Raw genomic sequence first — 57671 nt, 5'->3', positions numbered from 1 at the left:
GATCGTCGTCGCTGGTGTAGGCGATCCCGAGCCCTCCGCCGAGGTCGATCTCGGGAAGCTCGACGCCGTGCTCGTCACGGATGTCCTTGAGCAGCCCGACGACACGGTGCGCGGCGACCTCGAAGCCCGACATGTCGAAGATCTGCGACCCGATGTGCGAGTGGATCCCGATGAGCTCCAGCCCGTCGAGCCGAAGCGCCCGCCGCACCGCCTCCGCCGCCTGCCCCCCGGCGAGCGGGATGCCGAACTTCTGGTCCTCGTGGGCGGTGGCGATGAACTCGTGCGTGTGCGCCTCGACCCCGACGGTGATCCGGATCTGGACGCGCTGCCGCTTGCCGAGGGACTCGGCGATGTGGGCGACCCGCACGATCTCCTGGAAGGAGTCGAGGACGATACGCCCGACGCCCGCGTCGATGGCACGGTGGATCTCGTCCGTGGACTTGTTGTTGCCGTGGAAGGCGATGCGGTCGGCGGGCATGCCGGCCGACAGGGCGGTGGCGAGCTCGCCGCCCGAGCACACGTCCAGGTTGAGCCCCTCCTCGTGCAGCCACCGCACGACGGCACGGGAGAGGAACGCCTTGCCGGCGTAGAAGACGTCGGCCTCGGCCCCGAAGGCACCGCGCCACGCCCGCGCCCGCGCCCGGAAGTCGGCTTCGTCGAGGAAGTAGGCCGGGGTGCCGTGCCGCTCGGCCAGGGTCTTCACGTCGATACCGCCGACGGTGACGACCCCCTCGTCGTTACGGCCGACGGTCTGGGCCCACACCTTCGGGTCGAGGGCGTTGAGGTCGGCGGGCGGGGCGGAGTAGTGGCCCTCGGGGAGGACGTCGGCGTGACGGGGCCCGGCGGGGTGTGCGGAACGGCTCATTGCTCTTCTCTTCGGCTCTCTCAGAGGTGATCGGGTGCGTCGATGCCGAGCAGGGACAGGCCACCGGCCAGCACCGTCCCGGCGGCTTCGGCGAGGGCGAGCCGGGCACGGTGGGCGGCCGAGGGTTTCTGCGCACCTTGCGGGAGGACGGCGGGCAGCAGGGGCATGACGGCATCGGCGACGGTGACGAGATGCCGGGCGAGTCGGTCCGGGGTGCGGTGCGTTGCCGCTTGGGCCAGGACTCGGGGGTGGTCGGTGAGGGAGGTGAGGAGGTGCGGGAGCTGCGGGACTTGATGGACCCGGTGGGTCTCCTGCGCCAGGTGGGGCTGATGTCGGCGGTCTCCGGCGGATTCCCCCGCCGTCGGACCGGGTTCGGAGGCGAACCCCAGGTCGGCGGCGTTGCGCAGGAGGGCTCGGGTACGGGCGTGGGCGTAACGGACGCGGAACAGCGGGTTGCTCTCCCGCTGGACGAGGTGGTCGTCGGTGAGGCGGGGCCGGTCGTGGGCGGCGGGGTGCAGCAGGGCCCAGCGGGCGGCGTCGCGGCCGAGGGGAAGGGGATCGGCCGGGGCCGGAACGGGCCGTACGCCCACGTCGAGAGGGGCGGGGGCGCCGGGCCGCCCGTAGGCGTCGACGTGTACGCCGAGCACGGTCTCCCACTCCGCCCGGGGCCGGGCCTCGCAACTGGTGCGGACGTGAGCGCCCTGCGACCTCAGCAGCCGGCCGACGGCTTCCATGACGACGACGGCGCGGACCTCGTGCGAGCAGTGCAGCTGGACGAGCTGCCCGGTGGGCTCGTCGACGAACCCGTAACGCGGGCCGCGGCGCAGGATCTCCGCGACGAGGGCGGTGGGCGCGGTGTCGCTCAGGCTGATGTTGAGGAACCCGGGCCCGGTGACGACGACGTCACGTACGCCGTCACTGCCGGCGAGCCGTGCCTGGAGGATCTCGGCCACCTGACGCGGCGGCTGCCCGGCCGGGCGGGCGAGCTGAAGCGCGATGTTGGTGGCGTAGTCACCACAGCCGCCGGGCCCGGGAGCACTGACCAGGACACGCTCCGGCACCTCGACCCGCAGCTCCCCGTCGTCGACAGCACGACGCACCGCGCGCAGCACGGTACGGGAGAGCTCGACGGGGGTCACGGGACAAGCGTATGGGAGGAGGGGGGTGGGCATGCTAATGGGTTTGGGTGGGGTCCCGGGATGTGGACGGGGTGGTGGCGGTTGGGGGTGGCGCGGGCGCGGCCGTGGGCGCCGGGAGGGCGGTGGGCGGCACCATGCCCTGTGATCAACTTGATCAACTCGGGGCCACCCGGGCGAGCGGCAGAGCGCTTGTCCCCGACGTGCCGGGACGGAAGGCGGAGCCACCTTCGGGCCCTTCCACCGACCCGGCCGCCTCAGGCACCCCGACCGCCGGTCAGCCGCCGGATCGCCCGGCAGCCTCGCCGGCACCGAGGGCGCCTCCGCAGACGGCCTCGTCCGCGCACCGGCCGCCCACCCCCTCTCCTCTCCCCCCTCCTCCCTCGCGCTCCCCGCTCCGCCTCCGGCCGATCAACCCCCGTACGAGGCTGACGAGTTCGGCGGGCTCGAAGGGCTTGGCGAGGAAGGCGTCGACACCGACGTCGAGGCCGCTGTCGACCTCGTACTGGGTGCACGCGCTGACGATGACGAGGGGAAGATCCCGGGTACGGGGATCGGAGCGCAGCCGGGCTGCAGTGCGGAGCCCGTCCAGCCGGGGCATGACCACATCGAGGGTGATCACATCGGGCCGCACCTGTTGAACGACATCCAGACACTCGGCACCATCGGCCGCGGTCACCACCTCGAGCCCCTCCAGCTCGAGATTGACCCTGATCAGCTGCCGGATGACCTTGTTGTCGTCCACAACAAGCACCCGGCCGAACGCGCCTGGCACAACTCGAGAGTAGGTCCGCACCGGCCACCGCGTCCGGCTTTTCCCCACTTCCACCCACTGCGGGCAAGCCACCCCAGGTCGACCGCCGTCGCCACCCCGGAAACCCGTTCATGAACACCCCACCGGAGCTGGTAGTGTTCTACCCGTCGCCGCCGAGCAAGGCGCCCGACACGCCCCCGTAGCTCAGGGGATAGAGCAACGGCCTCCGGAGCCGTGTGCGCAGGTTCGAATCCTGCCGGGGGCACCCTTTCCGAGGTGCCCAAAGACCCCGTCGCCAGCGGAAACGCTGCGGTCGGGGTCTTCGCGTATGTGCAGGCATGTGCTGGCCGGAGCGGCCGTATACAAGGGTCTGTGGACGAGGCGTGGACGGGATCTCGGCGGGCGCCGCAGGTGAGACGGCTGGATCGGCCTATCAGCGAAGAGAGCTTGTCGCACGGCCGGCCTCAGCCCCGCTGTCTCGTGCTGAGGCCTCCGCCCCCCAGTCCCACAGCGCCTGGAGGACAGGGCCAAGGCGGTGCCCGCTCACGGTCAGCGCGTAACGCACTCGCGGCGGCCAGCCCGGTCGACGGTCGCGCTCGACAACTCCGGCCTCGCCAAGCTGTGCCAACCGGTCGGACAGCACCTTGTCCGACAGCATGGGCAGGGCCGCGCGCAGCTCGCTGTAGGAGCGGTCACCGCGCAGCAGTTCGCGAACCACCAGCGTCGTCCAGCGGCCGTGCAGGGCCGCCAGCGTGATCTCCACGGGGCACTCGGGGGTGGGCGCGGTGACGTTCGCGCGCGGGTCGTCGGGGAGGCCTGCCGGGTGGCCAACCGTTCGGTGAGTCACGAGGTCGCCTCCTAACGTGTCGGGCACTTCGATTCTCCCAGCCGGAAGGACGTCCGTCGATCATGCGAGAACTGGCCGATCGGCCCGAAGAGGTGCCCGCGGTGTTCGCCGAGCGGTTCAACAGCGGCGACGCTACCGCGTTGGCACAGGTCTACGAAGACGCGGCGGTGCTGGTCCCCCAGCCGGGAACGCCGGTGACCGGTACGGACCTGCACGCCGCCAACGGCCGCCTGCAGGAACTCGGGGCTCCCATCTCGGTCCGTCCGCGGCACGTGTACCGCAACGGAGACCTGGCGCTGCTGATCGTCGACTGGGTCATCGACGGCACCGACCGGGACGGACAGGCGGTGTACGTCGAGGGCACTGCCACGGACGTCGCCCGGCGGGGCTCGGACGGCCGTTGGCGGTACGTCATCGACAATCCCTTCGGCACCCGCGCACAGCAATTCCTCACGGAAGAGACCCTGAAGTAGACGTTCTGAGTGAGCGCACCTGAAAATAAGCAAACGAGGCCCCAAGTGGATGCCAGGGGCCTCAGACACGGTCAGGCGGTCACTCGTACTCGCGCAGCTGGACGAGGGGGGTGCGCCCCGGACACCGCCACGCCGCCGCCCTCCTCGCCGACGCCGGGCCGCACGGCCACAGGTTCGGCGCCACCGCCCTCGCCGCTCACGGTCTAGCCAGGCGTCGGCTCTGATTCTGGGTGGTGACCACCCTCGGCTCTGCCCCAGAGGGAGGCCCGTGTCCGCCGGGCGAGGTCGCCGCCGGAAGGGTGGTCACTTTGCCGGCGGGCGACGAGACCGGTTGGATCGTCCGGGCTCAGGGGCGTCGCTCGCCGTGCGCGGGCCGTTACGCGCCGCTGCAGAGGGGGCCGGAGTCGGCGGAGCGGTCCCGGTGTCAGTGGCGCCTGGAACAATGTCCACGTGACGCGCGAGAACAAGGAAGACCAGCGGGCCGAGCTGCACCGGACCATCTGGCGGATCGCCAACGATCTGCGGGGCAGTGTCGATGGCTGGGACTTCAAGGCCTACGTCCTCGGGATGCTGTTCTACCGGTACATCTCCGAGAACCTGACGGCCTACATCAACGAGCAGGAGCGCCAGGCCACGGGGGACGCGGGGTTCGACTACGCGGACCTGAGTGACCGCGACGCCGAGTTCGGCCGGAGCGAGACGGTCGAGGAGAAGGGGTTCTACATCCTGCCGTCCGGCCTCTTCCGCAATGTGCGCGCGCGTGCCGCCAAGGACGAGAACCTCAACAAGACCCTGCACGACGTCTTCAGTGACATCGAGGCGTCGGCACAGGGCACCGACAGCGAGGACGACTTCAAGGGGCTGTTCGCCGACCTGGATGTCAACAGCCCCAAGCTGGGTCCGACGGTCGCCAAGCGCAACGAGAAGTTGCGTAAGCTCCTGAACGCCATCGGGGACCTGAACCTGGGCTCGTTCGCCGACAACACCATCGACGCCTTCGGTGACGCCTACGAGTACCTGATGACGATGTACGCCTCCAACGCGGGCAAGTCCGGTGGTGAGTTCTTCACCCCGCAGGAGGTCTCCGAACTGCTGGCCCGTATCACGGTGATCGGCAAGAGCGAGGTCAACAAGGTCTACGATCCGGCCTGCGGGTCGGGGTCGCTGCTGCTGAAGTTCGCCAAGGTGCTCGGCAAGGACAAGGTCCGTCAGGGGTTCTACGGTCAGGAGATCAACCTGACCACCTACAACCTGTGCCGGATCAACATGTTCCTGCACGACATCAACTACGAGAAGTTCGCCATCGCGCACGGCGACACCCTCACCGATCCGGCGCACATGGACGACGAGCCCTTCGAGGCCATCGTGTCCAACCCGCCGTACTCCACCAGGTGGGAGGGCGACTCCAACCCGCTGCTCATCAACGACGAGCGGTACAGGCCGGCCGGCGTGCTGGCCCCCAAGTCCAAGGCGGACCTGGCCTTCACGATGCACATCCTGTCGTGGCTGGCCGAGAACGGCACCGCCGCGATCGTCGAGTTCCCCGGCGTGCTCTTCCGCGGCGGCGCGGAGAAGAAGATCCGCAAGTACCTCGTCGACAACAACTTCGTCGACGCGGTCATCCAGCTGCCCGCGGACCTCTTCTTCGGTACCACGATCGGCACGTGCGTCATCGTGCTCAAGAAGGCCAAGACGGACAACAAGACGCTGTTCATCGACGCATCCGCCGAATTCGTCCGGCGAGGCAACAAGAACATGCTGTCCGAGGCCAACCTGGCCAGGATCCTGGACGCCTGTGTCGCCCGCCAGGACGTCGAGTACTTCTCCCGCCTGGTCGACCACCACGAGATCGCCGACCGACTGGACTACACCCTCTCCGTTTCGTCGTACGTCGAGAAGGAGGACACCCGGGAGGTCGTCGACATCACGGTGCTGAATGCCGAGATCGAGCGGATCGTCACCCGCCAGTCCGCGCTGCGTGCCCAGATCGACACCATCGTCGCCGACCTCGAAGGAAGCCTGAAGTGATCGGTCTCAAGAAGTTTCTCGCCGGCGCTTCCCCCGAGGACTTCACCACGAAGACCCTCGGGGATCTCTTCGACATGAAGGCCGGGGTTCACGTTCCGGCTTCGAAGATTTCTGACGTCGCTTCGAGCGAAACGCCCTATCCGTGCTACGGGGCGAACGGGCATCGCGGGTATGTGGCGACGTACAGCCATGACGGCCGGTATCTGCTGGTCGGCCGCCAAGGCGCCCTGTGCGGGAACGTGACACGGGTGTCGGGGAAGTTCTACGCGACGGAGCACGCTGTCGCGACGAAGGCGCGCGAGGGGGTGGACACCGACTGGGCCTATTACAAGCTGACCGCCATGGACCTCAATCAGTACGCGACCAAGTCCGCCCAGCCGGGGATCTCCGTCGGGAAGATCAAGCAGGTTTCGATTTCCGTTCCGCCGCTTTCCGTGCAGCGGGAGATCGCGAGTCTTCTTGATTCTCTGACTTCTCTCCAGGAACAGCTGGAGGAGTCGTTGGAGGCCGAGCTGAAGGCCCGGCGGAAGCAGTACGCGTACTATCGCGACGCCTTGCTGAGCATTCCTTAGCGAAAACAGGCCGGTAGACATGACAGAAGGAAGGCTGCAGCATGCTCAACCGCTCCGGTGCCGAGGGGCAGATCGATCCGATCGCGGTCAGTGAGGAGTCGACCGTCATCGCCATGTACCAGCCCGGTCCTGCGACGTCGGAGCGGTACCAGAGTGAGTCCGAGCTCGAAAAAGCATTCATCGCGCAGTTATGTGGGCAGGGCTACGAGTACCTGGCCGTCAGCAGCGAGGACGACCTCGTGGCCAATGTGCGTGTTCAGCTGGAGGCGCTGAACGGCATCACGTTCACCGACACCGAATGGAAGGCGTTCTTCTCCGAGAAGATTGCCGGCGTCAATGACGGCATAGTCGAGAAGACCGCGCGCATCCAGGAGGACCATGTCCAGATCCTCGACCGGGAGGACGGGTCCTTCGAGAACGTCACGCTGATCGACAAGGCGAACATCCACAACAACCGGCTGCAGGTCATCGACCAGTACGAGTCCACAGGCCGTCGTGCCACCCGGTACGACGTGACGATCCTGGTCAACGGCCTGCCCCTGGTCCACGTCGAGCTCAAGCGGCGTGGCGTGGACCTTCGCGAGGCGTTCAACCAGATCAGCCGGTACCAGCGGGACTCCTTCTGGGCCGGGTCGGGCTTGTTCGAGTACGTGCAGTTGTTCGTCATCAGCAACGGGACGCTGACGAAGTACTACTCGAACACCACGCGGGACCGGCACGTCGACGAGACCGCGGGCAGGCGTCGCCGTAAGCAGACCTCCAACTCGTACGAGTTCACCAGCTGGTGGGCCGATGCCGACAACAAGCGGATCGCGGATCTGCCGGGGTTCACCAGGACGTTCCTGGCCAAGCGCACCCTTTTGAACGTCCTGACCCGGTACTGCGTGTTCGACGTCGAGCGCAACCTGCTGGCCATGCGGCCCTATCAGATCGTGGCCACCGAGCGGATCCTGCAGCGGATCCGAACGTCCACCGACCACCGGCGCACCGGCACCGTCGACGCCGGCGGGTACGTGTGGCACACCACCGGTTCGGGCAAGACCCTGACCAGCTTCAAGACCGCGCAGCTGGCGAGCCGTACGGACGGTGTCGACAAGGTCCTGTTCGTCGTGGACCGCAAGGACCTCGACTACCAGACCATGCGCGAGTACGAGCGCTTCGAGAAGGGCGCGGCCAACTCCAACACCTCGACCGCCGTGCTCAAGAAGCAGTTGGAGGACCCGGACGCACGGATCATCATCACCACGATCCAGAAGCTCTCGGTCTTCGTCAACGGCAACAAGCGGCATCCCGCCTACGACCAGCATGTGGTGATCGTGTTCGACGAGTGCCACCGCTCTCAGTTCGGCGACATGCACACCCAGATCACCAAGGCGTTCAAGCACTACCACCTGTTCGGATTCACCGGGACGCCGATCTTCGCGGACAACGCCGGGACCAGCGGCAATCCGAAGCGTCGTACGACCGAGCAGGCCTTCGGGGAGAGACTGCACACGTACACGATCGTGGACGCCATCGGTGACAGGAACGTCCTGCCGTTCCGCATCGACTACGTCAACACCCTCAAGGCCGCCCCTCAGGCCACCGACAAGCAGGTGACCGCGATCGACACCGAGTCGGCGCTGCTGCATCCCGACCGGGTGCGCATGGTCGCCGAGTACGTCCTGGACCACTTCGACCAGAAGACCCGCCGTGGCGCGGGGTACGTGCTGAAGGACAAGCGCGTGCGCGGGTTCAATTCGATGTTCGCCACGGCTTCCATCGACGCGGCCAAGCGCTACTACAACGCCATCGAGAAGCTGCAGCGTGAGCGGGAGGAGACTGCCCGGGCCGCGGGCAGGCGGTACGAGCGTCTCAAGGTCGCGCTGATCTACTCGTTCGCCCCCAACGAGGACGCGCCCGACGGGCTGCTGGGCGAGGAGGACTTCGAGGCCGACGGTCTGGACCGGGACTCGCGGGAGTTCCTGGAGGACGCGATCCAGTCCTACAACGAGATGTTCGGCACCTCGTACGACACCTCGTCGGCGAAGTTCGAGAACTACTACAAGGACCTGTCCGGGCGGCTCAAGAGCCGTGAGGTCGACCTGGTGATCGTGGTCAACATGTTCCTGACCGGGTTCGACGCCACCACGCTCAACACGCTGTGGGTGGACAAGAACCTGAAGCAGCACGGCCTCATCCAGGCGTTCTCCCGCACCAACCGCATCCTCAACTCGGTCAAGAGCTACGGCAACATCGTCTGCTTCCGCGATCTGGGGGACGCGGTCGACGACGCGCTGGCGCTGTTCGGCAACAAGGATGCGGCCGGCATCGTCAAGATCGCCCCGTACGGGGAGCACCACGCCAAGTACCGGCGGAGGACCGCCGACCTGCTGGGCCGGTTCCCCCTGGGCAGGGAGATCGTCGGGGAGCAGGCGCAGAAGGACTTCATCACGCTGTTCGGTTCGATCCTGAGCCTGCGTAACATCCTGGTCGCCTTCGACGAGTTCGCCGGTGACGAGATTCTCGCCGCGCGGGACATGCAGGACTACCAGTCGGTCTACCTGGACCTGTACGAAAGCTTCCGCCGAGCCGCCGAGGGGGACAAGGAGTCCATAGGCGAGGACGTCGTCTTCGAGATCGAGTTGGTCAAGCAGGTCGAGGTCGGTGTCGACTACATCCTGATGCTGGTGCGCGAGTACCAGAGGCAGAAGGGCAACGGCGTCGACAAGCAGCTTGAGGCTCGTGACAACATCGCCCGCGCTCTGGATGCCAGCGTCTCGCTGCGCAACAAGAAGGACCTGGTCATGGAGTTCGTCGACGCCATCTCCGCCGACAGCCGCGCCGACGACGCCTGGCGGGCGTACATCGCCCGCAGGAAGCACGACGAGCTTGAGCAGATCATCGCCGAGGAGAACCTGCGGCCCGAGCCCGCCCGTGCCTTCGTCGAGGACGCGTTCCGCAACGGTGGCATCCCGGCCGGCGGTACCGCGATCACGAAGATCCTGCCCCCGGTCTCGCGGTTCGCCCGCAATGACAGCCACGGTGCGAAGAAGGCCGTCGTACTGCAGAAGCTCAAGGCCTTCTTCGACCGGTTCTCCGGCTTGTCCTGACCCTGCGCCCCGGCCACGCGCGGGCCCGCGTGGTCAGGTGGCGGCGAGGACCCGGAAGCGGTCGGGGTGTGCCGGGTCCCTGTCCACGACCTGGGCGGGCGGCCAGACCCATTGCCACACGCTGATGCCGGGCGTGCGCGAGAACCGGATCCGCCCGCGCGTCCCTTCGACCGCGACGCCCGACCACGACGCGGCGATGCGCGCCCGGTCCGGCCCGTGCGAGCGCAGGGTGTCGGCGAGGACGGCGATGGTGTCGTAGCCCTCGAAGGCCACGAAGGAGGGCGGTTCGGCCAGCCGCTCGCGCAGGGCGGTCCGGACCCGGACGCCGAGTGGGCCGAGGTGCTCGGGCAGGTAGCGCAGAAACGGGATCCCGGCACCGTCGGCGCCCAGCGACCTGTGCCATTCGGCGAACTCCGGTTGGCCGGCCGGAGCGCCGATCATGACCTCGGCGAGGCGTGGGTCGTGGCGGACGGCCTGACGATCGGCACCGCCGGCTCCGGGAAGCCGACCAGCAGAAGGAGGGCGGTCGCACGGTGGCCGGCCAGTTCGTCGCACAGGGCCGCCGGGTCGAGGGCGCGCGCGTCGAGTTCGGTCACGGTGCCGCCGTGCGGGGAGAGGCGGTCCCGAAGGATGCGGACGCCTGACGCCCAGTACACGCTCGGCTCGGTGGCCACGGCGATACGGCGGTGGCCCGCGGCGAGGAGGTGGTCCGCGTAGAGCCGCCAGCCGTGAGACTGTGCCGGGCAGAGGCGGGCGACCCATCCGGTCGGAGTGTCGGTGAGGGCGTCGAGCACCGCTGACGAGCACAGGAAGGGCACGCCGAGGGCGTCGGCCCTGGTGGCGGCGGCGCGGGCTACGACGCTGTGGTACTCCCCCGCCACGGCGGCCACGCCCAGGCGGGCCAGGTCGTCCATGGCCGCCGCCGCTCGCTGTGGATCGGCGGCGGTGTCCCGGACGATCAGGTCGAGTGGGGTGCCGTGTATCCCTCCGGTGGCGTTGACTTCGCCGACGGCCAGTTCGAGTCCGGTGAGCAGGTGCCGGCCCGCGTCGGCCCAGCCGGGCCGGGACAGTGGGACGAGAGCACCGATCCGGATGGTCGGGTGGCCGGAGCCTTCCGCTCCGCGTCGGGGTGATGGCGTGTTCATGTGCGGCGTCTCCCTGTGTCGGTGATCCGGCTGCGCGTCAGACCAAGATCCAGCCTGGCAGCTCACGCTCCGGGAGGGGGCCGCTGAGTGATTCCCCGCGATGGAACGGCGGGCGGGGTCATGTCGCCGTCGGCGTCAGTGGTGCGGGCCGCGCAGGCCGAGGGTGTCCACCGGGGGCGCGCCGGGGCGGGTCCACTGCGGTACGGGGCGGCCGGTCGGGCTCCGGTCGGCGTTGCCGTCCGCGCCGGAGCGCCACGACCAGCTCGGACTGCCTCCCTCGGGCCGGCCCTCGGGGTTGTCCTCCCACGCCTCGCCGCGGCCGTGGGGCGTCCAGGTGGCCATGTCGACGTTCAGCGGCGGCCGGGCAGCGCGGTGGTCGGTTCGTCCGTGGTGGCCATGGTGTCCTCCGGGTCTGATGTGCGGGTCTGATGTGCAGAGCACCGTCGTGGACGTCCTACGACGGTCACCACAAAAGACGCGTGACACGGCCGGAACTCATCGCGGCGGAGCTGCCCGCCGGGGCCCGGAGCGCGGCTCGATCGCCCGGCGCCGACCGGTCACCCGAAGTCGGTGGACGACCGGGGTCCGGTCGGCCGGCCGCCCCAGTCGGCGGCGTCACCGCCGCCCAGCAGCTCCGCCGCCTGTCCCTCGGTGTTCGCGGCCGCCATCTGGGCCTCGGCCACCACGTCTCCGCGTTCGCGTACCAAATCCTCGTAGATCGGCAGGTGAACGTTTTCGGCACGACTGAGCGTCACTATGCCGATCCTTTCGCTGGTCGTCGCCGTCAGGCTCGTGGAGTCGGACAGGAAGTCCCCGCCCGGCAACACATACAACACAGCCGAAGGATCGTATTTGAGGAGAAATCGTGGCCCCGCGGCGCCCATCGTGAAAATGTCCCGTGCACGCCCCGACCTGGGCCGTCGGCGTATCAGACCTCGCGGCCGGTCGGCAGCATGGCCCAGACCGTCTTGCCCATGGGCTGGTGCCGGGTCCAGCCCCAGTGCTCGGCGAGGGCGTCGATGATGCGCAGCCCGCGGCCGTGCTCGTCGAGGGGGTCGCTCTGGTGCGGGTACACGGGCGGGTGGTCGCTCGGGTCGGTGACGGCGCAGACGAGGTGGGCGGGGCGGCGCAGGCTCAGTCGCAGCCAGATCTCCGCCTCGCCGCGGACCGGGACGGGCGCCGCGCACTCCGGCACGGCGTGGAGTACTGCGTTGGCGGCCAGTTCGGTGACCACCATCAGGGCGTCGTCGCCGCAGTGGTCCAGCGCCCAGTCACCGAGGGTGCGACGGACGAAGTCGCGGGCCTGGCAGCAGTCCCGTTCGAGGCCGGTGAGGCGCAGGGCTGCCGAGCGGGGGGAGGTGCCCGGCGGTTGCGCACGGGTGAGGTGGCGTCGGCCCGGGGCGCCGGGCGGAGCGTCCGGCGCCCCGCACGCGCCCGTCTGTGACACAGCACTGCCGGGCAGTCGGAGCCCTTCGTACGCAGGTAAGGACACAACGTCTCCCTGATACATGGTCAGTACGGGGCCACTGCACAGCAGTTGACGCCACGGACTATTATCCACGCCGACGGCGCCTCCGTGCAATTTCACGGGAAATTGCGCGAGCGGTGCCGTCGCAGAGCACGTGAGGCGGTCCGGGCCCACCGGGGCGGCGGGGCGCGCACGTGGCGGAACGTGAGCAAGGAGAGTGCAGTGCCAACAGCACCGAACGGCGTGCGGGCAAGCTCGTTGGGCGTCCGCTGGATCAAGAGTCGGCACAGCAATGCCGAGGGCAACTGCGTCGAGGTCGCCGCCCTGGGCGACGGCAGCGTCGCGATGCGCAACTCCCGTGATCCCGACGGGCCGGCCCTCGTCTACACGCCCGCCGAGATCGCCGCCTTCCTCGCGGGCGCCAAGGACGGGGAGTTCGACCACCTCGCGTGAAGCAAGCCGACGTCACGTCAGAAACCGGGCCGGAAACGGAAGTTGATAACACCATTTCCGGCGGTTCCGGCGACACGGGGCGGCGGGATGCGATAATGCGGTCTGTCGTATGCCGGTCTACGGGGAGTCAGGATGTCCGCGGAGTCACCTCGCATCTCGCGCCTCGAGCCGTATCTCACTCGCTCCGAGCCCGCGCCGACCCTGCTGAAGATGCTGGTCGGCGTTCAGCTGGCGGGCGTTCGTGAGGACGTCGGCCTCTCCCAGGACCAAGCGGCGCGCGCCGTCGGGTTCAGCCCGGCCAAGCTCTCGCGCATCGAGGCGGGCAAGGGCCGTCGGCCGCCGACCGAGGCCGACGTCCGCGCGCTGCTGGAGCTGTACAAGGCGGACGAGTACGAGGCGTCGCTGCTGCTGCAGTTGCTGCGGCGGGCCGGGGAGCCGGGCTGGTGGCAGCGCTATGACAAGCGGCTGATGCCCGAGTGGTTCGACCGTCTGGTCGGACTGCAGGAGGCGGCGACGGCCATCCGCACCTTCGAACTCCAGTATGTTCCGGGCCTGTTGCAGACCGAGGCGTACACCCGCGCGGTGGTGGAGCGCGGGCTGCCGTCCGCGTCAGCCCGTGAGGTGCAGCGGCGGGTGGAGCTGCGGATGCGCCGGCGGGAGCTGCTGAACCGCCCGGACGCGCCGCTGCTGTGGGCGATCGTCGACGAGTCGGTGCTGCTGCGGGTGCTGGGCAGCCGTGAGGTGATGCGCGAGCAGCTGGAGCACCTGGAGGCGATGGCGCGGCTGCCTCATGTGACCCTGCAGATCGTCCCGTTGGACGTGACCAACGCCTCCGCGCCCGCCATACCGGTCACCTATCTGCGCTTCGGCGGGGTGGATCTGCCCGACATCGTCTATCTGGAGCACATCAGGAGCGCCGCCTTCCTGGAGGACCAGGACGAGACGGAGGAGTACCGGATCGCCCTGGACCGGCTGGGCGACGAGGCCCTCAACCCGCGCGAGTCGCTGGAGCGCCTGCGCGCGACCAAGGCCCGGTACTCCGGCGCTCCCTAGGTACCGCGCCGCCCTTCTGCTCCGGCGGTCCGGATCGTCCTGCCGCGGCCGGCCCCGCGCCGGACGGCGGGCCCGGCCGCTCAGGGAAGGCGGCCGACCCCGCCGAACTCGATCCACTCCTGCGTGAGCTGGCGGGGCGCGACCTCGGTGTCCGGGCGCCAGGTGGACACCTCGACCAGGCCCGGCTCAAGGATCTCCAGTCCCTCGAACCACTGGGCGACGTCCTTCTCCTGGCGCACCCGGCCCCAGTGCCCCTGGGTCGCCTGGTCCATGAAGTTCGTGACGAAGTCGCGGACCTCGGCGTCCTCGCTGACCAGCTGGCACATCACCGCGAAGCTGCCGGGCGCGAGGTGCTCGATCACCCGGCGCGACACGGCGAGCGGCCCGTCGCTCTCGCTGTCGGGGATGCAGTGGAACACCGAGTTGAACAGCACGGCCACCGGCTGCGAGAAGTCGATCAGGCGCCGGGTCTCGGCGTGGGAGAAGATGGCGTCGGTCGCCCGCATGTCGGCGTGGATGACGGCGGTGTTCTCGTTCTGCTCCAGCAGCGCGCGGCCGTGGACCAGGACCATGGGGTCGTTGTCGACGTACACCACGCGCGCGGAGGGGTCGACGGCCTGGGCGACCTGGTGGACGTTGTTCTGCGTGGGCAGGCCGGAGCCGTGGTCGAGGAACTGCCGGATGCCGTACTCCTCGGCCAGCGTCCTGACCACCCGCTGCAGGAAGCGCCGGTTGTTCAGCGCGAGGGCGCGGGTGCTGGGGACGACCTTGTCCAGCTCCTCGCAGGCGGCCCGGTCGGAGGCGTAGTTGTCCTTGCCGCCGAGGTAGTAGTCGTACATGCGCGCGGCGGTCGGAACCGTGGCGTCGATCGATGTGGACAGCTGCTTTCCAGGCTCCATCGCTCCCCCAGGGGCAGGCCGGCCGAGGAGATCACCTCGTACGACAACACATCCTAGGGAGACGGGAGTTGGTCGGGCCAGTCCATCGGTCAACCCCCACGGAACAGCCACCCGTGGTGGGAATTTCGGCCACCGAGACCCAGCCGCCCGGCGCCGCCGGGTCGCCGCACAGGCGCAGGTTCCCTCGAAACACCGCAGTTCAGGGCATGTCGGAGCGGGGTCCTCACAGCCGCCGCGCGGATCCGTGAGGGTTTCTCGGACGCCTTTCATGACATGGCTGCGCGGGACATCACTTCGAACTAAGGTTCTTGATCGGAAGCCACATTCGACGGGGGTACGCACGTGGCCGATTCGGCGCGCTCGCTCGACGACACCGCGCGGAACGGGGGGAAGCCTGGCCGGTTCACCGGTATGGGCCCCTTCATGCTCGTCTGGAGCGGGCAGGCGGTGTCCCTGGTCGGCAACTCCGTCCTGCGGTTCGCCTTCGTCTTCGAGACCTGGTCGGCCACCGGCCGGGCGACGGCGCTGACCACGCTGTCGCTGTGCGCGATGCTGCCGCAGGTGCTGCTCAGCCCGCTCGCCGGAGCCTTCGTCGACCGGGTCAGCCGGCGCACCGCCCTGCAACTCGCGGACGGCGGCGGCCTGTTGGTCGTGGCGCTGCTGAGCGTCCTGCACTTCACCGGCGGGCTGCACACCTGGCAGGTGTACGCGGCCGTCATGCTGCTCGGCGGCGCCGCCGCCTTCCAGTTCCCGGCTCTGGGTGCCGCCGTGCCGCTGCTGGTCGACAAGGACCGGCTCCAGCGGGCCAACAGCCTGCTGGCGAGCGCGAAGAGCACGGCGGACGTGGGTGGCCCGGCGTTGGGCGGCCTGCTGGTGGCGTTCTCGGGGCTCGGTCTCATCCTCGTCGCCGACCTGGTGAGCTTCGCCCTGGCGCTGGCCGCCGTCCGCGTCGTACGGCTGCGGGGCGACACCGGTCCGGCGAAGCGGCCGGGCGGCGGACCGCGCAAGAAGCTCGTGGCCGAGGCCATCGAGGGCATGCGCTTCCTCTTCCGGCATCCGAGCCTGCGCGATCTGATGCTGGCGTTCTGCGTCGTCAACCTGGTGATGGTCTTCGGCTTCGCCGCCGTACAGCCCATGGTGCTGGCCCGCTCCGGCGGGGAGACGGCGGCGCTGGCGAGCGTCAACACCGCCATCGGGGTCGGCGGGGTCGCCGGCGGGCTGCTGATGGCGGCCTGGAGCGGGCCGAAGAACCGGGCCCGGGGCATGCTGCTCGGCATCATCGGCATGTGCCTGTCCGCGCAGGTGGCCATGGCGCTGGCGGGCGGCGTGGTCGGCTGGTGCGCGGCGATCCTGGTGGGCGCCGCGCTCATGCCGATGATCAACGGCGTGATGCAGGCGATCGTGCAGACCAAGGTGGCTCAGGAGTGGCACGGCCGGGTCTTCGGTGCCGTGGTGTTCCTGTCGCAGATCTCGGTGCCGGTGGCGACGGCGGTCTCCGGGCCGCTCGCCGACCATGTCTTCGAACCGCGGGCCGCCGCCGGGACCGGCGTCTTCGTGGTGCTGGGGCCACTGGTGGGTGACGGGCCGGGCAGCGGCATGGCCGCCATGCTGCTCATCGCCGGCCTGTGCGGTGTCGCGGTCGGCGTGCTGAGCATGTCCCGGCGCACGGTACGGGAGATCGACACGCTGCTGCCCGACCTCGATGCCGGGGACGGCGAGACGGACGCGACAACCCCGGCCGACGACCGCTCCGGGCGCCCCGGCGATCCCGAGGACCCGGAGAACCCCGACAACCCCGAGAGCAAAGAACTCGTGGAGGGCTGACCATGACCACCAATCCCTTCGAGGACGACAACGGGACGTATCTCGTCCTCACCAACGCCGAGGGCCGGCACTCGCTGTGGCCCGACGGGATCGACGTGCCGGACGGGTGGGACGTGGCGCTCACCGCGAGCAGCCGCACGGACTGCCTCGCCTTCGTCGAGGAGCACTGGACCGACATATGTCCCACCCGCACGGCCGCCGATGCCTGAGGCGGAGGCCACGGGGGCGTCGCACGGGGTGCCGGAACTCTTCGAACGACAGGCGCGGCGGTCCCCGGCGGCCACCGCGCTGGTGTACGGCGACGAGCGGCTGAGCTACCGCGAACTCGACCTGCGGGCCGACCGGCTGGCGGGGCTGCTGCGGCGCCGCGGGGTGCGGCCGGGCGCCCTGGTGGGCGTGCACCTGGAGCGGTCCCCGCAGATGGTGGTGGCGCTGCTGGGCACGCTCAAGGCCGGGGCCGGGCACGTCATGCTCGACCCGGACTTCCCGGCGGAGCGGCTGCGTGGGATGGCGGCCGACGCGGGCGTGACCCTGGTGGTGTCCCGGCGCGGCACCCGGCAGCCGGTGACCGGCGCCGAGTCGGTGGCGGTCGAGGACGCCGAGGAGGCCGAGCCGCTCGGGCCCGGCTCGGTGCGGGTACGGCCGCAGGACCCGGCCTGCGTGATGTTCACGTCCGGCTCCACCGGCCGCCCGAAGGGCATCGTCGCCTCGCACGCCGCGATCACCGGGACGCTGACCGGGCAGGACTTCGCCTCCTTCGGGCCCGGCTCGGTGTGGCTGCAGTGCTCCCCGGTGTCCTGGGACGCGTTCGCGCTGGAGCTGTGGGGTCCGCTGCTGAACGGCGGGCTGTGCGTGCTGCACCCGGGGCAGCGCCCCGACCCGGTGGTGATGGCCGGCCTGGTCGACCGGCACGCCGTCACCTGCCTGTATCTCTCGGCGTCCCTGTTCCATGTGATCGTCGACGAGTTTCCGCGGGCGCTCGCCGGAGTGCGTGAACTGATCGTCGGCGGTGAGCCGTTGTCGCCCGCGCACGCGGCCCGCGCCCTGGAGCGCTACCCCGCGCTGCGGCTGAGCAACGGCTACGGCCCGGTCGAGGGCATGGTCTTCCTGTCCGTCCACCCGGTCACCGCACGGGAGGTGCGGGACGGCGGTCCGGTGCCGATCGGCCGCCCGCTGGCCGGCAAGCGGCTGCGGGTGCTGGACGAGCGGCTGCGGCCCGTCGCGGACGGCGTGAGCGGTGAGCTGTACGCCGCCGGCGCGGGCGTCGCGCTCGGCTACTGCGGCCGTCCCGAGCTGACCGCCGAACGCTTCGTGGCCGACCCGTACGGGCCCGCCGGTGAGCGGATGTACCGCACCGGGGACCTGGTGCGGCGGCGTGCGGACGGGGTGCTGGAGTACCTGGGGCGGGCCGACGCGCAGGTGAAGATCCGCGGGTTCCGGGTGGAGCCGGGAGAAGTGGAGACGGTCCTCGCCGGTCATCCGGGGGTCGTGCGGGCGGCCGTCGTGGCACGTCCCGACGCGACGGGTGAGAAGCGGCTGGTCGCGTACGTCGTTCCGCGCGCGGACGCCCAGCAGCCGCTGTCCGAACGGGACTTACGTGAGCACGCCGCCGGTGTGCTGGCCGACTACCTGGTCCCGGCCGCCTTCGTGCTGCTGGACGCGCTGCCCCTCACCGCCAACGGCAAGCTGGACCGCGCCGGTCTGCCGGAGCCCGGCCCGGTCACCGGCTCGCTGGCCTCGGCGACCGCACGACAGCCGGCCGGGCCCGTCGAGGAGGCGCTGTGCGGACTGTTCCGCGAGGTGCTGGGCGTGGCATCGGTCGGCCCCGACGACGACTTCTTCGACCTCGGCGGCAACTCGCTGACGGTCGCGCGGCTGCTGGGCCGCATCCAGCTGACACTCGGCGCGCAGGTCGGCGTACGGACGCTGTTCGACTGCCGGACGCCGGGGGCGCTGGCTCCGCACGTGGCGAAGGCCGAGCGCGAGGCCGAGCGGGACGCCGTGCGAGAGGCCGTGCGAGAGGCCGTGCGGGAGGCCGAGCCGGGCGTCCCCGCTCCGGTGCGGGACGAGGGCACGCTGCCGCTGTCGTACGCGCAGCGCCGCCTGTGGTTCCTGGACCGGGTCGAGGCGGGCACCGCCTACACCCTGCCGGTGCTGGTGCGGCTGCGCGGCGAGGTCGACCCCGAGGCCCTGCGGGCCGCTCTCGGTGACGTGGCCGGCCGGCAGACGGCACTGCGCACCGTCTTCGAGGAGCGGGACGGCGAGCCCGGTCAGCGGGTGCTGAGCGGCGCCGGGGCCCGGCCGCGGCTGCGGCACGTCATCCTCGGCTATGCCGAGGTGGGGCGAGCGGTGCGCGAGGCGGCCCGGCACCGCTTCGACCTCACGGCGGAACTGCCCCTGCACGCCGTGCTGTTCACGGCCCGGGACCGGCCCGGTGAGCACGCACTCCTGCTCGTCCTGCACCACATCGCGGGGGACGGCTGGTCCCTGCCCCCGCTCTTCAGGGACTTGTCACGGGCCTACGCCGCCCGGGTCCACGGCCGCGCGCCGCGGCTCGAGCCGCTGCCCGTGCCGTACGCCGACTTCGCCCGCCGTCAGCAGCGGCGGCTGGGTTCCGCGGACGACCCCGGGTCCCTCGCCTCGGCCCAGCTCACCTTCTGGCGGAAGGTCCTGGCCGGCCTGCCGGCGGGCGGCCCCCTGCTGCCCCGCCGTGCGGGACGGCCCGCCGTACCCGGGCGGGACGCCGCCACCGTCGTACGGCGGATGGACGCGCAGGCGCACGTCCGGGTCGTGGAGGGGGCGCGGGCGCAGGGCGCCACGCTGTTCATGGCGCTGCACGCCGCCCTCGCCGCCGCTCTGGTGCGGGCCGGGGCGGGTGAGGACCTCGCCGTCGCCTCACCGGTGGCCGGCCGGGGACAGGACGGCACCGTCGAGGACGTCGTCGGGTTCTTCGTCAACATGCTGGTGCTGCGGAGCGACGCCTCCGGCGACCCCACCGCACGGCAGCTGCTCGCCCGTGCCCGGGAGACGGCTCTGGACGCCTTCGCCCACCAGGACGTGCCCTTCGAGCAGGTGGTGGGAGCGCTCAACCCGGCACGGCCGCCGGGCCGGCAGCCGTTCACCGAGGTGGTGCTGGCGTTGCAGAACAACGCCCGGGCCGAGGTCGGCCTGCCCGGCGCCGAGGCCGGTGTGGAGCCGCTGCGCACCGGCACGGCACGGTTCGAGCTGCTGGTCGACGTCACCGACGAGCACGGGCCGTCGGGCGCGCCGGACGGCATCACCTTCGTCTTCGAGTACCGGACGTCGTGCCTGGAGCCGGAGTTCGTCGAGTGGCTGGCGGACGCGGTGGTCGAGGCGCTGCGGGCGGGCGCCGCCGAGCCGGACGTACCGCTGTCCCGGCTCCCGCTGCCCGAGCCGCCCCGGCGGGCGGACGCGGCCCGGGACTCGGTCCGCTCCCCCGCGCCCGCCGACGACGGCACGCCGGACTCGGCGCTGCGCGGCGAGATCGCCGCCGTCTGGTCCGACGTTCTAGGCGTCGACCGGATCGGCCCGCACGACGACTTCTTCCAGCTGGGTGGCAACTCCCTGCGCGCGGTGCGGGTCGCGGCCCGGCTGACCGGCGCCGGCCGCACGGTGACGGCCGCCCAGCTCTTCACCTCCCCCACGGTCGCCGCCCTCGCCGCCGAGCTGGAGCGGGCGCCTGCCCGGGCTCCCGCCGCGCCGGCGCCCATCCCGCGCCGGCCGCGCGTTCCCCGGCAGCCCGGCCGCGACGGCCGTACCGACACCAGTGACAAGGAGGTGCCATGGACCTGAGCGTGATGTTCTTCGGCGCCGACACGCCCGCCGACTCCGTGGCCGGGGGCGTCCCCCGGCACAGTGAGGTCTACGACGACATCCTCACCGTCGCCCGTACCGCGGACCGGCTCGGCTTCCACGCGGTCTGGACGCCCGAGCGGCACTTCCAGCAGGTGGGCCAGGTCTTCCCCAGCCCGCCGGTGCTGAGCGCGGCACTGGCGGTGGCGACCGAGCGGATCAACATCAGGGCGGGCAGCGTGATCCTGCCGCTGCACCATCCGCTGCGGATCGCGGAGGACTGGGCCGTCGTCGACAACCTCTCGCACGGCCGGATCGGGCTGTCCGCGGCGACGGGCTGGCATTCCGCCGACTTCGTGCTGGCCCCGGACAGCTACGAGGACCGCCGCGAGCGGACCATGCGTGACATTCCGCTGCTGCGGCGGCTGTGGGCGGGCGAGTCGGCCGAGTTCACCGACGGCACCGGCGCGACGGTCGCCGTCCTGCCGCAGCCCCGGCCCGTCCAGGACACCCTTCCGCTGTGGCTGACCACCTCCGGCAACCCGGCGACCTGGGAGGCCGCCGGCAGTCTGCGCACCGGGGTCCTCGGGGCGACCGTCGGGCAGAGCCGGGAGGAGCTGGCCGAGAAGATCGGCCGCTACCGGGCCGCCTGCGCCGCCGCTCCCGATCAGGGCGGCACCGACGCGCACGGCAGGGTGACGCTGATGGCGCACACGTTCGTCGGCGCGGACGACGAGGAGGCACGGCGGCTGACCTCCGTACCGCTGAAGCGCTACCTGCGCTCCTACGTCCGGCAGACCTCGGCGAACCGGACGGCCGACCGGGCCACGGCCGCTCTGAGCGAGGCACAGACCGCGATGCTCGCCGAGTTCGCCTTCCACCGCTATCTGACCTGGGGCAGTCTGCTCGGCTCCGCCGAGACCTGCCGGAAGATGCTCGCCGACCTGCGCGAGCTGGGCTGTGACGAGGTCGCCTGCTTCGTGGACTTCGGACTGGGCCGCGACGAGGTGCTGGCCGGGCTGCACCGGCTGGCCGAGCTTTTGGAGGACGTGGCGTGACGGCGACTACGGGGGCGTCCGGCGCTTCGCTGGCCGAGCGGTTCAGCGCGCTCAGCGGTGAGCAGCGGGTGCGGCTCATGCGGCGGCTGGTGGAGTCCGGTCAGGCCGCCCTGGTCCCGGCCGTGGTGCCGCAGCGCGACGGAGACGGGCCGGTGCGGCTCAGCCCGGCGCAGCAGGACCTGTGGGTGTACGAGTCGCTGTATCCGGGCACCCCGGCGCTGAACCTGTGCTGTGCCTATCACTTCGACGAGACCGTCGAGCCGGTCGACCCGGACCGCCTGGAGACGGCGCTGACCCTGGTGCGCGCCCGGCACGACGTGCTGCGCGCCCGGATCGGCGGTGACCCGGGGGCGCTCGCCGTCACCTTCCCGCCCGAGGAGCGCTTCCGCCTGGAGCGGGAGGACCTGCGCGGCACGGGCACCACCATCGCCGAGGCCTTCGAGACGTTCCGGCGCCGCCCCTTCGACCTGGCCGGCGAGCCGCTGATGCGGGCCCGGTTCGTCACGGTCGACGACCGGCGGGCCACGCTGATGCTGAGCCTGCACCACGTCATCGCCGACTGGTGGTCCTTCGACGTGCTCCAGGCCGAGTTCGCCGAGGTGCACCGCGCGCTGCGGGCCGGTACGGTCCCGGCTCCCGACCGGCCCCGGATCCAGTACGCCGACTTCGCCTCCTGGCAGGGCGAGCTGGAGGAGGCGGGGGTCTTCGAGGCACGGCTGGACTTCTGGCGCCGCTACCTCGCCGATCCGCCGGGGCCGCTCACCGTGCCGGGCGCCGGGAACGGGCTCGCGGAGGGCATCGCGCAGATCCCGTTCAAGGTGGACGCGTCGACCGCGCGGGCGGTGCGGGAGCTGGCCCGGGAGCGCGGCGCCTCCGTCTACGTCGTGCTCATGGCGGCCTTCGCGGTCCTGGCGCACCGCCTGACCGGCGCCGGCGACATGGTGCTGGGCACGCCGACCGCCAACCGGGCCGCCAAGGGCCTGGAGCGGGTCATCGGGTACGTCATGAACGCCATCCCGACCCGCTGGCGGATCCGGCCGGGTGACTCCTTCGCCGATGTGCTGGCCCGGTTCGCGGCGGACTTCCCCGAGCTGATGGCCAACGCCGACGTGCCGGTGGGCCGGATCGTCTCCGCGGTCGCGCCGGAGCGCAGCGCCGGGCGGTCCCCGCTGTTCCAGTGGGTGTTCATGCACCTCACCCAGCAGCGCAGCGTGGCCGCGATGCGGGAGTTCAGCGAGCCCGAGCGCATCCACACCGGTGGCGAGCACGACCTGGTGGGCATCGTCCGGGACGCCGACGACGGCACGATGGACGGCAGCTTCGAGATCCGTACGGCCCTGTTCGGCGCCGACACCGTACGGCACTGGTCGGACGCCTATCTGGAGCTGCTGCGCCGGTTCACCGCCGACCCGCGGGTGCCGCTCGCCGAGGTCGGCCTGGTGCCGGGGGCCGGCCGGCGGCGGCTGGCGGAACTCTCGTCCGGCGGCCCCGCCCCCGAGCCGCTCGCCCTGCCCGACCTGGTGGCCCGGCAGGCGGCGCGCACACCCGACGCCCCCGCGCTGGAGGCGGCGGGCCTGCGGCTGACGTACGCCGAACTGTGCGACCGGGTGGACCGGCTGGCGGCTCACCTGGCCCGGCACGGAGCCGGTCCCGGCCGTGTCGTCGCCCTCGCGCTCGGCCGGACGGCCGCCATGGTCCCGGCACTGCTCGCGGTGCAGCGCACCGGCGCCGCCCACCTGCCGATCGACCCGGACTACCCGCCGGAGCGGATCCGGCTGGCGCTCGAGGACGCGGCGCCGGTCCTGGTGGTGGCCGGCGCGCCCGGGGTGGTGCCGCGGACACAGGTGCCCACGCTGGTCCTCGACGAGCGCGCCTACGACGAACGGCCGCTGGTGGCAGGCCCGCTGGACCCGTCCCTGCCCGCGTACGTCATCCACACCTCCGGCTCCACCGGCCGTCCCAAGGGCGTGGTCGTCCCGCACACGGGCCTGACGGCCCTCGGGCAGGGGCTGGTGGAGGTCCTCGGACTGGACGCGGACAGCAGGGTGCTGCAGGTGGGCTCGCCCGCCTTCGACATCTCCGTCGGTGAGCTGTGCCTGGCCTTCGCCTCCGGCGGCACCCTGGTCGTGCCGCCCGAGGGGCCGCTTGCCGGGCAGGGCCTCGCGGACGTGCTGACGGACCGGCGGATCAGCTGTGTGCTGGTGCCGCCCTCGGTGCTGGCGACGCTGCCCCCCGGAAGGTACCCGCAGCTGCGGACGGTGGCCGTGGGCGCGGAGGCGTGCCCACCGGACCTGGTGGCCCGCTGGGCCGTGGGCGGACGCCGCTTCCACAACGCGTACGGGCCCACCGAGTACACCGTCGGCGCCACCGTCTCCGGCCCGCTGGCCGCCGACGGGGCGGCCCCGCCCATCGGTGTGCCGCTGCCGGGCACGCGCGCGTACGTGCTCGACGAGCGGCTGCGGCTGGTGCCGCCCGGGGTGTTCGGCGAGCTGTACCTGGCGGGGCCGGGGGTGGCGTACGGCTATCTGGGGCGGCCGGGGGCGACCGCCGAGCGGTTCGTCGCCGACCCGTACGGCCCACCCGGCGCGTGCATGTACCGCACCGGTGACCTGGCCCGCCGCCGGGACGACGGGCAGCTTGAGTATCTGGGCCGGTCCGACGACCAGGTGAAGATACGCGGCCGGCGTATCGAGCCGGGCGAGATCGCGGCCGTCCTCGCCGGGCACCCCTCGGTGCGGCAGGCGGTGGTCGTCGTACGGGAGGACGTGCCGGGCCGGCCGCGGCTGGTCGGGTACGTCGTGGGGAGCGGTGCGGGCGTACCGGTTCCGGACGGGTTGCTCGGGTACGCCGCCGGGCTGCTGCCCGCCGCGTTGGTGCCGGCCGACGTGGTGGTGCTGGACGAGCTGCCGCTGACGCCGGGCGGAAAGCTGGACCGGGCGGCGCTGCCCGCCCCGGACACCGGGCCGGAGCGGGCAGGGCGGGCCCCGCAGGGGACGCGCGAAGTCGCCCTGTGCGCCCTGTTCGAGGAGGTCCTCGGTGTGGAAGGCGTCGGCGCCGACGACGACTTCTTCCGGCTGGGCGGCGACAGCATCATGGCGATCCAGCTCGCGGGGCGTGCGTCGGGGACGGGGCTCGGCATCGCGCCGCGTGACGTCTTCACGGCGCGGACGCCCGCCGCGCTCGCGCTGACGGCACGGGAGGCCGCGGACCTCGGTCCGGGCGAGGACTCGGGCACGGGGCGGTTCCCGCTCACACCGGTCATGCACTGGTGGCGTGAGCAGTCCGGGGATCCGGCGGCGTTCACCCAGTCGATGGTGTTCCCGGTGCCGCCGCAGGCGGACACGGGGCGCGTGGAGGCGGCCGTGCGCGGGCTCGTCGAGCGGCACGCTGTGCTGCGGATGCGCCTGGTGGAGGGGGAACTGGAAGTCACCGAGGCCGTCCCCGACGTGACCGTCGAACGGGTCGAGGTGCCCGACGGCGTCGATCCGCGCACCCGGGCCGAGGAGGTGGCGGCGGCCGTGCGGCTCGACCCGGAGAAGGGCGAGATGCTGCGGGCCACCTGGCTGGACAACGGCCCCGGGCAGCGGGGGCTGCTGGCGCTGACGGTGCATCATCTGGCGGTGGACGGGGTGTCCTGGCGGCTGCTGGGGCCCGAGCTGGCGGCCGGTCTGGCGGGTGAGTCGTGGCCGCGGAGTACGGGCACGTCCTTCGCGCGCTGGGCGCGGCTGCTGGCCCGGGAAGCGGTCCGGCCCGACCTGGCCGAGCGGGAGGCGGGCCGCTGGGAGCGGATGCTGACCGGCCCGGACGCCCGGATCGCCGGGGGCCGCGGGGTCGGCGGGGACCGTGCCGTGCTGACCGTCGAGCTGACGCCCGAGGTCACCGAGGCCGCGCTGTCCGACGTGACCGCGGCCTTCCACTGCGGCGCGGACGCCGTGCTGCTGACGGCGCTGGCCGCCGCGGCGGTACGGCGCCGGGGTGCGGGCACCGGCCTGCTGGTGGCCCTGGAGGGACACGGCCGCGAGGTGCTCTCTCAGCCCGCCGACGTCTCACGGACCGTCGGCTGGTTCACCACCCAGTACCCGGTCCGGCTGGACGCGGGCGCCGCGCTGGGACCCGGCTTCTGGGAGCCGTCGCGGGACGCGGCCGGTGCGGCGCTCAAGCAGGTCAAGGAGCAGCTGCGGGCGGTCCCCTCGGGCGGCCTCGGCTGGGGTCTGCTGCGCCACCTCAACCCGGACACGGCCCCGAAGCTGGCCGCGCTGCCCGTCCCGGACCTGCGCTTCAACTATCTGGGCCGGTTCTTTGGCGGCGACCTCGCCGAGGGCGAGCTGCTCGGGATGGCGGCCGACGCGCTGCCGCTCGGGCATGCCGTGGAGGTGGACGCGCTCGTCGCGGAGCGGGACTCCGGACGGCTGTGTCTGAGCGCCGGGTTCTCGTACGCGCGCGGTGTGCTCGGCGAGGACGAGGTGCTGGAGCTGGCGCGGCTGTGGTGCGAGGCGATCGAGGTGCTGGTCGAGCATGCGGGCCGGGAGGGCACCGGTGGCCACACCAGCTCCGACTTCCCGTTGGTCGAGCTGTCCTCGGACCAGCTCGACCTGCTGGAGGGCGACGTGGCGTTCGACCTGGACGACGAGGGGGACGGCTGATGGGCGGCCGCATCGCGGACGTACTGCCGCTCTCCCCCGCCCAGGAGGGGCTGCTCTTCCACGCCCTGCGCGATCCGGACCGCCCCGACCCCTACCTGGTGCAGGCCCGTTTCCGGATCGCCCCCGGGGTCCCGGCCGACGCGCTTCGGGCCGGGGTGACGGGGCTGCTGGAGCGGTACCCGAATCTGCGGGCGTGTTTCCGGCACGAGCAGGTCGACCGGCCGGTGCAGGTGATTCCGCGTGCGGTGCGGCTGCCGTGGACGCAGACCGACCTCACCGGCCGTGCGCCGGACGAGCGGGAGGCGGAGCTCGCGCGTCTCATGGCCGAGGACCGGGTACGCCGGTTCGACCTGGCCCGGCCGCCTCTGGTGCGGGCCGCTCTGGTCCGGCACGACGAGGGCGCCGAACTGCTGCTGACGTTGCATCACATCCTGTTGGACGGCTGGTCGCTGCCGTTGCTCGCGCGGGACCTGCGGACGCTGACGGCGGGCGCCGAGCCGTCGCCCGCCGTGCCCTTCAAGCAGTACCTGGTCTGGCTGAACGGCCGGGACCAGGCCGCCGCCGAGGCGGCCTGGCGTGCGGCGCTGGACGGTCTGACGCGACCGGCGCTGCTCGCCCCGGCGGGATCCGACGGCGGCGAGGACACGGTCGATGTCGAGCTGTCCGCCGGGCTGACGGCGGCGATCACCCGGCTGGCGTCGGACGCGGGCGTCACCGTCAACACCGTGGCGCAGACCGCCTGGGCGCTGGTGCTTGCGCGGCTGACCGGCGCCGAGGACCTGGTCTTCGGCGCGGTCGTCTCCGGGCGGCCGCACGATCTGCCCGGTGTCGAGCGGATGGTGGGGTTGTTCATCAACACGCTGCCGGTGCGGATCCGGCTGCGCTCCGGGGAAGGCGTCGACGAGCTGCTGGCCCGCGTCCAGGACGAGCAGCTGCGGCTCGCGCCGTACCACCACGTACGGCTGTCGCAGGTGCAGCGGGCGGTCGGAGCGGGCGAACTCTTCGACACGGTCCTGGCGTTCGAGAACTTCCCGCGCACGACGGGGCCCGCCGGGGACGTCGAGCTGGTCGAGACGCGGGACGCGACGCACTACCCGGTGACGGTCGCGGTCGTCGCCGGGGAGCGGATGCTGCTGCGGGTCGGCTGCCGCCGGGGCGTCCCGGCGGCCGCGGTCGCCGCCCGCCTGGCCGGCGCCTTCGAGGCGCTGACGTCCGCGCGGGGGACGCCGGCCGACCGACTCGACGTCCTCCCGTCGCAGGAGCGGGAACTTCTGCGCGCCCTGGCCGAGGGCCCTGCACGTCCGGTGCCGCGGGCGGCGGGCATCCCGGCGCGCTTCGCCGAGCAGGTGGCCCGAACGCCCGACGCGCCGGCCGTGGAGGCGGACGGCGAGGTGCTGACGTACGCCGGTCTCGACGCGGCCTCCGACCGGCTGGCGGGGCGGCTGCGGGAGGCGGGCGTGCGGCCCGGCGACACGGTGGGGCTGCCGCTCGGCCGGTCCGTGGGCATGGTCGTCGCACAGCTCGCGGTGCTGAAGGCGGGCGCGTGCTGTCTGCCGCTGGATCCGGCGGCACCGGCGGGGCGGCTGGCGGTGCTGACGGACAGGGCTCGGGTGCGTCTGGCGGTGACGTCGGAAGCGGTCCGGCTGCCGGAGGGCGTCACGGCCCTGGGCCTCGCCGGGGGCGGTGCTCCCGCGGCGGCGACGGCAGGGCCGGCCGCCGTGCACCCGGAGGCCGCCGCCTACGTGATGTACACCTCCGGTTCGACGGGCGAGCCCAAGGGCGTCGTCACCCCGCACCGGGCCGTCGTCGAACTGGCCGCCGACAGCCGTTTCGCGGGCGGCGCCCATCAGCGCGTGCTCCTGCACAGCCCGCACACCTTCGACGCCGCCACGTACGAGACCTGGGTGCCCCTGCTGAACGGCGGCACCGTGGTGGTCGCCCCGCCCGGCCCCGTCACCCCCGACCTGCTCAAGCGGCTGCTGCCCGAGGCCCGCGTCACCGCCCTGTGGCTCACGGCCGAACTCCTGCGCGCGGTCGCGGAGATCGCGCCCGAGGTGCTCGGCACGGTACGCGAGGTGTGGGCGGGCGGGGACGTGCTCGCGCCCGAGGCGGTCCGGCGGGTGCGCGCGCACGGTCCGGGCACGCGGATCGTCAACGGCTACGGCCCGACGGAGACGACGGTGTTCGCCACGGCCCACGGCGTGACCGGGGAGGTCGGCGCGTCCGTGCCCATCGGACGGCCCCTCGACAACACCCGCGCGTACGTGCTCGACCGGGTCCTGCGCCCGGTACCGGTCGGCGCGGTGGGCGAGTTGTACGTCGCCGGCACCGGGCTCGCCCACGGCTACCTCGACCGCCCCGGGCAGACGGCCGAGCGGTTCGTCGCCGACCCGTACGGGCCGCCCGGCGCCCGGATGTACCGCACGGGCGATCTGGTGCGCCGCCTCATGGGCGGTGAGCTGGAGTTCGCGGGCCGGGCCGACGACCAGGTCAAGGTGCGCGGCTTCCGGATCGAGCCCGGTGAGGTGGAGGCCGCGCTGGCCGCGTGCCCGGGCGTGGAGCGGGCAGTGGTCGCCGCGCGTTCGGGGCCGGACGGCGGCAAACGGCTCGTCGCGTACGTCGTGGGAGGCGACCTGGGCCTCGTACGGGAGCATGCGGCGCGCACCCTGCCGGCGCATCTGCTGCCGTCGGCGTGGGCCCGCCTCGACGCCGTCCCGCTGACCGCGCACGGCAAGGTCGACCGGGCCGCGCTGCCCGAGCCGGAGCCGGAGCGGGCGCGGCGAGGGTACGGGCGGATGGCCAGGCCGGGGCGCGAGCAGCGGCTGTGCGCCCTGTTCGCGCAGGTGCTCGGGGTGGACGCGGTCGGCCCCGACACCGACTTCTTCGCGTACGGCGGCCACTCGCTGCTGGCGCTGCGTCTGACCGCGAGGATCCACGCGGAGCTGGGGAGCCGGGTGCCGCCGGCCACCCTGTTCGAGGCGCCGACGCCCGCCGCGCTCGCCGCCCGCCTCGCCACCGGCCCGGCGGACCCGGGCGACGCGGCCGAGGACGCCTACGCCCCGCTGCTCACCCTGCGCGGCGAGGGCGACCTGCCTCCGCTGTTCTGTCTGCACCCGGGCCTCGGGCTCGGCTGGGGGTACGCGGCGCTGCTGCCGCATCTCGCGCCCGGCAGGCCGGTGTACGCCCTGCAGACACCGGTGCTGCACGGCGAGGACCTGCCGCGCACGCTCGGCGAACTGGCCGAGCGGTACGTGCCGCGTCTTCGGGCGGTGCGCCCGCACGGCCCGTACCTGCTGCTGGGCCGTTCCTTCGGCGGGCCCTTCGCCCATGAGCTGGCGGTGCGGCTGCGCGCGGCGGGCGAGGGGGTGGCGCTGGTCGCCGTGCTCGACTCGATGCCGAAGCCGCCCGAGGTGGCGCGGGTGGCGCCGGCCCCCGGCGCCGTGGAGCAGCTGTCGCTGGGGAACCTGTTGCGCAACGCGCTGCCCGGGGTCCCGGCGGGGCCGGGGCCGCTGGAGCGGGCGGAGGTCGTGGCACGCGTCCACGCGCACAGCGCGCTCTTCGCCGACCTCGACGAACAGCGCCTCGACACCCTGGTCGGCGCCATGGAGCGGTACATCGAGATGGCGCGGGCCTGGCAGCCGTCACCGTACGACGGGCGGGTGACCCTCTTCTCGGCCACCCGTGCCTCCGAGGCGACGACCGAGGAGAAGACGGCCGCGTGGCAGCGCTGCTCGGCCGGCGTGGACGTGCACGAACTGGACTGCGAGCACAGCGATGTGCTCGCACCGGGGCCGGTGGCCGAGGTCGCCGCGGCCGTGGAGGACGTACTGGCGGGACACCGCACGGGGGACGGAGCACAGGCAGATGAACGCTGACGGCATCGGCACGGGCGGGGCGTGCGAGGAGTACGAGTTCCCGACCTCGGACGCGCAGGCCCGGCTGCTCGTCCTGGACCACATGGACCCGGGCAGCGCGACCTACCACGTGCCGGCCGCCTTCGCGGTGCGCGGGCCGTTCGACGCGGCTGCTTTCGGGCGCGCCCTGAACACGCTGGTCGCCCGGCACGAGTCGCTGCGCACGGTGTTCCGCACCGGCCCCGACGGGGTGCCGTCGCAGATCGTGTCCGCGGTCGGATCGATCGAGCCGGGGGTGGCGCGCGACGTGCCCGTCGCCGAGGTGGACGCCCGGATGCGCGCCGAGGCGGCCCGCCCCTTCGACGTGACGACCGGACCGCTGCTGCGGTGCACCCTGTACACCGTGGACGACGGCAGTCACCGCGTCCTGCTCGTCGCCCATCACCTCGTCTGCGACGGCTGGTCGCTGGGCGTGCTGCTGCGCGAGCTGGCCGCCGGGTACGAGAACGAGGCCAAGGGGCTGGACCACGCTCTGCCCGAACTCCCGTTGCAGTTCCCCGACTTCGCCGTCTGGCAGCGGGAACGGCAGGCGAACGGCGAGTACGCCGGCTCGGTCGGTCACTGGGCCGAGCGGCTGCGGGGCGCCCCCGAGACGGTCGCGCTGCCGCTGGACCGGCCGCGCGGGGCGGTCCGTTCGGCGGCGGGCGGCACCGAGCGGTTCCTTCTTCCGGCCCGGGTCCGCGAGCGGATCGCCGCGACGGCCCGGGAGCGCGGCGGCACACCGTTCATGGCCCTGTTCGCCGCGTACGCCGCGTTCGTGGGCCGGCTGTCGGGCACCGAGGACCTGGTGATCGGTTTTCCCGTGTCCGGGCGGGACCGCCCGGAACTCCAGGACATGGTCGGCATGCTGACCAACACCCTGGCGCTGCGGATCGACCTGTCAGGCGATCCGTCGTACCACGACCTCATCGCCCGCCTGCGCACCGTCCTTCTGGACTCCCAGCCGTACCAGGACGCCCCCTTCGAGGCGGTCGTGAACGAGGTCGCCCCGGCGCGCGAGATCAGCCACGACCCGGTCGTGCAGGTGGTCTTCGGCTACGACGACGACACCGAGCTGACGCTGCGGCTGGCCGGCGCCGAGGTCGAGCGGGTCCCCGTCACGCTGGACACCGCGAAGTTCGACTTCCACCTCCAGGTGGAGCGCTGGGGCGAGGACCTCGCCGCCTATCTGATCCACCGCGGCGCGCTGTTCGAGGCGGAGACGGTACGGCGGTGGGTGCGCTGCTTCGAGACGCTGCTGGAGGGCCTGCTGGACCGCCCGCACGCCCCGCTGTCGGCCGTCGACATGGTCCCGGCGGACGAGAGGGAGTGGCTGCTCACCCAGGGGGCCGCAGCGCCGCGAAGGGCCGCGGACAGCCGCGCGGCAAGCCCCGACGCCCCCTCGGGCGCCCGGCGGCACGACGCGGCACCGGCCATGGGGCGTTCGGTGCCCGACCTGGTGGCGGACCGTGCCGCCGAACGGCCGGAGGCCACCGCACTGGTCTGCGGCGAGCTGCGGCTGACGTACCGCGAACTGCTGGAGCGCGCCGACGGCCTCGCGGCCCGGCTCCGCGCGCGGGGCGTGCGCCGAGGCGACCGGGTCGGCCTGCTGCTGCCCCGCGGCGCCGAGATGGGCATCGCCGCCCTGGCGGTGCTGCGCGCGGGCGGCGCGTACGTACCGCTGGATCCGGCACATCCCGCCGCCCGTCTCGCCCACATGGTCACGAACTCGGGCACGTCCCTGCTGCTGACGGCGGCGGGGACGACGGGCCTGACGGGCACGGACGTACCGGAACTGCGCGTGGACGAGGACCAGGAGGCGGTGGCCGCGGCCGCGCCCGTCGCGTGTGCGCCCGGCGACCTCGCCTACGTCCTCTACACCTCCGGCTCCACCGGAGTCCCCAAGGGCGTGGCGGTCGAGCACGGTGCGCTGTTCAACCTCGCGGTGAACGTACGCCCGGTGTTCCCGGTGACCGAGACGGACCGCGTCCTGCAGTTCGTGTCGTTCGGCTTCGACGTGGCCGTGTCCGACCTGTTCTTCCCCTGGGTCGCGGGCGCCGAGCTGCACATCGCGCAGGAGGACGAGCGGCTGGGCGAGGCGCTCCAGGCACGGCTGCGGGACTCCCGCATCACCTACGTGTTCCTGCCGCCGTCCGCGGCGATGACCCTGCCCCGCGCCCCGGGCGCGCTGCCCGAGCTGCGCACGCTGGCGGTGGGCGGCGAGGCGTGCCCGGCGGAGCTGGTGGAGCGGCTCGGCGAGGAGGGCCGCCGGATCGTCAACGCGTACGGCCCGAGCGAGGCCACCGTGTACTCCACGACGGCCGACCTGCGGCCCGGCGAGCCGGTGGTCATCGGCCACGCGGTCCCCGGCTCGCGCGCCTACGTCCTGGACCGCCGGCTGCGTCCGGTCCCGGTCGGCGTGACCGGCGAGCTGTACGTCGCCGGCGCCACCCTGGCCCGCGGCTACTTCGCCCGCCCCGGCATGACCGCCGAACGCTTCGTCGCCGACCCGTACGGGCCGCCCGGCAGCCGGATGTACCGCACCGGCGACCTGTGCCGTCTCGACGCGCACGGTGTGCTGCACTACCTCGGCCGCGGTGACTCCCAGGTGAAGCTGCGGGGTTACCGCATCGAACTGGGCGAGGTCGAGGCCGTGCTGGCCGGTCACCCGGCGGTCACGGTCGCCGCGGCGGCGGTGCGCGGCGAGGGCTCCGGGCAGCGGCTGGTGGCGTACGCGGTCACCACCGCCGACGTGCCGGACGAGACGCTGCGGGCGCACCTCGCGCGGCGGCTGCCGGGCTACATGGTCCCGGAGGTCTTCGTACGCCTGCCGGAGCTGCCGCTGAACCGCTCCGGCAAGATCGACCGGTCCCGGCTGCCCGAACCGCCCACCGGGCGACCGGAGCTGAGGGAGACGTACGCCGCTCCGAGCACCGCGGCCGAGCGGCGCGTGGCCGAGGTCTGGCAGCGGGTGCTGAGCGTGGACCGGGTCGGCGCCCACGACAACTTCTTCGACCTGGGTGGCAACTCGGTACGGCTGCTGGCCGTGCTCGCGGCGCTCCACGAGCACCCCGAGCACCGGGACCTCACCCTGGTCGACCTCTTCCGGTACCCCACGGTCGCCTCGCTCGCGACCCACCTCACCGGCACGGCGGCGCCCGACGTCGCCCTGCAGGAGGAGGCGGCCCGGCGCGGAAGCGCCCGCCGTGAGCGCCAGGCGGCACTGCACCAGCTCCGTTCCAGGAAAGGCACGACGCGATGACGACCGAGGACAACCCGATGCAGGATCCGACGCGGGAGCTGGAGTCCGCGGTGGCCGTCGTGGGCATGAGCGGCCGCTTCCCCGGCGCGCCCGACCTGGAGTCGTACTGGGGCAATCTGCGCGCCGGTGTCTGCTCCCTGTCCACCTTCACCGAGCAGGAGTTGCTGGCCGACGGGGCGGACCCGGCGGAGCTGCGCAATCCGGCGTACGTCCCGGCGCAGGGCCGGCTCCCGGACGCGGACCGCTTCGAGGCCGAGCTCTTCGGCTTCAACCGCACCGAGGCCGCGGTGCTGGACCCGCAGCACCGGGTGCTGCTGGAGACCGCCTGGTCCGCGCTGGAGGACGCCGGGTACGCCCCGCTGGACGCCCCGTCCCGCACCGGCGTGTACATGGGCGGCAGCCCGACGGAGCACGGGCTGGCGGCCGGCACGGATCCGGCGCTCGCCGCCTCGGTCGGTGCCCTGCAGGTCCGTATCCTCACCGACCGCGAGTTCCTTGCGCCCTGGATCTCCTACCGTCTGGGCCTGGACGGCCCGAGCATGACGGTCCAGACGGCCTGCTCGACGTCGCTGACGGCGGTCCACCTGGCCGTGCAGGCCCTCCTCGTCGGCGAGTGCGACACCGCGCTCGCGGGCGGCGTGGCCATCGGCACCGTGCGCCGGCAGGGCTACGTCCACTACCAGGGCGGGATCTTCTCGCCCGACGGCCGCTGCCGCCCCTTCGACGAGAAGGCGGACGGTACGGTGCCGGGCAGCGGTGCGGGCGTGCTGGTGCTGCGCCGGCTGGAGGACGCGCTGGCCGACGGCGACCCGGTGCGCGCGGTGATCCGGGGCACGGCGGTCACCAACGACGGTGCCGGCAAGGTCGGTTTCACCGCCCCGGGGGTGGCCCAGCAGACGGCCGCGATCACGGAGGCGTGGGCGGCGGCGGGGCTGGAGCCGTCGGCGGCGCAGTACCTGGAGGCGCACGGGACGGGGACGGAGCTGGGCGACCGTATCGAGCTGGAGGCGGCGAGCGCGGCCTTCGCGGGCGGTGCGGGCATCGGCCTGGGCTCGGTGAAGTCGAACATCGGCCACGCGGACGCGGCGGCCGGAGCGGCGGCGCTGATCAAGACCATCCTGATGCTGGAGCACGCGACGCTGGTCCCCACGGTGGATGTCACCAGCCCGGCTCCCGCCCTGAACGGGTCGCCGCTGCGGTTGGTCACACAGGCGCAGGAGTGGCCGGGCAGGCCGGAGCTGCCCCGGCTGGCGGGCGTGACGTCGGTGGGCATCGGCGGCACCAACGTGCACGTGGTGGTCCAGGAGGCACCGCAGCGGCCGGCTCCGGCGGACGACGCCGCCCGACCGCTGCTGCTGCCGCTGTCGGCTCGCACCGAGGCGCAACTGGCCTCGGCCGCGGAGCGGTTGGCGTCGGTGCTGCGCGCCCCGGACGCCCCCGCCCTGTCCGCCGTCGCACACACCCTGCGCACCGGCCGGGCCGCGCTGGCCGCACGGGCGTACGTGGTGGCGTCGGATGCGGCGGAGGCGGCGGAGAGGCTGACGGCGCTGGCCCGCGGCGGGGCCGCGCACGGCACCCCCGACCCGGTGGGTGAGGCGTGGGTGCGCGGCGAGGAGGTGACGTGGCCGGCGCCGGGGAGCGACGGGCGCAGGGTGCGTCTGCCGACGTACCCGTTCGCCGGGGAGAGCCACGGGTCGCTGACGCCGGGGAGACCCACCGCCGAGGCATCGAAGCAGGCGCCCGAGGGCGCGGCGGAGGGCGGCGAACTGCGGGCCACGGTGCAGGCGCTGGTGATCGAGGCCCTGGACCTGAACGGCGCCGCCGACCTGGAGCGGACGTACTTCGAGGCGGGCGGCGACTCACTGACGGCCGTTCACCTCACCGGAAGGCTGCGCGACGAGTTGGACGTCGACGTGCCGATCCAGCTGTTCCTGGAGCCGGTCACACTCGGGGAGATGACGGCCCGGATCTGCGAGTTGAAGCAGAACGGTGCCGCGGACGGGGCCCTGGACGCCCTCCTCGCCGAGTTCGAGGCGGAGTCATGACCGCCCCCGACGAGCGGGCCCGCTGGTTGCGCGGCAGTCGCGTACCGGATGCGCGGATCCGCCTGGTGTGCTTCCCGCACGCGGGGGGAGCCGCGAACTCCTTCCACGACTGGGCGGCCCTGACCCCGCCCGAGATCGAGGTCGTCGCGGTCCAGTACCCCGGCCGCCAGGACCGCCTGGCCGAACCGTGCGCGACCACGATGGAGGAGCTGGCGGACACGGCCACCGAGGTCCTGCTGCGGGACGCCGACGATCGGCCGCTGGCCCTGTTCGGGCACAGCATGGGGTCGTCGGCGGCGTACGAGGTGGCCCGCCGGCTGGACGCCGTCCCCGGTCTCCCCCTCACCCGCCTGATCGTGTCGGGCCGGGGCAGGCCGCGCCTCCCCGAGGAACGGCCGCCCGGCCCCACCCCGAGCGACACCGAGATCCTGCAGCACGTCCGCATACTGGATCCGGAGAACGCCGCCGTCTACGAGCACCCGGACCTGCGCCCGGTGATCATGCCGGCGCTGCGCGCGGACTTCGGGATCCTGGCGAGGTACCGCCCCGCTCGTCTGGACCCGCTCGGCGTGCCGGTCACGGCCTGCGGGGGCGACCGGGACCCGGTGTGCGCGCCGGAGGACCTCAAGTCGTGGGCGGACGTGACGTCCCGGGGACTGGACGTCCGGGTCTTCGAGGGGAAGCACTTCTATCTCACCCCGCGCAAAAGGGAGTTGCTCACCTTCATCACGTCACAGCTGGCCTGACAGGTCTCGGTACGGGAGCCCGCCGGGGGGTGAGGGCTCCCGTACGGCCCCCGGCGGCCGGGGCGGCCTTTCTCACGCCGTGCGCTTGCGGGACGCCGTCTTCTTGGCCGCGCCCTTCTTCGCCGTGCTCTTCGCGGTGGACTTCGCCGTGCTCTTCGTCGCCGCCTTCTTCGCCCCCTGGGCCGTCTTCGACGTCGACTTCCGGGCGGACGACGCGGTCTTCTTCGCCGCCGTCTTCTTGGCGGTCGACTTCTTCCCGGCCGTCTGCTTCGGCGCCGCCCGCGCCGTCTTGCGCGGGGCCAGGCGTCTGACCTCCGCCGGCTCCTCGGCCGGTGCCTCGCCCCGCGACTCCTTCGCCGCGCGCACGCTGTTCTCCAGGGCCGCCATCAGGTCCAGGACCTTGCCGCCCCGCGCCGGCTCGGGGGCCTCCGGCGGCGCCTCACCGGCGGCCTTCGCGGCGACGACCTCCTCCAGGGCCTCGCGGTACTCGTCGTGCAGCTCGTCGAGGTCGACCTCGCCGAGCGTGTCCATCAGGGCGTCGGCGAGGTCCAGTTCCTTGTCGTTGACCGTGACGTTCGTGTCCGGCGCGACACCCTCGGGCGCCCGCACCTCGTCCGGCCACAGCAACCCGTGCATGGCGATGGCGTCGCCGACCACCCGCAGCATGCCCAGCCGCTCCCGGCCCCGGAGGGCGAACTTGGCGATCGCCACCTTCTGGCTGCGCTTGAGCGCCTCCCGCAGCAGGGTGTACGGCTTCGCCGCCGGCGCCCCGCCGGCCGCGAGGTAGTACGCGCTGTCCATGTGGAGCGGGTCGATACGGTCGGCCGGGACGAAGGCCACGATCTCGATCGTCTTCGCGGTCGGGAGCGGAAGGTGGGCCAAATCCTCGTCCGTGATGGGGATGATCGTGCCGTCCGCGTCCTCGTACCCCTTGCCGATCTCCGCCTGGCTGACCTCACGCTCGTCCAGCTCGCAGACCTTGCGGTAGCGGATGCGGCCACCGTCCTCGGTGTGGATCTGGCGGAACGAGATGGAGTGGCTCTCGGTCGCGTTCACGACCTTGATCGGGATGCTGACCAGGCCGAACGAGATGGCACCGTTCCAAATGGATCGCACACGCAGCACCCTTTCGGTAGTTTTGCCCGGCTTGCTCAGACATCCATCATTATTTCTGGAATTCTCATGGTATGACGCCGATCACAGAGGTGGAGGGGCGACGGCTCGCGCTCAGCAATCTGGAGAAGGTGCTGTATCCGGAGAACGGCTTCACCAAGGGCGAGATGCTGCACTACTACGCCACCACCGCCGACGCCCTGCTGCCGCATCTGCGCGATCGGCCGCTGTCCTTCCTGCGGTATCCGGACGGCCCGGACGGCCAGGTCTTCTTCGCCAAGAACGTCCCGCCCGGCACCCCGGACTGGGTCACCACCTCCGAGGTGCCGCGCGTCGAGGGACCGGCGCGGATGGTCCTGGTCCAGGACCTGGCGAGCCTGATGTGGGCCGCCAACCTCGTCACCGAGTTCCACACGCCCCAGTGGGTGATCGACGCGCCGGGCGAGGCCGACCGGCTGGTCTTCGACCTCGACCCGGGCTCACCCGCCACGGTGGTCGAGTGCTGCGAGGTGGCCCTGTGGCTGCGCGAGCGGCTCGCGGCGGACGGCATCGAGGCGTACGCGAAGACCTCCGGCTCGAAGGGGCTCCACCTGTGCGCGTCCATCCGCCCCGCGCCCTCCGAGCGGGCCACGGAGTACGCCAAGGCGCTCGCCGTGGAGGCCGAGAAGGCGCTGCCCCGGCTCGCGATCCACCGGATGACGAAGAGCCTGCGGCCCGGGAAGGTCTTCGTCGACTGGAGCCAGAACGCCGCCCGCAAGACGACGGCCACGCCCTACACCCTGCGCGCGCGCCGCGAGCCGACCGCATCCGCACCCGTGACCTGGGAGGAGGTCGAGGACTGCCGCTCCCCCGAGAACCTGACCTTCCTCGCCCCCGACCTGGCCCCGCGCCTGCAGGACTACGGCGACCTGCTGTCCCCCCTCCTGGACCCGGCACGGGCCGGCACCCTGCCCTGACCCCACCCACCACCCGCTGCCCGACGCCGGCCGGCGCCCCCGGCCACGCCCGGCACTCACCCCCGCCCCGGCGTGACTCAGCCGAGCACGCCCCACACCCGCCGGTCCCGGGCCATCGCGTGCAGCGCCTCCACATCCGCCGGCTTCAGCACCCCGCCCACCCGCGCCAGCCCCTCCACCTCCGTGTCCCTGAGGACCCGGACCTCCCGCGGCGGCGCGGGAACCACCACGTCGGAGGGGGCGACCAGGGCGAGGACCGGGCGCACCTCGGCGGTCAGGGTGTAGGAGGCGCGGTCGGCGTCGGCGCGGACCCGGCGCAGCAGGGGCTGCGGCTCGCGGCGGCCGAGGGAGACCATCGGATCGGCCACCGTCACCTTCTGCTTGCGGGCGTACAGGGCGTGCAGGGCGAACAGCCCGCCCGGCCCGATCACCAGGTGATGGATCCGGTCGCCGCCGGGAAGCGGCAGGGAGTGCAGGGTGTGCCACCCCGCCCCGTCCAGCCGGTCCAGGATCTCCCCCACCGCCTGCTCCGCCGTGAGCGCCCGGCGCCGCGGGTCGGGACGCAGCCGGTGGGCGGGCCCCGGGTCCCGGTCGAGGTCCACCAGGAGCGCCTCGCCGGGCCGGTTGGGCGCGAGGTCGTCGTCCGGGTGGAGGGCCAGCCTGACCAGCTCGGCCGGGGTGGGGACCGGAGGCGGGCCCACCGTCACCGGTCCGGTGACGAACGGGCCGAGGGCCTCCAGCACCTCTTCTCTGCGGTCCTCGCTGAGCAGGTTGATCCTGGCAGCCTCCCTGTCGTACCAGGCGATGTTCCGCCCGTCCGTGAGGCACACGTAGAGCCGTTCCCGACCGTGCCGCCAGGTCGGTACGACGCGCAGTCCGCTCATGCACCATCACCCCACTGACCATGGGAACAGGCAGGGTGCTGCCCGGGCAAGAAGCCGGTTACCCTCGGCAGGAGTTGGGCAGACCCCCCGAGAGGGGTGGTGGGGGAGGCGCCGTTGCGTACGCGCAGGAAGCAACCCGACGTGCCGGCTCCGGACAGCCCGTGGAGCGAGATCGTGCCCGGCCTGTGGATGGGCGGGCACGAGTTCCGGGGGCCGTCGGGGCAACTGGAGTTCGCCGTCGTGACGGACGAGTTCGACGTCGTACAGACGCTGCTGCGGCTGCCCGGGCACGGACCCGACCCCGGCGTCGAGCACCATGTGTGGCCGATCCCCGACGGGCCGCTGGACGGCACCCAGCTGGCGGGGGTGATCAGGCTGGCGGAAGCCGCGTGCGAGGCCCTGGACGACGGCCGCAGGGTCCTCGTCCGCTGCTATCACGGCTACAACCGCTCGGGGCTCGTCGTCGCCCACGCGCTGATCCGCCGGAACCGCTCCGCCGAGCAGGCGATCCGGCTGATACGCTCCCGCCGCTCTCCGTGGGCTCTGCACAACGAGCTGTTCGTCGACTACCTCCGGGCCGGGCTCCCGACCGCCCGGCTCCTGGAGGAACTCGCCGAGTAACCGTTTCGCCCGTCCGCCCACCGGGTGCGCAAAAAGGACTTCCGTACGAATAGGGTGTACGGACTGATCACCACCCCAGCCCCGGGAGAGCCGTGCCCCGCAGCCGCCCCACGCGCATCGTCGCGCTCGTCGCCCTGTTGCTGGCGACCGCGACGGCGTGCGGTGACGCCGGGGGGCTCCAGGGCGCGGGTCCGACGGAGACCGCGATCAGCCCGGACAAGCTCTGGCCACAGCTGACGCCGGCGTCCAGCCCGGCCTATGTCGTCGGCGAGGTGAACCGGGAGGTCGTCAAGGGCGTCGCCGTCCCCGAGGGCGACATCCGCGAGGTGGACCCGGTGGCGGTCGTGCGCGGGGAGATCGCCGAGAGCCCGGGGGACTACGACGGCGACAAGGCGCCGTACCACCGCACCGGCAGTCTGATGGCCTACTGCGACGAGGGCGCCGGGCGCGGCCGCTGCCCGGTGCTCCAGCCGTACTACCGGGACCTGACCGGCGACGGGCGCCCCGACCTCACGCTGGGCTTCCGGCTGATGCCGGGCAACACGACCGCGGTGCGGGTCTACACCGTGGAGAAGCGCAGGCTCGTGCAGGTGATGGAGTGGGACGACGCCGTCAGCGGCGTGGAGCTGGCCGGCCGGTCGGTGATCCTCCGCTCGCCGTCGGAGGTGGCCGGGTACGAGTACCGGTTGCAGTGGACCTGGGACGCCGACCAGAAGGCGATGCTGCTCACGCACGACGAGATGCTGCGCACCGGACCCCGTAAGAAGACCCCGCGCCCCTCCCCCTCCTTCTCCCCGTCGCCTTCTGCGAGCACCCCATGAGGCTCGCGCTTCCCCAGTGGGCCGGCACCCTCGCCGTCAAGGCCGCCGTCTTCATCACGATGATGTGCTGCGCCCTCGCCGCGCTGCTCGGCATCCTCGTGCATGTCTCGGTGACCAACCAGACCGTCGGCCAGGCCCGTGATCTCGCGCTGTCCCGGCTGGAGGACGCGACGGCGGCGTTCGAGGCCGGGGACCCGCTCAGGCCGGGCGTCGGACTCGATCCGCCGGAGCTGCCCGAGTCGCTGCGGGACCTGGCGCTGACCGGGGACCGGGGCACGGTGGTCGCCGAGCACCAGGGGCACCCCACGATGTGGGCGGCGGGCCCGGCCGACGACGAGCGTGTCCTCGCCGTCCGGGTCGACTACTCCCAGCAGGCCCGCACCATCGAGGGCCTGGACCGGGCCATCCTGTGGTCGTCGGGGCTGGCGATCGGGGTGACGGTGCTGGTGGGCGCGTTCGCGGTGACACGGGTGACGCGCCGGCTGCACACCACGGCCCGGGTGGCCCGGCGGATCAGCGCAGGCGATCTGGACGCGCGGGTGGACGACCCCCGCACGAAGGACCCGAGCCGGCCGCAGGACGAGGTGGCCGCGGTCGCCGCCGCCCTGGACTCCATGGCGTCGTCGCTGCAGGGCAAGCTGCTCGCCGAGCAGCGGTTCACGGCCGACGTGGCGCATGAGCTGCGCACGCCGCTGACCGGGCTGCACGCGGCGGCCGAACTGCTGCCCTCGGGGCGGCCGACGGAGCTGGTACGGGACCGGGTGGCAGCGCTGCGCACGCTGACCGAGGACCTGCTGGAGATCTCGCGGCTGGACACCGGCCGGGAGCAGCTGGAACTGGACAGCGAGCCGCTGGGGGCGCTGGCGGAGCGGGTGGTGCGGGCGTCCGGCACCGACACGGAGGTCGTCGTCGCCCGGGACGTCATCGTGGAGACCGACCGGCGGCGCCTGGAGCGGGTGCTGGGGAACCTGGTCGCCAACGCGCACAAGCACGGGCGCAGGCCGGTGTCCCTGACCGTCGACGGGCCGGTCGTGACGGTGCGGGACCACGGGGACGGCTATCCGGGGTACCTCGTCGCGCACGGGCCGCAGCGGTTCCGTACCGAGGGGGGATCGCGGGGGCACGGGCTGGGGCTGACCATCGCGCTGGGCCAGGCGGAGGTCCTCGGAGCCCGGCTGACGTTCGCCAACGCGGCGGACGGCGGAGCCGTGGCCCGTCTCGTCCTGCGCCGGCAGGCACCGGCCTGAGGCCGCGCCCCCGCGGGCGGCTGCGCCCCTATGGCCCAGCGTGACGCGCGACCCTCCAGACGGACTCCTAATGTGGCGAGTAGTCAGGTTCGTCCCTCTCGCATGGAGGTCCCCATGGCCCTGCGCTCTCGCCTCGCCATATCCGTCGCCGTCGGCGCACTCGTCGCCGCGGCCTGCGCCACACCCGCCGTCGCGGATGACGAGTGGGGGTCCGGGACCGGCTCGGGCACGTCCCAGGGCGACTGGGGCGGGGGCCAGGGAGACGGCGGCGGAAACGGCCAAGGAGACGGCGGCGGGAACGGCCAGGGGGACTGGGGCGGCGGCCGAGGGGAGGGCGGAGGCGGGAACGGCCAGGGGGAGGGCGGAGGCGGGAACGGCCAGGGCGACTGGGGCGGCGGGGGCCACGACGACCAGCGGTTCACCCGGGGTCGCGTCACCGCGGGCACGCTGCTGCTGCGCAGCGCGCCCAACCGGGGCAGCCAGGTGATCCGCACCGTCCACCGCGGGGACATCGTCAAGATCTTCTGCAAGACGCCGGGCCAGCGGGTCGACGGCAACCCGCTCTGGTACCTGCTCGCGGACGGCACCTGGGCCTGGGGAGCGGCCCGGTACATCGAGAACATCGGGGCCGCGCCGCGCTGGTGCTGACACATAAGACACACAAGACGGATGATTTGGGTAAGTTCCGGACATGACCAAGGCCGGAACCACCCTGGTGGCAGCGGACGCGCCCGCTCCCGCCGCACCGCTCCCCCGGCGCCGCGGCATCGAACTGGCCCTCATCGTCGTGGCCGTCCTGCTCTCCGTGTACGGCTACTGCGCGGTCGGCCTCGCCAGGGACGGCACCGTCCCGCCCGGCGCCGCCGGTTACGGCGCCGGGCTCGGTGTGCTCGCGGTGCTCGCCCACCTGGCGGTGCGGCTGCGCGCCCCCTGCGCCGACCCGCTGCTGCTGCCGATCGGCGTGCTGCTCAACGGCCTCGGCCTGGTCCTGATCTACCGGCTCGACCTGGAGACACCGGACGACCTGGCCGCTCCCGCCCAACTCGTGTGGTCCACGCTGGGCGTGGCGCTGTTCACCGTGGTCGTCCTCCTGCTGCGCGACCACCGAGTACTCCAGCGCTACTCCTACGTCTGTGTCGTCGCCGCTCTCGTCCTGCTCACCCTGCCGATCTTCTTCCCTTCCGTGAACGGCGCCCGCATCTGGATCCGGATCGCCGGATTCTCCATCCAGCCGGGCGAGTTCGCGAAGGTGCTGCTCGCGGTGTTCTTCGCGGCGTACCTGGCCGCCAACCGCAGTGCGCTGGCGTACACGGGCCGCCGAATCCTGGGTTTCCGCCGGCTGCAGTTGCCCACCGGACGGGTGCTCGGCCCGATCGTCGCCATCTGGCTGCTCAGCGTCGGCGTGCTGATCCTCGAACGGGATCTCGGTACCTCGCTGTTGTTCTTCGGCCTGTTCGTGGTCCTGCTGTACGTCGCCACCGGCCGCACCGGCTGGATCGCCGTCGGCCTGCTGCTCGCGGCGCTCGGCGCGGTCGCCGTCGGCCAGTTGGAACCCCATGTGCACAGCAGGGTCGAGGACTGGCAGCACCCGCTCGCGTCGATCGAGGCGGGCGAGGGCCCCAACCAGCTGTCCCAGTCCCTGTTCGCCTTCGCGGCGGGCGGCGTCTTCGGCACCGGACTGGGCCTCGGCCACTCGATCCTGATCGGTTTCGCGGCCAAGTCGGACTTCATCCTCGCGACGGCCGGCGAGGAGCTGGGCCTGGCGGGCCTCGCGGCCGTCTTCCTCCTCTACGGCCTGCTGGTGGAGCGCGGCTTCCGCGCGGGCCTCGCGCTGCGCGACCCCTTCGGCAGACTGCTCGCGGTGGGGCTCGCCTCGATCGTGGCGCTCCAGGTGTTCGTGATCGCGGGCGGGGTGACGGGCCTGATCCCGCTGACCGGGATGGCGATGCCGTTCCTGGCACAGGGCGGCTCCTCGGTGGTCACCAACTGGGCGATCGTGGCCCTGCTGATCCGGCTCAGCGACAGGGCGCGCAGCCGGTTCGGCGTCCCCGAGGACGGGGAGGCCGCCCGATGACCCGGCACATCCGGCACGCCGCCTTCTTCTGCGCCCTGCTGCTGGTCGCGCTGCTCGTGAACGCCGCCCGCATCCAGGTCTTCCAGGCCCCGTCCTACGACGACAACATCGCCAACCGGCGGACCACCATGGCCCGTTACGGACAGCCGCGCGGCGACATCCTGGTCGGCGGCGAGCCGGTCACCGGATCCCACGACACCCGCGAGCACCTGCGTTACGAGCGGACGTACACGGACGGCCCGATGTACGCGCCGGTGACCGGCTTCGCCTCGCAGGTGTACGGCACGACGTTCCTGGAGCAGACCGAGGACGGCGTCCTGTCGGGCACGGACCCGCTGCTGTCGCCGTTCCCCCTGTGGAACGGCACCGCCCGCGACCGCTATCCCGCGGGTGACGTGGTGACCACCCTGCACCGGGCCGCGCAGGAGGCGGCGTACGAGGGGCTGGCCGGCCGCAAGGGCGCGGTCGCCGCCGTCGAGCCGTCGACCGGGCGGGTCCTGGCCCTGGTGTCGGCACCGTCGTACGACCCGTCCGTGCTGTCGGGCAACGGCTCGTCGGTGACCCGGTCCTGGAAGTCCCTGAACGGCGACCCCGACAAGCCGATGCTCAACCGGGCGGTGCGCAAGACGTATCCGCCGGGTTCGACCTTCAAGGTGGTGACCGCGGCGGCCGCCCTGGACGCGGGTGTCGTCGAGGACCTGGACGAGCCGACCGACTCCCCCGACCCGTACCGTCTGCCGGGCACCAGGACCAGGCTGACGAACCCGTCCAAGGGCTGCGCGGACGTCTCGTTGCGCAAGGCGTTCGAGTGGTCGTGCAACACCGTGTTCGCCAGGCTGGGTGTGCGGGTGGGAGCGGAACGGATGGCCGCGACGGCCAGGACCTTCGGCTTCAACGACGCCGATCTGCGGATCCCGTTCCCGGTCGCCGAGTCCACCTTCGACGCCAAGGTGGACCGGGCGCAGCTCGCGCTGTCGTCGATCGGCCAGTACAACACGAGGGCCACCCCGCTGCAGATGGCGATGGTCGCGGCGGCGGTGGCGAACGGCGGGCAGGTGCGCTCGCCGTATCTGGTGGAGCGCACGACCCGGGCGAGCGGCGGCACGGTCGCGACGGCCGGTTCGCGCCCGATGCGGCAGGCCATGCGCCCGTCGACCGCCGTCCAGCTCAAGGAGCTCATGGTGGACGTGGTGCGGGAGGGCACCGGCACGAACGCCTGGATCCCCGGCGCGACCGTGGGCGGCAAGACCGGCACGGCCCAGCACGGCCTCGGCAACTCCGGGACGCCGTACGCCTGGTTCGTCTCCTGGGCGCAGGGCGACCGCGATCTGGAGCCCAAGGTCGCGGTCGCGGTGGTGGTGGAGGACGCGGACCCGGACCGGGGCGAGATCAGCGGGGGTGGGGACGCGGCACCGGTCGCCCGGGCGGTGATGGAGGCGGTGCTGAGGTCACCCTCGCAGGACGGCCGTTGACGTCGGCTCCTGGATCAGGGCGGCGGGCAGGGCGACGTACGCCGTGACGCCCGTGCCCTGCGTGGGACGCAGTTCGACCTGGGCGCCGAGGCGGACGGCGAGGGCGCCGACGACGTGGTGGCCGAGGAACCTGGTCGGGGCGGTGTGCGGGGTGCCGCCCCGGCCCGACAGCACCCGGTTGGACTCGGCCATGCGCTCCGGTGCCATACCGATCCCCCGGTCCACGACGGCCAGGCAGTATTCACCGCCGTCCCACCAGCCGTAGACCTCGACGGGCTGCTTGGGCGGGCTGAACATCAGGGCGTTCTCGACCAGTTCGGCCAGCAGGTGGGACAGTTCGGCGACGCAGTGGCCGCGGACGCCGCACTGCTGGATGTCGACGGCGGCGACCCTCTGGTAATGCTCGACCTCCGCCACGGCCGACCGCACGACGTCGGCGACGGGGACCGTGCCCTTCCAGGACCGGGCCGGCGACTCCTCGCCGGCGAGCACGAGCAGCGACTCGGCGTTGCGGCGCATCCGGGTGGCGAGGTGGTCGAGTTCGAACAGTTCCGCGAGGGCGTCCGGGTCCAGCTCCTGGCTCTCCAAGGTGGTGATGAGACCGAGCTGCCGGTTGAGCAGGCTCTGGTTGCGGCGCCCGAGGCTGGCCAGGGACTCGGTACTGGTGCGACGCAGGGCGGCCTGCTCGGCGGCGAGCCCGACGGCGGTGTCCTCGACATTGCGCAGGGCTGCGGCGAGACGGCTGATCTCCCTTGCGCCACCCGGGAGTTCGCTCCGCCCGTCCTCGGCGGCAGGGGCGCTGCCGGGGTCGGCCTCCTGGATCCGCCGCACGGCCTCGGGCAGCCGCGTCCCCGCGACGGCGTCCGCCTCGTCGGCGAGGGCGCCGAGCGGCCGGGTGATGGAGCGGGCGGAGAAGAGGGCGAGCGCGACGGCGACCGCGACGATCAGCGCCCCGAGGGCGAGGAAGCCGCCGAGCTGGCGGGTGGCGGCGGAACCGGCGTCGGCGGCGCGGGCCCGTACGTCGTCCCCGACGGCCCGCTGCACGGCGTGCAGATCATCGACGAGGGTCGTCATGTCGGCCCACCAGCGGCCCGGGGCCACACCGAGCGCGGACCCGTCGGCCCCCCGCTCGGCCCGCGCCTCGTACCCGGCGACCCGGCGTGCGGCGGCCGTACCGAAGGCGTCGTCGAGAGCGGACTCCTGCCCCTTGCCCGCCAGTTGCCGGAACTGCCCCACAGCGGCCACCCGGGCGGCGCGGACCTCGGTGAAGTCGAGGTACTCCCCGGCCCGGAACCGCCCGGCCGCGAACACCCCGTTGAGGGATCCGCGTTCGAGCGCGACGGCCTCCGTCGCCCTGGCGAGGGCCTGGAGCGCCTGCACGCCCTGGGCGATCCGCCGGTCGCCGTCCGGGGCACCGGCCGACTCGGCGTCGATGAGGGCGGTGACGGCCTCGGTGTACGTCCGCAGGGTGGCGGCGCGGTCGGCGGTCCCGGCGTCGACGTCCTCGCGGGTCGTGGTGAGGGCGCCCAGCTGGCCGTCGGCGGACCGCAGTGCAGAGATCGCGGCACCGGGCAGCGCGCCGCCCTCCTCGTCGAGCGCGGTGCGCAGCGCGTCCCGTGCCTCGTCGGTGCGTCCGCGCTGCGCGACGACGTCGTCGCGGTACCCCTCCTCGCCCCCCAGCAGCCCGTTGGTCAGTCCGCGTTCGCGCTGCACCTCCCGGACCAGCTCCTGTGCCTTCAGCAGCACCCCGACCTGTGTCTCGGTCTTCCGGGCGGTGGACCAGTCGGCGGCCCGGTCGGCGACGCCGAGCCCGATGAGGGCGAGCAGCAGGCAGGTCGGTACGGCCAGCACGATGGCCATACGGCCGCGGATGGAGCTCCATCCGGGCAGTGCGGCCGGGCGGCGCAGGGTCGGGCGAAGGGTGGTCAGTACATTCCCCGTCATGCTCCGCGAGGCTACGGGCGGGCCGGTCAGCGCGGGGTTTCCCGCCCGTAAGACGGCGGTGCACAGGTCCTCACGCGGCTGTCGTCCCGGCTGTGAAAGAGGGCATGTGCCCATATTCTGAGATGTTCCCTGGGCTTGCCTCGCCGCCCGACCTATCGTTCGGCCCATGACGTCATCAACCGCGCCGGAAGCCGCCTACGAACTCGCCCAGGTCAACATCGCCCGCCTCAAGGCCCCGCTGGACTCACCGCAGTTGAGGGACTTCGTCGACAACCTCGACCCCGTGAACGCCGACGCCGAGGCGGCCGACGGCTTCGTGTGGCGGCTGCAGGACGACTCCGGCGACGCGACGGCCGTACCCGTCTTCGGTGACTCCTGGCTCATCATCAACCTGACGATGTGGCGCGACACGAACGCCCTGACCGCGTACATGTACCAGGGCCGCCACCGCGAGATGCTGGCTCGTCGCCGCGAGTGGTTCGAACGCGTGCAGGAGGCGATGACCGCCCTGTGGTGGGTCCCCGCAGGCCACCGCCCGACGGTCGCGGAAGCCGAGTCCCGCCTCCTCCACCTCCGCACGAACGGCCCCACGCCGTACGCCTTCACCCTGCGTACGTCGTACCCGCCCCAGGGGGCCCAGCCGGTGCGGGGCGAGGTACCGGACGGACTCGGCTGCCCGGCCTGACGCCGGGCCGGGCCCCTCAGCCCTCCGCCCCCGCCTCGACGGCGTCCGCCACCTCGGCCACCCGCTCCCGCTCCTCGACGGCGAACCGCTCGGCGTCCAGCTTCTCGGCGATCTCCTCGTCCTGGGCCATCAACAGGTCCAGGTTCGAGTCGCCCATCTCGAAGACACCCATGTCGACATAGGCCCGCTGGAGCCGTTCGCCCCACAGGCCGATGTCCTTGACGCAGGGGACGATGCGGGAGAAGAGCAACTGGCGGAACAGGGCCAGGAACTCGGACTGTTCGCTGTACTCCTCGGCCTCGGCGGTCGGGATGCCGAAGTTCTCCAGCACCTCGACGCCCCGCAGCCGGTCGCGCATCAGGTAGCAGCCCTCGATGACGAACTCCTCGCGCTCACGCAGCTCGGCGTCGCTGAGCTGCGTGTAGTAGTCCCTGAGCGCCATCCGCCCGAAGGCGACGTGCCGGGCCTCGTCCTGCATGACGTACGCCAGGATCTGCTTGGGCAGGGGCTTGTCCGTGGTGTCCCGGATCATGCCGAAGGCCGCCAGCGCCAGCCCCTCGATCAGGACCTGCATACCGAGGTAGGGCATGTCCCACCGGCTGTCCCGCAGGGTGTCCCCCAGCAGTGCCTGCAGGTTGTCGTTGACGGGGTACAGCATCCCGATCTTCTCGTGCAGGAAGCGGCCGTAGATCTCCGCGTGCCGGGCCTCGTCCATGACCTGGGTCGCCGAGTAGAACTTCGCGTCGAGGTCGGGGACGGACTCCACGATCCGCGCGGCGCAGACCATCGCGCCCTGCTCACCGTGCAGGAACTGGCTGAACTGCCAGGAGGCGAAGTGCTTGCGCAGCTCGCCCTTGTCCTGGTCGGTGAGCTTCGCCCAGTACTTGGTGCCGTACAGGGACAGCGACTCGTCGGGGGTCCCGAGCGGGTCGCAAGGGTCCACGTCCAGGTCCCAGTCGATGCGCGTCCGCCCGTCCCACTGCTTGTCCTTGCCCTTCTGGTAGAGCGCGAGGAGGCGGTCGCGGCCGTCGTCGTACTCCCAGCTGAAACGTGCCGCGCCGGTCGCCGGCACCTGCCAGTGAGGGTCTCCCGGATCTGCGACGTACAGGTCGAAAGTCGGCATGTCCCGCAGGCTCACACGTGGTAGACGCGCGGTCAACAAGTTGCGCACAAGGGATTGACGGGCTTGCTGACAGGCAGTCTCATAAGGGCATGACGACGCTGACGGAAGCCGATGCGGTCGCGGGGTTGCGCGATGCGCTCGGCCTGCTCAAGGACCGGGAGCAAGTGGCCCAGCGGCTGCTCGACTCCTCCGCCAAGCACTCCTTCGACCCGGACAAGGAGTTGGACTGGGACGCGCCCTTCGAGGAGGGCAAGTGGTTCTGGCCACCGGAACTGGTGTCCCTCTACGACACCCCGCTGTGGAAACGCATGGGCGAGGAGCAGCGCATCCTGCTCTCCCAGCACGAGTCGGCTGCCCTGGCGTCCCTGGGCATCTGGTTCGAGATCATCCTCATGCAGCTCCTGGTCCGCCACATCTACGACAAGGCCGCGACCAGCGCACACGTCCGCTACGCCCTCACCGAGATAGAGGACGAGTGCCGCCACTCCAAGATGTTCGCCCGACTGATCTCCCACGGCGGCACCCCCTGGTACCCCGTCAGCCGCGTCCACCAGCACCTGGGCCGCCTCTTCAAGACGATCTCCACCACGCCCGGCTCCTTCACGGCCACGCTGCTCGGCGAGGAGGTCCTCGACTGGATGCAGCGCCTGACGTTCCCCGACGAACGCGTCCAGCCCCTCATCCGCGGCGTCACCCGCATCCACGTGGTCGAGGAGGCCCGCCACGTCCGCTACGCCCGTGAGGAACTGCGCCGCCAGATGGTGACGGCCCCCAGGTGGTCGCAGGAGTTCACCAGGGTCACCTCCGGCGAGTTCGCCCGCGTGTTCTCGGTGGCCTTCGTGAACCCCGATGTCTACACGAACGTAGGCCTGGACAAGCGCGAGGCCATGGCCCAGGTCAAGGCCAGCGCCCACCGCCGCGAGATCATGCAGACCGGCGCCAAGCGCCTGACGGACTTCCTCGACGACATAGGCGTCCTGCGCGGAGTGGGCCGCCGCCTGTGGAAGTCATCGGGCCTGCTGGCATAGACGAATTCCACGCCACACCCCCCACCACCCCCAGGAGCCGCCCCCGAGCAGGCCGCAGGAACACACACCCCCACCGGCGGCCGGCCGCCCACGGCGCGAAGGGGCCGTACCGGGGGGTGCCCGCCCGCAGCGGCCGGCGTCAGGACACAGCACCTCCTGTCCCGACCCCAGCCGCCGGCCCGAGGACGGACACCCCCCGGTACGGCCCCGCCCCCCACCAGCCCCAGGCGCCACACCCGCCCCCACCGAGCCCCCACCGAGCCCGCACAGCCGCCGCAGGCATCACGCCCACCCGACTACCCTGCTGGTCATGACGCCCTCGGCACCCACCCCCGCCTACCGTCGCCTGAGCGTCGAGGAACGCCGCAGCCAACTCCTCAACGCCGCGCTCACCCTCTTCGCGCACCGCGCCCCCGAGGACGTCTCCCTGGACGACGTGGCCGAGGCGGCGGGAGTCTCCAGGCCCCTGGTGTACCGCTACTTCCCCGGCGGCAAGCAACAGCTCTACGAGGCCGCCCTGCGCTCGGCCGCCGAAGAGCTCCAGCACTGCTTCGCCGAACCCCGCGAGGGCCCCCTCCTGGGCCGCCTCACCCGGGCCCTGGACCGCTACCTCGCCTTCGTCGACGAGCACGACACCGGCTTCAGCGCCCTCCTCCAGGGCGGCAGCGTCGTGGAGACCTCCCGCACGACAGCCATCGTGGACGGTGTCCGCCGCGCCGCCGCCGAGCACATCCTCGACCACCTGGAGATCGCCGACCCCGGCCTCCGCCTCCGCATGACCGTCCGACTGTGGATCACCGCGGTCGAGGCGGCGTCCCTCATCTGGCTCGACGAGGACAAGCAGCCACCCGTGCAGGAACTGCGGGACTGGCTGGTGGAGCAGTTCACCGCCGCGCTCGCGGTCACCGCGACCAGGGACCCGCAGACCGCCGCCCTGGCCGAGAAGCTCGCGGCGGATGGCTGACACTGGTGCCGTGAAGAGCGAAGACACCCCCTTCGAGGGCGGCCCGATGGACGGCCGCGTCCTGCCCGTACTCCTCGGCATCACCGGCCACCCGCCCAAGACGTACCGCATCCCGGTCCCGGACCCGCACGGCGGCCCGCCCACCGTCCTCGTCTACCGCCGCGTCCCGCGCACGCCGGGCGCCCGCATGGGCCTGACGGCGCGCTGGAAGTACGAGTACGCCCCGGAAGGCGCCCCCACCCGCCGCCTGAACTGGCCGTGGTCCAAGCCGAACGCGACACCGGACACCACGCCGAACGCGACACCGGACACCACGCCGAACGCGACACCGGACACCACGCCGAACGCCACGCCGGACGGCAAGCGGGACGACACAAAGGAGTGACGCGGCTGCGCCGGACCGCGCACAGCCACCGAGCGAAGAGCGGGCGATCACCCGATGCTCACGATGCGGAGCAGAGAGCCTCTCCGCATCGGAGGTGATGACGTGTCAGGAAGGATTCTGCGTCTGGCGTGCACGGCGGTGGTGGCCGGCACGATCCTCGCACCGGCACCGGTACCGGCGATGGCGGCTCCCGAACCACAAGAGCGGTCCGTCGCCGAGCTGCTGACGGACCTTCAACGTCTGTACCGGCAGGCCGAGCGGGCCACGGAGACCTACAACGCCACCGAGGAGAAACTGAGGAAGCAGCGCGCCGAGGTGACCCGCCTGGAAGCGGCACTGTCCCGCGCACGGCTGTCCCTGCACGACAGCCGGGGCGCGGCCGGCCGCCTGGCCCGCCAGCAGTACCAGGACATCAGCGACCTCTCCCCGTACGTCCGACTGCTCCTGGCCCGCGACCCACAGCACGCCCTGGACCAGGGACATGTCATCGGCCGACTGGCACGGGAGCGCGCCGAGACGGTCGGCCGTCTGACCGGCAGCGAGCGGAAGGCCGGTGAACTGGCCCGCAGGGCCCGCAAGGCCCTGGACGAGCGACTCGCCCTCGCCGAACGGCAGAAGAAGGACAAGGAGGCCGTACGCAAGCGTCTGAGGAACGTCGAGGAGCTCCTGGCCTCACTGACCGCCGACCAGCTCACGGCCCTGGCCGAACTGGAGCGCAAGGGCATCGCCAAGGCGCAGCGGGCGTTCATGGCGTCCGGCGCCCTGGCCAAGGACGACAACAAGCCGTCCGGCAAGGCCGACCGGGCGATCCGCTACGCCAAGAAGCAGCTCGGCAAGCCGTACAAGTGGGGCGCCGAGGGCCCGAAGTCGTACGACTGCTCGGGCCTGACGTCCCAGGCATGGGCCCACGCCGGTACCCCGATCCCCCGCACGAGCCAGGAGCAGTGGGCGCAGCTCGAACGCGTTCCGCTGACCGAACTGCGCCCCGGCGACCTGGTGGTCTACTTCCCGGACGCCACCCACGTGGCCCTGTACCTGGGCAAGGGCAAGGTGGTCCAGGCCCCGCGGACCGGCGAGAAGGTCAAGATCTCCCCGATCGCGTCCAACCCGGTCCTGGGCGCCGTACGCCCCGGGATCAAGCCGCCGAAACCTCGGCGAGATACGCCTTGGTCTTCTCAGGCTCGTAGAAGTAGTTCTCGAAATCAGCCGGGTCGTTGAAACCGTTGGCGAACCGGTCGGCGACCGTCTGCAGCTGCCCGGCCGCCCCGATGAGGTCGAGGATGTGCTCGGGCGGCGGCGCCAGCATCGCGTTGGTCCACTTGGTCACGTGCTGGGCGGTGGCCCAGTACCGGTCGAACGTGGCACGCATCCAGGTCTCGTCGAACTCCTTGTCGCCGTGCTCGACGATCGAGGCGAGGTAGGCGGCGGCGCACTTGGACGCGGAGTTGGAGCCCTGGCCGGTGATGGGGTCGTTCGCCACGACGACGTCGGCAACGCCCAGCACGATCCCACCGCCGGGGAGACGGCCGACGGGGTTGCGGACGGTGGGGGCGTAGCGCCCGGCCAGCGTGCCGCCGGCGTCGGTCAGCTCGACCTTGGTGGCCCGCGCGTACTCCCAAGGCAGGTACCGCTCCATGAGTCCCAGGGTCAGGGAGAGGTGCTCGGCCGGGTCCTTGACACCGTCGAAGACGTCGAGCGGGCCGCCGGGTATGCCTTCCCAGAACAGGATGTCGGCACGGCCGGAGGTGGTCAGGCACGGCATGACGAACAGCTCGCCGACGCCGGGGACGAGGTTGCAGCGGACCGCTTCGCTGTCGGGGTGCTCGGGGCGCGGGCCGAGGCCGTGGACGTACGAGACGGCCAGGGCGCGCTGCGGCTCGCTGTAGGGGGACCGCTCGGGGTCGCGGGCGAACATCTGCACCAGCTCGCCCTTGCCCGCCGAGACCAGTACCAGGTCGTACGTACGGGAGAAGTAGTCGAGGTCGCCGACGGCGGCGCCGTGGATGACGAGCTGGCCGCCGCGCTGGGCGAAGGTCTCCATCCAGCCGGCCATCTTCACCCGCTGGTCGATGGACTGCGCGTGCCCGTCGAGCCGGCCCAGCCAGTCGATCGCACGCGCGGAGGGGCCCTCGGCCCAGGAGCCGGGGGCGGCGACGGAGACGCCGAGCCCTTCGATCTTCGGGGCCTGGGACTCCCAGAAGTTCAGCTGGAGATCGCGCTCGTGCTGCAGGGCGGTGTGGAACATGCACTGCGTGGACATGACCCGGCCGCTGCGGATCTCGTCCGCCGTCCGGTTCGACATCAAGGTGACCTCGTACCCCTGCGACTGGAGGCCGAGAGCGATCTGGAGCCCGGACTGACCGGCTCCGACGACGAGTATCTTCCGCATGCGGGGCTGTCTCCTACTCGGGGGTTTCGTCGAGCGCGTGGCCCACGAGGGCCAGGAGGGTCTCGATCACGGAGATCCGGCGACGCGCGTCCATGATCATGACAGGTATGTGCCGCGGGATGGTCAGAGCCTCCCGCACGTCCTCCGGCTCGAACAGCTCACTGCCGTCGAAGTGGTTGACCGCGACGACGTACGGCAGTCCGGAGCTCTCGAAGTAGTCCAGGACCGGGAAGCAGTCCTTCAGACGTCGGGTGTCGGCCATGACCACGGCGCCGATCGCGCCACGCACGATGTCGTCCCACATGAACCAGAACCGCTGCTGGCCCGGCGTGCCGAACAGGTAGAGCACCAGGTCGTCGTCGAGCGTGAGACGCCCGAAGTCCATGGCCACGGTGGTGGTGGACTTGCCCGGCGTGGCGGTGAGGTCGTCGGTGGCCTCGCTCGCCTCGGTCATCAGCGCCTCGGTCTGCAGCGGCGTGATCTCCGAGACGGCGGTGACCAGCGTGGTCTTGCCCACGCCGAAGCCGCCGGCCACGACTATCTTCGTGGCGATGGGCGCGCGGGTGCGGTCCGTCTGCCAGGACTTCAGGTCCTCGTCGGGCTCGACGAACGGGGTGGTACCGCCGACAGCGAAGGCGGCGTCAGAGACGACGGAGTCCACTCAGCACCCTTTCCAGCAGCGCGCGGTCCGGCCGGCCCGTGCCATGACCGGTTCCGGTGCCGTACACACGGATCTTTCCCTGGTCCGCGAGGTCGCTCAGGAGCACGCGGACCACGCCGAGCGGCATCTTCAGCAGCGCGGCGATCTCGGCCACCGTGCGCATACGGCGGCACAGTTCGACGATGGCCCGCATCTCCGGCATGACCCGGGAGCTGAGGGAACCATTCGTCAGTTCCTTGCGCTCCTCGGCCGCCTCCAGCGCGGCCGTGCTGCTGACGAACGTCTCGACGAGCAGCACATGGCCGAAGCGGGTACGGCCGCCGGTGAGCGAGTAGGGGCGCACCCGGGCGGGCTTGCGGTCGCCGCCGCGGGTGGGGAGCAGGGGCTTGGTGGGCGGCTTCTTCGGGAGGTTGCTCATCGGGTACTCCCCGCCGACGCGGTCTCGAGGGATTTCCGTAGCTCGCTGCGCAGTTCGGGGGTGAGGACGTGGCCGGCGCGACCGACGAAGAGCGCCATGTGGTAGGCCACCACGCTCATGTCGCAGTCCGCCGACCCGTGCACGCCGAGCAGCGAGCCGTCGCTGATGGACATCACGAACAGGCTGCCCTCGTCCATCGCGACCATGGTGTGCTTGACCCCGCCGAACTCCATCAGCCGGGCGGCGCCGACGGTGAGGCTGCCGATGCCGGACACGACGGTGGCGAGGTCGGCGGAGGAGCCACGGGGGCCGCTGGGCCGGTCGGTCCCGGCCTCGCGGGCCGCGGTGTTCCGGGCGTGGTCGGAGGAGAGGAGGAGCAGGCCGTCGGAGGAGACGACGGCGACCGACTGGATGCCCGGCACCTCCTCGACCAGATTCGTCAACAACCAGTGCAGGTTGCGGGCTTCACTGCTCAGTCCGAAGGTACTGGGCGCGGTCAACTGCTTGCCTCCTCGACTGTGCCCCCCGTGGCTGCTTCGGATTCGGTGCTCGGTGTCTTGCTCTGGCCGGTCTGGTCGGCGATCTCCGCCTGTACGTCGCGGTACCCGGCCTCCGCTCCCTGGCGGAAGCCACCCAGCCTCCTGCGGAGGGCTTCGGCGTCGACTCCGGCGGTCCGCTGTCGCGGGGCCGGTGCGGGTGCGGTGATCTTCGGGGTGCGCTTGGGGAGGCCCTTGTCGGTGAGCAGGTCCTCGTCCGCGGTGCGGGCGTGTTCCGCCTCGGCTTCGGCTTCGGCCTCCACCTCGGCGTCGGCTTCGGCTTCGGCTTCGGCTTCGGCTTCGGCTTCGGCTTCGGCTTCGGCGGGAGTGTTGTCGCCGTCCGCGGCCGCCGGTTCGGGGGCCGTCTGCTCCCCCGTCGGCTGCGCCGGGATCAGCAGCTCCATCGTGGTCTCGGCGGGATGCTCCCGCTCCCGCTCGGCCGCCGGCCCCGCCTCCCGGCGCTCCGTCGCCGGCCGTACGGCGTCCCTGCTCTCCTCGGCGGCTTCCGGCTCCCGTACGGCCCTTTCGGCCTCCGCCGGCTCCGGTACGGCTCTCTCCGCGTCGCCGCCCTCCGCGTCGCCGCCCTCCGCGTCGCCGCCCTCCGCGTCGCCGCCCTCCGCGTCGCCGTTCTCGCGCACCGCCTTCTCGGCGAGGGCCACCAAGGGGTCGCTGTTCTTCGCCCGGCCGTGCAGGAGGTTGGAGTTGGCCTCCGCGTCGGCACCCGGCAGCGAGAAGGCCTGGGCACCGGCGTGCTGCGGTGCCTGGGACGGGACCGCGGCCGCGGGGGCCGCCGCGAGCAGGCTCCCCGGCAGGACCGCGACCGCCGCGATGCCGCCCTGCTTCTGCTCGCGCAGCTGGACGCGGATCCCGTGGCGGTGGGCGAGGCGGGCGACGACGTACAGGCCGAGTCCGAGGCCCTCGTCGCCCTCCTGGTCGTAGGTGGCCTCGGGGTCGAAGTCCGCGAGGCGGGAGTTGAGGCGCGCCAGCCGCTCCTCGGTCATGCCGATGCCCTCGTCCTGGACCGAGAGCATGACCTCGCCGCTCTCCAGCAGCCAGCCGGAGATCTCGACGGGCAGGTCGGGCGGGGAGAACGAGGTGGCGTTCTCCATCAGCTCGGCCAGCAGGTGGGAGAGGTCGTCCGCGACGAAGCCGGCCAGGTGCGCGTGCGGCGGGAGCGCGGCGATACGGACCCGCTCGTACCGCTCGATCTCACTGACCGCCGCGCGGACGACGTCGACGAGCGGCACCGGCCCGGCGTGCTGCTGGACGTGTTCGGTGCCGGCGAGGACGAGGAGGTTCTCGCTGTGCCGGCGCATGACCGTGGCGAAGTGGTCGAGCTTGAAGAGGGTCGCCAGCCGGTCCGGGTCCTGCTCGCGCTCCTCCAGCCCCTCGATGACGGCGAGTTGCCGCTCGACGAGGCCGAGGGTGCGCAGCGCGAGGTTCACGAAGGTGCCGCCGATGCTGCCGCGCAGCCGCTCCAGCTGGGCGGCGGAGTCGGCGAGTTCGGCGCGCAGCTGCTCGCGGGCGTCGGCCATCTTCTGGCGCTGGCCCACCAGGTGCTTGCGGTCCGCCTCCAGCGTGGTGATGCGCTCGTGAAGGGCGGCGGCGTGCGCGTGCAGGGCGTTGACGGAGTCGACGACCTGGGCGAACTCGTCCTTGCGGCCGGTGAACTTGACGGGCTCCTCGGCCGCCGGGTCCTCGGCCTCGGCGAGCCGGGCGGAGCCGAGCCGCAGGACGGCCAGGGGGCGGGTGAGGCTGCGGGCCATGCCGGTGGCGACACCGACGGCGAGCAGCATCAGGGCGCCGAGGACCGCGATCCGGATCTCCAGCGCCGTGACGTCGTCGTCGCGCAGTTCCTCAAGGGCCTTGGTGCGGCGGTCGTACAGGGCGGACTCCACGCCGCGCATCAGGTCGACCCGGGCGGAGAGGGCGGCTTCGGCGCGCCGGACGTCGGCGGCCAGGTCCCGGTCGGTGAAGGCGGGCTGGTCGGTGAGGGCCGCCAGGTACTTCTCGGCGTTGTTGACCTCGGGGCCGGTGACCGTGGAGTCGTACGAGGTACGCGCGGTCTTGAGGGCGGTGTCGTGGAACCCGGCGAGGGCGGCGTCGGAGCGCAGCCGGGCCTGCTGGGCGGCGGCGCTGAGGGCGGCGCGCTGCTTGGCGTCGGCCTCCGAGGAGGTCTTCCGGGTGGTCGCGAGCCCGGTGACCGGGTCGATGACCGTCTCGGTGGTGGTCGGCACGCTGAGGGCGGCGAGCAGCAGCCCCCGGGCGGCCGCGGCCTGCT

43 protein-coding genes, 1 tRNA gene and 3 pseudogenes (2 of these 47 only partly in view) are annotated in these 57671 nt (G+C 72.3%); 29 read left to right on the top strand and 18 right to left on the bottom strand.

Annotated elements, in window-relative coordinates; translation table 11 throughout:
- The 3 genes from lysA to ACWCPI_RS22120 all read right to left on the bottom strand — a co-directional run.
- Positions 1–865, bottom strand: partial view of a diaminopimelate decarboxylase gene (gene lysA / locus ACWCPI_RS22130; RefSeq protein ID WP_451039715.1) — the 5' portion only. 527 nt of this gene lie to the left of the window's left edge; the window shows 865 of its 1392 coding nt (coding positions 1–865); the start codon lies at positions 863–865; its stop codon lies off the left edge, out of view.
- 20 nt (positions 866–885) lie between these two features.
- Positions 886–2004, bottom strand: a complete 1119-nt coding sequence (gene nrtL / locus ACWCPI_RS22125) for an ArgS-related anticodon-binding protein NrtL (RefSeq protein WP_451039714.1) — start codon at positions 2002–2004, stop codon at positions 886–888.
- A 274-nt stretch (positions 2005–2278) separates the two neighbouring features.
- Positions 2279–2746: a response regulator gene (locus tag ACWCPI_RS22120; protein ID WP_451039713.1), complete on the bottom strand. Its 468-nt coding sequence runs from the start codon at positions 2744–2746 to the stop codon at positions 2279–2281.
- 202 nt (positions 2747–2948) lie between these two features.
- Here ACWCPI_RS22120 and ACWCPI_RS22115 point away from each other — a divergent pair.
- A tRNA-Arg gene (locus ACWCPI_RS22115) sits at positions 2949–3020 on the top strand.
- Between the two features lie 168 nt (positions 3021–3188).
- On the opposite strand, the gene ACWCPI_RS22110 is transcribed toward ACWCPI_RS22115, so the two are convergent.
- Positions 3189–3602 carry a winged helix-turn-helix transcriptional regulator gene (locus ACWCPI_RS22110; RefSeq protein ID WP_451039712.1) on the bottom strand — a complete coding sequence of 138 codons (414 nt, stop codon included), beginning with the start codon at positions 3600–3602 and terminating at the stop codon, positions 3189–3191.
- Between the two features lie 62 nt (positions 3603–3664).
- Here ACWCPI_RS22110 and ACWCPI_RS22105 point away from each other — a divergent pair, with 62 nt between their 5' ends.
- From ACWCPI_RS22105 to ACWCPI_RS22085, 5 genes and pseudogenes are all read left to right on the top strand, one after another.
- On the top strand, positions 3665–4075 hold the full coding sequence (locus ACWCPI_RS22105; protein WP_451039711.1) for a YybH family protein: 411 nt from the start codon (positions 3665–3667) through the stop codon (positions 4073–4075).
- Between the two features lie 116 nt (positions 4076–4191).
- Positions 4192–4278, top strand: a pseudogene (locus ACWCPI_RS22100) (DNA-binding protein); the annotation flags it as partial.
- 247 nt (positions 4279–4525) lie between these two features.
- A complete protein-coding gene (locus ACWCPI_RS22095; protein ID WP_451039710.1) occupies positions 4526–6103 on the top strand; it encodes a type I restriction-modification system subunit M in 1578 nt (525 codons plus the stop codon).
- Positions 6100–6675, top strand: a complete 576-nt coding sequence (locus ACWCPI_RS22090; RefSeq protein WP_451039709.1) for a restriction endonuclease subunit S — start codon at positions 6100–6102, stop codon at positions 6673–6675. The genes ACWCPI_RS22095 and ACWCPI_RS22090 overlap by 4 nt, the downstream gene beginning before the upstream one ends.
- 41 nt (positions 6676–6716) lie before the next feature.
- Positions 6717–9767 (top strand): type I restriction endonuclease subunit R, encoded by a 3051-nt coding sequence (locus ACWCPI_RS22085; protein ID WP_451039708.1) that lies wholly within the window; start codon positions 6717–6719, stop codon positions 9765–9767.
- A 33-nt stretch (positions 9768–9800) separates the two neighbouring features.
- On the opposite strand, the pseudogene ACWCPI_RS22080 reads toward ACWCPI_RS22085, so the two are convergent.
- The 4 genes and pseudogenes from ACWCPI_RS22080 to ACWCPI_RS22065 form a co-directional block, all read right to left on the bottom strand.
- Positions 9801–10912: pseudogene (locus ACWCPI_RS22080) on the bottom strand (ABC transporter substrate-binding protein).
- A gap of 135 nt (positions 10913–11047) precedes the next feature.
- Positions 11048–11242 (bottom strand): annotated as a pseudogene (locus tag ACWCPI_RS22075) (hypothetical protein); the annotation flags it as partial.
- 227 nt (positions 11243–11469) lie between these two features.
- Positions 11470–11796, bottom strand: a complete 327-nt coding sequence (locus tag ACWCPI_RS22070) for a hypothetical protein (protein ID WP_451039707.1) — start codon at positions 11794–11796, stop codon at positions 11470–11472.
- A gap of 44 nt (positions 11797–11840) precedes the next feature.
- Positions 11841–12404 carry an ATP-binding protein gene (locus ACWCPI_RS22065; RefSeq protein WP_451039706.1) on the bottom strand — a complete coding sequence of 188 codons (564 nt, stop codon included), beginning with the start codon at positions 12402–12404 and terminating at the stop codon, positions 11841–11843.
- 198 nt (positions 12405–12602) lie between these two features.
- Here ACWCPI_RS22065 and ACWCPI_RS22060 point away from each other — a divergent pair, with 198 nt between their 5' ends.
- Both ACWCPI_RS22060 and ACWCPI_RS22055 read left to right on the top strand, forming a co-directional pair.
- Positions 12603–12833: a DUF397 domain-containing protein gene (locus ACWCPI_RS22060; protein WP_451039705.1), complete on the top strand. Its 231-nt coding sequence runs from the start codon at positions 12603–12605 to the stop codon at positions 12831–12833.
- 132 nt (positions 12834–12965) lie between these two features.
- Positions 12966–13886: a helix-turn-helix domain-containing protein gene (locus ACWCPI_RS22055; RefSeq protein ID WP_451039704.1), complete on the top strand. Its 921-nt coding sequence runs from the start codon at positions 12966–12968 to the stop codon at positions 13884–13886.
- Positions 13887–13966: 80 nt separating this feature from the next.
- Here the strand turns inward: ACWCPI_RS22055 and ACWCPI_RS22050 are convergent, their stop codons facing one another.
- Entirely contained in the window at positions 13967–14785 is an 819-nt protein-coding gene (locus ACWCPI_RS22050; protein WP_451039703.1) for an SAM-dependent methyltransferase, read from the bottom strand.
- 423 nt (positions 14786–15208) lie between these two features.
- Between ACWCPI_RS22050 and ACWCPI_RS22045 the strand changes: the two genes are divergently transcribed.
- The 9 genes from ACWCPI_RS22045 to ACWCPI_RS22005 are packed head-to-tail and all read left to right on the top strand — an operon-like array spanning position 15209 to position 36069.
- Positions 15209–16609: an MFS transporter gene (locus tag ACWCPI_RS22045; RefSeq protein ID WP_451039702.1), complete on the top strand. Its 1401-nt coding sequence runs from the start codon at positions 15209–15211 to the stop codon at positions 16607–16609.
- A gap of 2 nt (positions 16610–16611) precedes the next feature.
- Positions 16612–16818 carry an MbtH family protein gene (locus tag ACWCPI_RS22040; RefSeq protein WP_451039701.1) on the top strand — a complete coding sequence of 69 codons (207 nt, stop codon included), beginning with the start codon at positions 16612–16614 and terminating at the stop codon, positions 16816–16818.
- Positions 16811–20422, top strand: a complete 3612-nt coding sequence (locus ACWCPI_RS22035) for an amino acid adenylation domain-containing protein (RefSeq protein ID WP_451039700.1) — start codon at positions 16811–16813, stop codon at positions 20420–20422. Before ACWCPI_RS22040 ends, ACWCPI_RS22035 begins: the two co-directional genes overlap by 8 nt.
- Positions 20413–21480 (top strand): MupA/Atu3671 family FMN-dependent luciferase-like monooxygenase, encoded by a 1068-nt coding sequence (locus tag ACWCPI_RS22030; protein ID WP_451039699.1) that lies wholly within the window; start codon positions 20413–20415, stop codon positions 21478–21480. The genes ACWCPI_RS22035 and ACWCPI_RS22030 overlap by 10 nt, the downstream gene beginning before the upstream one ends.
- Positions 21477–26123: an amino acid adenylation domain-containing protein gene (locus tag ACWCPI_RS22025; RefSeq protein ID WP_451039698.1), complete on the top strand. Its 4647-nt coding sequence runs from the start codon at positions 21477–21479 to the stop codon at positions 26121–26123. Before ACWCPI_RS22030 ends, ACWCPI_RS22025 begins: the two co-directional genes overlap by 4 nt.
- Complete coding sequence (locus ACWCPI_RS22020) at positions 26123–29998, top strand: non-ribosomal peptide synthetase (protein WP_451039697.1); 3876 nt, start codon at positions 26123–26125, stop codon at positions 29996–29998. Before ACWCPI_RS22025 ends, ACWCPI_RS22020 begins: the two co-directional genes overlap by 1 nt.
- A complete protein-coding gene (locus ACWCPI_RS22015) occupies positions 29988–33278 on the top strand; it encodes a non-ribosomal peptide synthetase (RefSeq protein WP_451039696.1) in 3291 nt (1096 codons plus the stop codon). Before ACWCPI_RS22020 ends, ACWCPI_RS22015 begins: the two co-directional genes overlap by 11 nt.
- Positions 33275–35323: a beta-ketoacyl synthase N-terminal-like domain-containing protein gene (locus tag ACWCPI_RS22010; RefSeq protein ID WP_451039695.1), complete on the top strand. Its 2049-nt coding sequence runs from the start codon at positions 33275–33277 to the stop codon at positions 35321–35323. Before ACWCPI_RS22015 ends, ACWCPI_RS22010 begins: the two co-directional genes overlap by 4 nt.
- Positions 35320–36069, top strand: coding sequence for a thioesterase II family protein (locus tag ACWCPI_RS22005; protein WP_451039694.1), 750 nt, complete (start codon positions 35320–35322; stop codon positions 36067–36069). The genes ACWCPI_RS22010 and ACWCPI_RS22005 overlap by 4 nt, the downstream gene beginning before the upstream one ends.
- 72 nt (positions 36070–36141) lie before the next feature.
- Here ACWCPI_RS22005 and ku read toward each other — a convergent pair whose 3' ends face one another.
- On the bottom strand, positions 36142–37185 hold the full coding sequence (gene ku / locus ACWCPI_RS22000; RefSeq protein ID WP_451039693.1) for a non-homologous end joining protein Ku: 1044 nt from the start codon (positions 37183–37185) through the stop codon (positions 36142–36144).
- Between the two features lie 71 nt (positions 37186–37256).
- Here ku and ligD point away from each other — a divergent pair, with 71 nt between their 5' ends.
- Positions 37257–38138: a non-homologous end-joining DNA ligase gene (ligD, locus tag ACWCPI_RS21995; protein ID WP_451039692.1), complete on the top strand. Its 882-nt coding sequence runs from the start codon at positions 37257–37259 to the stop codon at positions 38136–38138.
- A gap of 77 nt (positions 38139–38215) precedes the next feature.
- On the opposite strand, the gene ACWCPI_RS21990 is transcribed toward ligD, so the two are convergent.
- Positions 38216–39022, bottom strand: a complete 807-nt coding sequence (locus tag ACWCPI_RS21990; RefSeq protein ID WP_451039691.1) for a nuclease-related domain-containing protein — start codon at positions 39020–39022, stop codon at positions 38216–38218.
- 114 nt (positions 39023–39136) lie between these two features.
- Here ACWCPI_RS21990 and ACWCPI_RS21985 point away from each other — a divergent pair, with 114 nt between their 5' ends.
- The 6 genes from ACWCPI_RS21985 (at position 39137) to ACWCPI_RS21960 (ending at position 45257) form a co-directional block, all read left to right on the top strand.
- Positions 39137–39643, top strand: coding sequence for a protein-tyrosine phosphatase family protein (locus ACWCPI_RS21985; RefSeq protein ID WP_451039690.1), 507 nt, complete (start codon positions 39137–39139; stop codon positions 39641–39643).
- Between the two features lie 92 nt (positions 39644–39735).
- On the top strand, positions 39736–40464 hold the full coding sequence (locus ACWCPI_RS21980; RefSeq protein WP_451039689.1) for a hypothetical protein: 729 nt from the start codon (positions 39736–39738) through the stop codon (positions 40462–40464).
- Entirely contained in the window at positions 40461–41711 is a 1251-nt protein-coding gene (locus tag ACWCPI_RS21975; protein WP_451039688.1) for an ATP-binding protein, read from the top strand. Before ACWCPI_RS21980 ends, ACWCPI_RS21975 begins: the two co-directional genes overlap by 4 nt.
- Before the next feature lie 114 nt (positions 41712–41825).
- A complete protein-coding gene (locus ACWCPI_RS21970; protein WP_451039687.1) occupies positions 41826–42359 on the top strand; it encodes an SH3 domain-containing protein in 534 nt (177 codons plus the stop codon).
- A gap of 43 nt (positions 42360–42402) precedes the next feature.
- Positions 42403–43785 carry an FtsW/RodA/SpoVE family cell cycle protein gene (locus ACWCPI_RS21965; protein WP_451039686.1) on the top strand — a complete coding sequence of 461 codons (1383 nt, stop codon included), beginning with the start codon at positions 42403–42405 and terminating at the stop codon, positions 43783–43785.
- Positions 43782–45257 (top strand): penicillin-binding transpeptidase domain-containing protein, encoded by a 1476-nt coding sequence (locus ACWCPI_RS21960; RefSeq protein WP_451039685.1) that lies wholly within the window; start codon positions 43782–43784, stop codon positions 45255–45257. The genes ACWCPI_RS21965 and ACWCPI_RS21960 overlap by 4 nt, the downstream gene beginning before the upstream one ends.
- On the opposite strand, the gene ACWCPI_RS21955 is transcribed toward ACWCPI_RS21960, so the two are convergent.
- Entirely contained in the window at positions 45234–47201 is a 1968-nt protein-coding gene (locus tag ACWCPI_RS21955) for a nitrate- and nitrite sensing domain-containing protein (protein ID WP_451039684.1), read from the bottom strand. The two genes, ACWCPI_RS21960 and ACWCPI_RS21955, sit on opposite strands and share 24 nt — an antisense overlap.
- Positions 47202–47367: 166 nt before the next feature.
- On the opposite strand from ACWCPI_RS21955, the gene ACWCPI_RS21950 reads away from it, so the two are divergent.
- Positions 47368–47886, top strand: coding sequence for a DUF3291 domain-containing protein (locus ACWCPI_RS21950; RefSeq protein WP_451039683.1), 519 nt, complete (start codon positions 47368–47370; stop codon positions 47884–47886).
- Positions 47887–47902: 16 nt separating this feature from the next.
- Here the strand turns inward: ACWCPI_RS21950 and ACWCPI_RS21945 are convergent, their stop codons facing one another.
- Positions 47903–49009: a ferritin-like domain-containing protein gene (locus ACWCPI_RS21945; protein WP_451039682.1), complete on the bottom strand. Its 1107-nt coding sequence runs from the start codon at positions 49007–49009 to the stop codon at positions 47903–47905.
- Between the two features lie 89 nt (positions 49010–49098).
- Between ACWCPI_RS21945 and ACWCPI_RS21940 the strand changes: the two genes are divergently transcribed.
- From ACWCPI_RS21940 to ACWCPI_RS21925, 4 genes are all read left to right on the top strand, one after another.
- A complete protein-coding gene (locus ACWCPI_RS21940) occupies positions 49099–50037 on the top strand; it encodes an AurF N-oxygenase family protein (RefSeq protein WP_451039681.1) in 939 nt (312 codons plus the stop codon).
- Between the two features lie 310 nt (positions 50038–50347).
- A complete protein-coding gene (locus ACWCPI_RS21935) occupies positions 50348–51001 on the top strand; it encodes a TetR/AcrR family transcriptional regulator (RefSeq protein WP_451039680.1) in 654 nt (217 codons plus the stop codon).
- Positions 50994–51386, top strand: coding sequence for a hypothetical protein (locus ACWCPI_RS21930; protein WP_451039679.1), 393 nt, complete (start codon positions 50994–50996; stop codon positions 51384–51386). The genes ACWCPI_RS21935 and ACWCPI_RS21930 overlap by 8 nt, the downstream gene beginning before the upstream one ends.
- A 102-nt stretch (positions 51387–51488) precedes the next feature.
- Positions 51489–52604 (top strand): NlpC/P60 family protein, encoded by a 1116-nt coding sequence (locus ACWCPI_RS21925; RefSeq protein ID WP_451039678.1) that lies wholly within the window; start codon positions 51489–51491, stop codon positions 52602–52604.
- On the opposite strand, the gene ACWCPI_RS21920 is transcribed toward ACWCPI_RS21925, so the two are convergent.
- The 5 genes in view from ACWCPI_RS21920 to ACWCPI_RS21900 are tightly spaced (at most 13 nt apart) and all read right to left on the bottom strand, a layout consistent with a single transcriptional unit that may run on beyond the window.
- The gene (locus tag ACWCPI_RS21920; protein ID WP_451039677.1) at positions 52522–53775 is read right to left on the bottom strand and encodes a styrene monooxygenase/indole monooxygenase family protein; all 1254 of its coding nucleotides are present in this window, start codon (positions 53773–53775) and stop codon (positions 52522–52524) included. The genes ACWCPI_RS21925 and ACWCPI_RS21920 overlap by 83 nt on opposite strands.
- 13 nt (positions 53776–53788) lie before the next feature.
- Positions 53789–54436, bottom strand: coding sequence for a GTP-binding protein (locus ACWCPI_RS21915; RefSeq protein ID WP_451039676.1), 648 nt, complete (start codon positions 54434–54436; stop codon positions 53789–53791).
- On the bottom strand, positions 54417–54854 hold the full coding sequence (locus ACWCPI_RS21910) for a DUF742 domain-containing protein (protein WP_451039675.1): 438 nt from the start codon (positions 54852–54854) through the stop codon (positions 54417–54419). Before ACWCPI_RS21910 ends, ACWCPI_RS21915 begins: the two co-directional genes overlap by 20 nt.
- Positions 54851–55354 (bottom strand): roadblock/LC7 domain-containing protein, encoded by a 504-nt coding sequence (locus ACWCPI_RS21905; RefSeq protein ID WP_451039674.1) that lies wholly within the window; start codon positions 55352–55354, stop codon positions 54851–54853. Before ACWCPI_RS21905 ends, ACWCPI_RS21910 begins: the two co-directional genes overlap by 4 nt.
- A protein-coding gene (locus ACWCPI_RS21900) for a nitrate- and nitrite sensing domain-containing protein (RefSeq protein WP_451039673.1) crosses the window boundary here: on the bottom strand, positions 55351–57671 show its 3' portion. Its footprint extends 622 nt past the window's final position; the window shows 2321 of its 2943 coding nt (coding positions 623–2943); the start codon falls outside the window, past its right edge; it ends in the stop codon at positions 55351–55353. The genes ACWCPI_RS21905 and ACWCPI_RS21900 overlap by 4 nt, the downstream gene beginning before the upstream one ends.

Source organism: Streptomyces sp. NPDC001920, from assembly GCF_053594495.1.
This window is presented reverse-complemented; position numbering and strand designations above follow the sequence as displayed.

Excerpts from the sequence above, each read along its gene's own strand:
- ACWCPI_RS22050 (WP_451039703.1), bottom strand. The coding sequence starts at position 14,785 with ATGGAGCCTGGAAAGCAGCTGTCCACATCGATCGACGCCACGGTTCCG.
- ACWCPI_RS22040 (WP_451039701.1), top strand. The coding sequence starts at position 16,612 with ATGACCACCAATCCCTTCGAGGACGACAACGGGACGTATCTCGTCCTC.
- ACWCPI_RS22030 (WP_451039699.1), top strand. The coding sequence starts at position 20,413 with ATGGACCTGAGCGTGATGTTCTTCGGCGCCGACACGCCCGCCGACTCC.
- ACWCPI_RS21955 (WP_451039684.1), bottom strand. The coding sequence starts at position 47,201 with ATGACGGGGAATGTACTGACCACCCTTCGCCCGACCCTGCGCCGCCCG.
- ACWCPI_RS21935 (WP_451039680.1), top strand. The coding sequence starts at position 50,348 with ATGACGCCCTCGGCACCCACCCCCGCCTACCGTCGCCTGAGCGTCGAG.
- ACWCPI_RS21990 (WP_451039691.1), bottom strand. The coding sequence starts at position 39,022 with ATGAGCGGACTGCGCGTCGTACCGACCTGGCGGCACGGTCGGGAACGG.
- ACWCPI_RS22070 (WP_451039707.1), bottom strand. The coding sequence starts at position 11,796 with ATGGGCGCCGCGGGGCCACGATTTCTCCTCAAATACGATCCTTCGGCT.
- ACWCPI_RS22085 (WP_451039708.1), top strand. The coding sequence starts at position 6,717 with ATGCTCAACCGCTCCGGTGCCGAGGGGCAGATCGATCCGATCGCGGTC.
- ACWCPI_RS21940 (WP_451039681.1), top strand. The coding sequence starts at position 49,099 with ATGACGACGCTGACGGAAGCCGATGCGGTCGCGGGGTTGCGCGATGCG.
- ACWCPI_RS22005 (WP_451039694.1), top strand. The coding sequence starts at position 35,320 with ATGACCGCCCCCGACGAGCGGGCCCGCTGGTTGCGCGGCAGTCGCGTA.
- ligD (WP_451039692.1), top strand. The coding sequence starts at position 37,257 with ATGACGCCGATCACAGAGGTGGAGGGGCGACGGCTCGCGCTCAGCAAT.
- ACWCPI_RS22105 (WP_451039711.1), top strand. The coding sequence starts at position 3,665 with ATGCGAGAACTGGCCGATCGGCCCGAAGAGGTGCCCGCGGTGTTCGCC.
- ACWCPI_RS21920 (WP_451039677.1), bottom strand. The coding sequence starts at position 53,775 with ATGCGGAAGATACTCGTCGTCGGAGCCGGTCAGTCCGGGCTCCAGATC.
- ACWCPI_RS21970 (WP_451039687.1), top strand. The coding sequence starts at position 41,826 with ATGGCCCTGCGCTCTCGCCTCGCCATATCCGTCGCCGTCGGCGCACTC.
- ACWCPI_RS22020 (WP_451039697.1), top strand. The coding sequence starts at position 26,123 with ATGGGCGGCCGCATCGCGGACGTACTGCCGCTCTCCCCCGCCCAGGAG.
- ACWCPI_RS21965 (WP_451039686.1), top strand. The coding sequence starts at position 42,403 with ATGACCAAGGCCGGAACCACCCTGGTGGCAGCGGACGCGCCCGCTCCC.
- ACWCPI_RS22055 (WP_451039704.1), top strand. The coding sequence starts at position 12,966 with ATGTCCGCGGAGTCACCTCGCATCTCGCGCCTCGAGCCGTATCTCACT.
- ACWCPI_RS21910 (WP_451039675.1), bottom strand. The coding sequence starts at position 54,854 with ATGAGCAACCTCCCGAAGAAGCCGCCCACCAAGCCCCTGCTCCCCACC.
- ACWCPI_RS21950 (WP_451039683.1), top strand. The coding sequence starts at position 47,368 with ATGACGTCATCAACCGCGCCGGAAGCCGCCTACGAACTCGCCCAGGTC.
- ACWCPI_RS21960 (WP_451039685.1), top strand. The coding sequence starts at position 43,782 with ATGACCCGGCACATCCGGCACGCCGCCTTCTTCTGCGCCCTGCTGCTG.
- ACWCPI_RS21975 (WP_451039688.1), top strand. The coding sequence starts at position 40,461 with ATGAGGCTCGCGCTTCCCCAGTGGGCCGGCACCCTCGCCGTCAAGGCC.
- ACWCPI_RS22045 (WP_451039702.1), top strand. The coding sequence starts at position 15,209 with ATGCTCGTCTGGAGCGGGCAGGCGGTGTCCCTGGTCGGCAACTCCGTC.
- ACWCPI_RS22010 (WP_451039695.1), top strand. The coding sequence starts at position 33,275 with ATGACGACCGAGGACAACCCGATGCAGGATCCGACGCGGGAGCTGGAG.
- ACWCPI_RS21930 (WP_451039679.1), top strand. The coding sequence starts at position 50,994 with ATGGCTGACACTGGTGCCGTGAAGAGCGAAGACACCCCCTTCGAGGGC.
- ACWCPI_RS22035 (WP_451039700.1), top strand. The coding sequence starts at position 16,811 with ATGCCTGAGGCGGAGGCCACGGGGGCGTCGCACGGGGTGCCGGAACTC.
- ACWCPI_RS22015 (WP_451039696.1), top strand. The coding sequence starts at position 29,988 with ATGAACGCTGACGGCATCGGCACGGGCGGGGCGTGCGAGGAGTACGAG.
- ACWCPI_RS21945 (WP_451039682.1), bottom strand. The coding sequence starts at position 49,009 with ATGCCGACTTTCGACCTGTACGTCGCAGATCCGGGAGACCCTCACTGG.